The organism is Frondihabitans peucedani (assembly GCF_039537585.1).
Classification (GTDB): domain Bacteria; phylum Actinomycetota; class Actinomycetes; order Actinomycetales; family Microbacteriaceae; genus Frondihabitans; species Frondihabitans peucedani.
Map to the genome: position 1 here is coordinate 1 of NZ_BAABAU010000012.1, position 49,348 is coordinate 49,348.

The window sequence follows — 49,348 nt, forward strand, 5'->3', positions numbered from 1 at the left end:
CGCCGTTGTGCTCGGCGTCGCGCTCGAAGAGGCTGTACTCGGACTGGATCGCCGTGATCGGGAACGTCGCGTGCGCCCGGCGCAGGGTCTCGGCTGACGTCTCGGAGACGCCGATGTAGCGGGCCTTACCGGCGGTCACAGCTTCAGCCATCGCGCCGACGGTGTCCTCGATCGGGACGTTCGGGTCCGCCCGGTGGAGGTACCAGAGGTCGACGTGGTCGGTGCCGAGGTGCCTGAGGGACCGGTCGATGGCCCGTCGTGCATGCTCTGGGGAGCCGTCGAGACCGATCGGCTGGCCGTCGTCGGTGAAGTCGGTGGCGAACTTAGACGCGACGACGACGCTGTCTCGATCGGAGCCGAGCACCTGGCCGAGGAGCTTCTCGTTCTCGAACGGTGTATAAGCCTCCGATGAATGACGTGCGACCATCCTTCCGTGAGAACCGAAATCCTCACAGCGCAGGAGTCAACCAAACCGACAGCAGTCCCCATCGATAGTTCTGGGACACGTGGGATGCCTAAAGGGCAAGCCGATCGGCTACGTATGGGTCGACTGAGCAGCGGACTATGGATCGGCAGGAAGCGGACCTATTCGCTGCTGGCGTTCGAAGAGATGATCCCTACGTCGATCACGGGGTGTGGGGTGCTCGAGCGTCCCCGGTCGGGCTTTCATGGGGCTCTCGAAGCCATTCGTGACGGTGACACACTCGTCGTCACGTCATTGGAGCGGTTGGGCCGGTTGACGCAGAACATGCTCGAATTCGCAGGGGAGACTGTGGCTGCGGTCGGAGGGGCTGCAGGTGTTGAACTTTGGGGGAGGGGATGTGGATACGACGAACCCCGCAGGGTCGATGGCCTCCAGGGTGATCTCAGCCTTGGCGCAGATGGAGCGCCACATCAAGAGGGAGCGAACGGCTGACTCGGTCAGCAAGCGTCGACAGGTGGATGCGGATCTTGGTCGCCATCCACGAAGGATTTCCGACGGGCAGATCCGCAATGCTGCGCGACTCATGAAGGGGAGAGGCCGCGGCGGGGTTTTGTGTGATCTCGGGTCACCCCGGTCGACGTTCTACCGCCGCGCACGAGCTCTCGAGGATTGATCGCCCGTGTCGTGCTGCCGAGGTCTCACCAGGTCAGGACTAACCTGCCGCGGGTGCCCCCTGCCTCGAGCCGGCGGTGCGCGTCAGCGGACGTCCCCGGCTCCGCCGCAGGCAGCACTTCGGAGACCCGCGGTGTGAGCACGCCGTCCTCGACGGCCTGCCGCAGCCGGTCGAGCTTGGTGTGGGAGTGGTACTCGTCGAACACCATCACCTGTTCGAACCGGACGCCCGGGGTCCCGTCGCCCTGCCAGCCGCGCACGGCGAGGAACACCCCGCCCTCTCGGAGCAGTGGGACGGCCTGCTCGTGGAGCAGTGCTGTGTCAGCGATCGCGTCGACCCCGTGCGGGGCGATCGCCTGCACAGCAGCCACGAACTCATCGCCTCGCGGCACGATGTGGTCCGCGCCGAGCGACTCGACGAGCGCGCGGTCCTTGTCGGCGGCATCTGCGATGACGACGATGCCCTCCTGTTCCGCCAGCTGCACCAGGTAGTTCCCGAGGAGTCCCGGGGCACCCGTCACGAGGAGCGTCTGCCCGGCCGCCAGACCCGCCTTCTCCAGGATCTGCACCGCCGTGAGGCCGTTCATCGGGATCGTGCTGGCCTCCTCGAAAGACGTGCCTGCCGGAATCCGGGCGATGGAGTCCACGGGTGCCACGAGCTCCTGGACATACGCCCCGCCGTGACCCCGGAGCGGGAGAGCGATGGCCATGACCTCGTCGCCCTCTTTCCACTCCGTCACCCCTTCGCCGACCTCGTCGACGACGCCCGCGGCGTCCATGCCCGGCACGTACGGCGGTTCGCCAGCCTGGCTGAGATCGCGTCCGCCAGCACGGACACCGGTGTCCGTGGGGCTGACCGCGAACGCCTTCACCTCGATGCGAACCTCGCCCGGACCCGCGTGCGGCTCCTCGACCTCGTGGATGGCGAGGGCGTCGGGCCCTCCGAACTTCGTGACTCCGATGACCTTCATGCCTTCTCTTTTACGCTCGCCAGCTGGCCGTCCGGCCGTTCGTTCTGCCCGGCGAGATGAGGGCGAACACGACGCACGGCTGACCGCGTCGCGTCAGGAGCGCGAGCCCGTCCTCATGCTGTACGTTTCTTGCAGAGGGAAAAATCCCGCCCGGCCTCGGTCGGCGGAAATGCGCACGCGGTCTCATGGGAGTCGCCACTTCTTCCTCGAAGGAGTGCGCCTGTGTCGATGCAATCAAGAACCTCATCCCGCGTCACCGCTCCACCGGAGCGGTTGCGTGATGCGTGGGTCGCCCTGGCCGGGCTGTCGGCCGTGTTCCTGTTCGAGATGCTCGACAACTCGATCCTGAACGTCGCCCTTCCCACCATCGGCCGCGACCTGGGAGCGGCGACCGCAGCCCTGCAATGGGTGTCGGGAGCGTACTCGGCAGCCTTCGGCGGTCTGATGCTCCTTTTCGGAGCGGTGGCCGATCGCTTCGGCCGACGCCGGGTCATGCTCACCGGTCTCGTCCTCCTCGCCGCAGCCAGCATCCTGACCGTGTTCGTCACGTCGACGGAACAGCTCATCGTCGTCCGGGCGCTCATGGGAGTCGCTGCGGCGATGACGACGCCGGGAACGATGGCGCTGGCGTTCCGCTTGTTCGCGGGGCAGGATCTCCGCGTGCGGGCGCTGACCGTGATCTCCACTGCGGGGCTCGTCGGTCTGGCCATCGCACCGACTGTCGGCGGGTTCGTGCTCGCGGTCGCCCCCTGGCAGGTGCTCCTGCTGGCCACGGCTCCCATCGCAGCCCTCGCCTTCGTCGGCATCCGTGTCGGTGTCAGCACCGATCAGAAGGCCGACCTGCACCGTGATCCGATCGACGTCGTCGGCGCGGTCCTGGGCAGCGTGACCGTCGTCGGCATCCTGGTCACACCCACGCTCTTCGTCACCCACGCCGGTGCAGGGCTGTCCTGGGGTTCAGTCTCTGTCACAGCCCTCTCGATCGCCGCCTTCGTGATCCGGGAGCGGTCGGCCCGCTCTCCCCTCCTCGACCTGCATCTCATCGCCACACCCCTGGTCTCGAGTGGCCTGGCCTACAAAGCAGCCGCGGGTCTCGCCATGGCGGGCCTGTCGTACCTGGTCACTCTGCAGCTGCAGCTCGCGTGGGGGTGGTCGCCGGCTCTCGCCGCCGTCGGCACCCTGCCCCAGGTCGTCGTCCTCCTCGCGAGCGGACGGCTCGTCGGACCGTTCGTGACCCGGGTGGGCCTCGGCCGCGCCGCGTGGATGAGCGCCGCCTCCGTGGTCGCCGGTCTCGCCGTGTTCGCGAGCCTCGCCCGGTTCGGATACGTCTGGGTCGCCCTCGCGCTCGTCCTCGTGGCTGCAGGGATGCGGGTCGTCGGCGTCGTCGCCGGCAACAACGTCCTTCGGGGCCTGCCCGAGAACCGCACCTCGATCGGTGCAGCCCTCATCGACACGGCGAGCGAGATCGCGACCGCGGTCGGCATCACCGCCACCGGCACCCTCCTCGCCGCCCTCGTGACCGGCAGCATCACGAGCGGGTCGTGGACACCGACGCGTGTCGACACGTTCGAGACCGCCCTCACCGTCGCCGGCCTGACGATCACCGCCCTCGCCGCAGCCCTCGTCGCGCTCGGCATCATCCGTGCCCGCCGCACCACCACCACCACCCCGGAGCCCACCCATGTCTGACCGCAGCGTCCGCCCCCCGTTCGACCCCGAACTCCAGACGTTCCTCACCGCCCTCGAGGCTCGAGGGCCCTTCACCCTGTCGAACGAGATGCTGCCTCGCATGCGCCGACTCGACACGACCGAAGAAGAACTCGACGCACAGCTCCGCACCCGGGGCTACGAACGCCGAAGCGTCACCGTTCCCGGGCACCTGGGCGACCCCATTCAGCTGGCCGTCATCCAGCGCATCGGCCGCACCGGTTCGACCGCCGCCGTCTACACGATCCACGGTGGCGGGATGATGTTCGGTCACCACCTCGGCAACCTCGACTCGTACGACGACTGGCTCCTCGACCACGACGTCGTCCTCCTCAGCATCGACTACCGCCTGGCCCCTGAATTTCCCAACCCGTATCCCGTCGAGGACTGCTACGCCGGTCTGGTCTGGGTCGCCGCCCACGCCGACGAGCTCGGCATCGACCCCGACCGGATCGTGATCGCCGGTCAGAGCGCCGGCGGCGGGCTCGCCACCGGCACGGCCCTCCTCGCCCGCGACCGGAAGGGCCCGGACCTGCTGGCGCAGATCCTCGTCTCGCCCATGCTCGACGACCGCGACAACACGGTGTCGACGCTCCAGATCGACGGTGTCGGGGTCGCTGACCGGCAGATGACCCGCTTCGGCTGGGACGCCTACCTCGGCGCTCGCCGCGCCACCGACGACGTCTCCGTCTACGCCGCACCCGCCCGCGCCGGAGACCTCCAGGGTCTGCCTCGGACCTACATCGACTGCGGAAGCACCGAGGTGTTCCGCGACGAGACGGTCGCCTATGCCAGTGCCCTCTGGGCCGCAGGAGTCGACGCCGAACTGCACGTCTGGCCAGGCGCCTTCCACGGATTCACCAGCATGATGCCCCAGGCCGTCCTCTCGAAGACCGCGACCAGAGCCCTGGGGGATTGGACGCGACGGACTCTGGGAGCGCCCGCCCCGGGCGCGGTGCCATCGAATCCTCCTGCGGACCGTCGGGCAGGGAAGCGCCACGAGTGACGTCCCGGCGGCGTCAGGGCTCGTTCGCCTCGATCTCGGAGTCGAGCGTGTGGATGGCGGACGTCATGCCGCCGAGGGCCTTGAGCTCGTGACTCAGTTCGGTGAGTTCATCGCCTCCGGCCATCTGGCGGGTCAGTTCGTCGAGTTCGACTTCATCTCGCCGCTTGTCGAGCACGGTCTGGCCGAGCTTCAGGATCGTGAAGTGATTGCCGACCATGTAGGCGTGGTGCGGGTTGTGCGTGATGAAGACGACGCCGAGCCCCGCATCACGAGCGGCCGCGGTGTACTTCAGGACGACGCCCGACTGCTTCACACCGAGAGCGGCCGTGGGCTCGTCCAGAATGAGGACCTTGGCACCGAAGTAGACGGCGCGCGCAATGGCCACGCACTGTCGTTGACCACCGGAGAGTGTGCCGATGGGCTGGTCGATGTCCTTCACGACGACACCCATCTTCCTCAGTTCCTGATCCGCGATCTCCTTCATCTCCCGGATGCGGAGGCCGGAGAACGGGATCCTGCTGCCGACGAGTTCGGCTCCGAGGAAGAAGTTGCGCCAGGTCTCCATCAGCCCCACGACGGCGAGGTCCTGATACACGGTCGCGATCCCGGCAGCGAGGGCCTCGCGGGGGGAAGAGAACGTGGTCTCCTTGCCCGAGATCAACATCGTGCCCTCGTTGTGATCGTGAAGGCCCGCCATGATCTTGATCAGGGTCGATTTGCCGGCACCGTTGTCGCCGAGGACGCACGTCACTTCTCCGGCGCGCACGGTCAGGCTGATGCCCTTGATCGCGCGAATCGCTCCGTAGGACTTTCCGACGTCGATCATCTCGATGAGCGGAACACCCGTCGCGACTCTCGATGCCGACTCGACTGTCTCTGTCATGGGCTAACCCACCTTCCTTGCCGTGGAGAGTCGTTTGATGTACAGGTTCATGAGGACAGCGAGGACGAGCATCACACCGAGGAACGTCCGGAACCAGTTCGGGTCCCAGCCCGCGAAGACGATTCCGAGTGAGGTCATCCCGAAGATGAAGGCACCGATGGCGACGCCGAGAGCGTTGCCGTAGCCCCCCGTCATCAACGTGCCGCCCACGACGGCCGCGATGATGTAGAGGAACTCGTTGCCGACCCCGTTTCCGGCCTGCAGCGTGTTGAAGCGGTAGAGGCTGTGCATTCCGACGAACCAGGCCAGGAACGACACGGTCATGAAGAGCCCGATCTTCACCCGTCGGACGGGGACGCCTACGGCACGAGCAGACGCCGCGTTGCCTCCCACCGCGTAGATCCAGTTCCCCACCTTGGTCCGGTGGAGGATCCAACCGGAGATCGCCACGAAGACGATCCAGAAGATGACGGTGTTCCACACGGTCACGCCTCCGACGACGAAGGATCCCGCGAAGAAGGACGAGATCGGGGAGAAGCCCCCCATCTTCGAGATGTCAGGACTGGAGACGGCGCCGGAGACCAGCTTCGTCACACCCAGGTTGGCTCCCTGAAGGACGAAGAACGACCCCAGAGTGATCAAGAAGCTGGGGATGCCCGTCCGCATGACGAGGTATCCGTTCAGGAAACCGATCGCGAGGCAGAAGACCAGCGACACGAGAGCGCCGACGATGAGATTGACGCCGAGATAGTAGCTGAAGAGAGCGTTCACGAGTCCTGCCGTCGTGACCATGACGCCGGCCGAGAGGTCGAACTCGCCGCCGATCATGAGCATGCCGACGGCCACCGCGACGATCCCGATCGTGGACGACTGATACAGGACCGTGAAGATCGAATCGGGCGATCGAAAGGACGGTGCGATCACGAAGAAGAACAGCAGGATGATGACGGCGGCGACTGCCGCCGCGAAGTCGGGTCGGCGCAGCAGTCGATTCGACCACGTGAGCGAGACCCGGTTGGATGCGTCCGAGGTCGTGACCGCCGGGGCCGCACTCGTTTCTTGACTCATGAATCTGTCCTTCGATCTGGAAACGGAAGGGGCGGCTCGTGAAGTGAGCCGCCCGTCGGATCAACGAGTGTTGTTCTTGGCGAAGGGAAGGATCTTCGCGATGTTCGACTTGTCGACGAAGGACGGCCCGGTCAGCACCGGGCCGCCGCCGCCGATGTCGTTGCCGTTCTTGAGGTAGAGGTAGAGCGCCGTGACGGCCATGTAGCCCTGGACGTACGGCTGCTGGTCGACGGAGAACTCGATCTTGCCGTCCTTGATGGCCTGAGCCGCATCGACGTTGAGGTCGAAGGTCACGAGCTTGGCCTTGCTGTTCGCTGCGGACATCGACTTCAGTGCGTCCATGGCGATGGGTGCGCCGAGCGTCACGATCGCGTCGATCGAGGGGTCCTGAGTCAGTTTGGCCTGGATGCTGGACACCACGGCGGAGTCGTCCGTCCCGTTCACCTGCATGTTCTCGGTGCCCGGGTTCTTCGCCTTGACACCGGCGCAACGGGCCTCGAGGGCCACTGAACCAGCCGCCTGGATGACGCACAGGGGGTGTTTGACGCCCTGCGAGGTGAGGCGCTCGCCGACGGTCTGCCCCGCGAGGGTCTCGTCCGAGCCGAAGTACTCGAGGGCTCCGAGTTTCTTGTAGGCGTCGATGCCCGAGTTGAAGCCGACGAGGGGGATGCCGGCATCCGTGGCAGCCTTCACGGAGCCTGCCAGTGCATCGGGGGTGACCAGGGTGGTCGCGATGCCGTCGACCTTCGAGTCGACCGCAGTCTGAATGAGCTGAGCCTGCTTGTCCGCCTGCGGGTCGGCCGAGTAGTTGAGCTTGATGCACTCGTTCTTCGCGGCTGCCTGCGCTCCGGCGCGGATCTTGTCCCAGAACGTGTCGCCCGGCGCCTCGTGGGTGATCATCGCGATCGTGTAGGTGTTGCTCTTGCAGTCGGCGCTGGAAGCGGACTTCGTGCTCTGCGCACCCCCGGAGCTGCATGCCGAGAGTGTCAGGCCGAGCGTGGCGACGGATGCTCCGACGAGGAGCAGCCGCCGTCGTGACGTGAGATTCATGAGTATTCCTTTTCCTCTAGGTGAAGGCGATCCGGATTCGTCTCGCTCGCTCAGAGCCTTCGGGGAAAGGAGAGTCAGTCCCGGGGGCTGGCTGTCTTTCTCGTCGGCATCGTTGCCTGGTGCTCAGACTGACTCGTCAGCCTTGTTCTGTCAATAGAATGTCTAGACATACGCCGTCCTCGAGTCCTCCTGGGAGTATGAAGACGGAGGAGTGTCAGTACACGACGGTCTCGGTCCGACCGCTCCCGAGCGAGGCCGTCGCGGCCTCGGCGATGGCCTGGGCTCTGAGGCCGTCCCGCAGGGGAGCGGGCGAGGGGGTCCGTGTCTCGAGCGCGGTCACGAACGCAGCGAGGGCGGCCGCATAGGTGGGGCGCACGCGTTCGAACCAGCCGGCGTAGAGCCCGGTGCTCACGATCCCGGTGCTGCTGTACTGCGAGACGTTCCCGGGGGACTGTCGGCGAGACTCGACGAGCCCGGAGGATCCCATCACCTCGATCCTCTCGTCGTATCCGTACCCGGTCCGTCGGACGCTGTCGATCTGGACGAGAGCTCCCGAGGGCAGCGTGAGCGTGGCCACGGAGGTGTCCACGTCGCCGAACCCGGTGAGAGCAGGATCGACCAGGACCGATCCTGTGGCGGCGACCGAGACGGGATCCTGGCCCGCTATCCAGCGGCACAGGTCGAAGAAGTGGACCGTCTGGTCGCGCAGCTGCCCGCCTGACACCCGCAGGTAGTCGACAGGGGGAAGGGACGGCCCCCGCGAGCTCATCTGAACGAGCTCGATCGCGCCGATGCCGCCCTCGTCGATGATGCGCTTCAGGTGCGCGTGGTCGCGATCGAACCGGCGGTTGAAATCGACCATGGCGACGATCCCCGACGCCTCTACGTACTCCACCACCTCAGTCGCCTCGGCCAGGGTGGGCGCGAGGGGCTTCTCGCACAGTACGGCGAGACCTGCGTCGGCTGCCCTCCGCAGGTGTGCGGCATGCGTGTCGGTCGAGGATGCGACGAAGACCGCGTCCACCTCCGAGGGGTCGAATGCGTCGGACTCGTCGTCAGTCGGGCGACCGCCGAAGCGGCCGGTCAGCGCCCTCGCGCGGGAGAGGTCGACGTCGTAGACGACGACGAGGTCGACCGAGGGATTCGCGGCGAGATTCTCGGCGTGGACGGCCCCGATGAAGCCGGCGCCGATCAGTGCGAAGCGCTGCATCAGCCCACCAGCGTCGCGAGGAGAGTGTGCATCGCCGTCGCCATCGCCAGCGGATCCTGCTCGTTGGCCCGGGTCGAGAACATCTCGGACACCCACCAGCCGTCGTAGCCGGTCGTCTTGATCGCGTCGACCCACTGCTGCAGGGGAATCGCTCCTCCGCCGATGACGACGTCCCGGTGTCGGGTCTGGTCGGGGACGTCGTTCTGGCGATCCAGATCGAGGCCGTCCGAGAGGTGCACAGCCTTGATGAGCTCCGCGGGAAGGGCGCGGACCTCGTCGAGCGTGTCGCCCGTGGTCCAGAAATGCCAGGTGTCGAGGGCGATCCCGACGTTGTCCCGACCCGCCTCCTCGATGAGCTGGAGGGCGTGACGGCAGCGGTTGAGGTGCGCCCAGGCGAGCGGTTCGAGGTAGATGTCGAGCCCGTAGCCGGAGGCGATGTCTGCGGCGTCCCGGACGTTGGCGCCGGCGACGCGGACGGCTGCGCGCTCGTCCAGGCCGAGAGTCGCCCGATACCGGCCGTCGTCGTCGGTCAGGCGTCCGGCGCGGAAGTCGACGACGACCTCGCGGTCGAGCGGCCCCGTGCAGAGCTGGACGACAGGTGCTCCCACGACGACCGCGATCTCGCACATCCGGCGCACCTCCGCCAGGAAGACGGACCGCCCTGCATCCTGACGCTCGATGTCGAGCACGGCGCCGAGGCCCGACACCTCGAGACCGTCGAGCAGGCCGGGGAGCGTCTGCATGTCGTAGCCGGCGTCGAGGTAGCGGTACAGCTTGGGGGATTGCAGTTCGACCGCTCCGAAACCGGCGGCTCGCGCATGCTGGATGTCCGTCACGACGTTCCCGTGGAAGGTCGTCGTGACGTTCATCGAGATCTTGGGCTTCGAGAGGGCCATCGGCTTCCACTTCATCGTGTTGTGCGATTGTCCCGACATGTCTGGACCGGTCCAAGATAGCGCAGAAGCGAGACAGCGCAAGCCCTAATCTGAAGACATGGACGAGGAGCGCGGTGGCCGACGCCAGGATCGGGCCCCGACCATCCGCGACGTCGCACGCAGTGCGGACGTCTCGAAGTCGCTCGTCTCCCTCGTGCTCCGCGGAGACCCCGGGGTCAGCCCAGAGCGGAGATCCGCCGTTCACCAGGCGATGAACGAGCTCGGCTACGAGCCGAACCGCGTGGCTCGCGCGCTGGCGGGCAACGGGACAGGCGCCGTCGGCATCCTGATCAACGACATCCGCAATCCCTGGTACGTCGACCTCCTGGACGGACTGAGCACGGCATTCGAGCCGGCGGGGGTGGCACCCCTGCTCGTCGATTCGGCCAGCAACCAGAGAGTCGGGAGGTCGTCCGTCCAGATCCTCTCGCGGCAGCGCGTCGACGGCATCGTCGCTCTCGGCACCTCCGACGAGGTCGTCGATCTCGCAGCTCTCCGCGGACGCACGCCGGTGGTCCTCGCCGGCACGTACGACCCGGAAGAGCTCGGAGCGGATGTCGTCGCCAACGACGACGTCGCAGGGGCCCGTCTCGCCACGGAGCACCTCATCACCCTCGGGCATAGACGGATCCTGTGTCTTCGCGGCCCACAGCGGGTGGGTGCCCTCCGCGAAGAGGGCTACCGGCGTGCGATGGTCGAGGCGGGGCTCGGTGCCGAGGTCGAGGTCGTAGACGCCGGGATGACGGAGGAGTCGGGATACGCGGCCACTCTGCGGGTCCTCCGGATGCGCACCGCTCCGACGGCCCTGATCGCGTACAACGACCTTCTCGCACTCGGCGCTCTGGCCGCCGCGGCCGATCTCGGGTTGTCCGTGCCTGGTGACGTGTCTCTGGTCGGCTATGACGACACCTACCTCGCGGGCATCCGGCGGGTGTCGCTGACCACGATCCAGAACGGGAGCTTTCAGATCGGGAGGAAGGCTGCGGAGTTCCTGCTGGAACGCATCGACGGCTACGCGGGGCCGGGGCGGCTCCACGAGGTGCCGACGGTTCTCGAGGTCCGGCAGACGACCGGCCCTGCACCGGCCCGACCCGCGGCCGACTGACCGGGGGCGGCAGTTCGCTCTCCGGCTGCACCAGTCCGGTCACGCCTTCCGAGAATGACCTGTCGCGGAGGACTGTCTCCGCGCAGAGACACGAAGGGCCCCGACGACACTCGCCGGGGCCCCTCGTCGCATCGCGAGCTACTTGATGGCGGCGCGGAGCTCCGCGGCGGCGGCAGCGACGTCGGGGGCGCCGTAGATGGCAGCGCCCGCGACCGCGACCGTGGCGCCGGAGTCCTGCACGGAGCCGATGGTGTCGACCTTCACGCCGCCGGCGACGGAGAACGGCACGCCGGAGGTCTTGCCGTCATCGAGCAGGGTGCCGAAGGTGAAGCCCTCTTCTGCCTGCTCGTCGAGACCCGCGTGCATCTCGACGAACTCGGCGCCGAGCGCGACGACCTCCTTGGCACGGGTCGACTTGTCGGCGACGCCGATGAGGTCGACGACGATGCCCTTGCCGTGCTTCTTCGCGGCCTTGACGGCCCCGACGATGGTGCTGTCGCCGGCGACGCCGAGAACGGTCACGAGGTCGGCGCCCGCCTCGAAGGCGATGTCGGCCTCGAGCTCGCCGGCGTCCATGGTCTTGAGGTCGGCGAAGACGATCTTGTCGGGGTGCGCCTTCTTGATGGCGGTGATCGCCGAGAGGCCCTCGGCCTTGATCAGCGGGGTGCCGAGCTCGATGATGTCGACGCTGGGCGCCGCGGCGGCGGCGAGCTCGAGAGCCTTCTCGGTGGTCAGGGTGTCCATGGCGAACTGCAGTTTCATGATGTTCCTTCTGTTGGGTGGAGAGGTCGAGGTGGTGATCCGGCAGCGCTATTCGATGTTCGCGTGCCGCGGCCACATGTCGTCTGCGCTCTGGCCCGATCGCTTCCAGAGGCTGTGGAACACGGCGTCGCCGACGAGGGCGACCGCCTGCTCGAAGAGGCTGCCCGCATACTGCTCGCTGGCTGATCCCGAGCGGTCGAGCTTCGCGGCCGCAGGGATGACGACCACCACGTCGGCGAGGGCCGCCAGGGTCGACTCCCGAGCGGTCGTCAGCGCGGCGATCCGAGCACCCGCCTTGCCGGCGGCTTCGGCTGCCGCGACGATCCCCGCCGTCGTGCCGGAGCCGCTGGCGACGAGCAGGATGTCGCCCGTCTCGATCGCGGGCGTCGTCGTCTCTCCGACGACGTGGACGGTCAGGCCGAGGTGCATGAGCCGCATCGCCGTCATCCGGAGCGCGATGCCGGAGCGTCCGGCGCCGTGGACGAAGACTCGGTCGGCGTCCGTCACAGCCTGGGCGAGCTCCTCGAGCTCGGCCGACTCGAGGCGACCGAGGACGGCCTCGAGCTCGCCGACGATCAGGTGGAGGGCGCTCTGGGCGCGCGTCGGTTCATCACTCACCCCTCGATCCTGCGGCCCTCCGCTCGTCTCTGCCGCTCCCCAATCGGACGGTTGGACCTACCGGAACGGGTAGGGGGAGCGGCACGCATAGGGTAGGGCCATGTCGGCTTCGCACGCACCCACTCCGCACGCGACTCGCGAACTGCTCCTGGCGCACGCGCAGACCGTGGCGGAGCAGGCCGACCGCCACGCCATGACCATGGAGTCGATCCTCGCTGTCCTGCGATCGACTCGTCTGACCGACCAGGCCGCTCGGGCGACGGCGATCGAGCTGGCCGCCGCCTCGCTGGTCGAGATCCGCATGGCCACCGACGCTCAACGGGAGAGCATGCTCGAACCGGTCGCCGGTGCGTTCAGCAGGCTTCGACTCGACCTCAGGCCGCTCGTGAGGTTCGGCGACCTCGACATCCAGTTCATCGAGCCCCCGGCGACGGGCCGGGCCCTGCCGGGAGAGGTCGCACACGCGGCCCGCTCCATCGTCCGGAGCGCGGTCCTCGCACTCGTCGACAGCGCCGAGAGTCGACGGGTCCGCGTGCAGTGGGACTGCGACGGGCTGAATCTCCTGATCGGGATCCGGGACGACGGTCGCGGAGAGCTCACGGTGCACGACGACTCGCTGCGCCCCATCGCCGAACGCGTGTCCGCGCTCGACGGCGAGCTCCGGGTGACGTCGACGCGGGGGTGGGGTTCGGAGGTGTCCGTCTCCCTCCCTCTCGATCCTCCGACCGACGTCGAGCACCCCCTGACCGACGTGGCGCTGAGCCCGCGAGAGAGGGAGGTCTTCCACCTGCTCGCGACCGGAGCCGCCAACAAGGACATCGCGGCAGAACTGGGCATCAGCGAGAACACCGTGAAGTTCCACATGTCCAACCTCCTTCGAAAAGCCGGGGCGCGATCGCGGGCGGCGCTCGTCGCTCAGACCCGGTAGACGTCGGGCCTGCCACACTCGACACATGCCCGTCCACGGTTCCCCGCTGCAGCGCCTCGGTTTTCTGACGATCGGGTCCTTCGATCCTGCGGCCCCGGCGGGCGGTCACGAAGACACGCTCCGGGTGATCGAGCGGGGGGAGGAGCTGGGCCTCGACAGCGCGTGGCTGCGCCACCGGCACCTCCAGCCGGGCATCTCGTCGCCCGTGGCGATCATGGCCGCGGCCTCGCAGCGGACCAGCCGCATCGAGCTCGGCACCGCGGTCACACCCATCGGAGCCGAGAACCCGTTCCGGCTCGCCGAAGACCTCGGAACCGTCGACGTCCTGCTCGGCGGCCGCCTCAACCCCGGGTTCTCGGCGGGGACGCCGATGAACTTCGACCTGTACCGCGACGCCATCTACCCCGACACGAAAGACCAGGAGGACCTCGGCTACGACCGCCTCCTGCGGCTCCGCGACCTCGTCCGCGGCGACGTCGTCAACGAGTCGCCCGAGCGACGGGGCATCGAGGAGTTCAGCGCCATCGTCCAGCCCCACAGCCCCGGCCTCGCCGACCGGCTCTGGTGCGGGGTCGGCAGCACGCGGTCGGCGGTCTGGGCGGGGGAGAACGGGTTCCACCTGCTCGCGTCGAGCGTGACCCGCGCCGAGCAGGGCACCGACTTCGCGACCAACCAGCGCGCCCAGATCGACGCCTACCGCGAGGCGCACCAGGATGCGGCTTCCGCACGCGTCTCGCAGGGCCTCGTCGTCGTGCCGACCGACTCGGCGACGCCGGAGCAGCGCGCCCGCTACGCCGCGTACGCCGAGTCGCGGGCCGGTCGCGTCGGGGTGCCCCAGGGCCCGGGCAGGCTGCTCTTCGCGGCCGACCTCGTCGGGACCTCCGCCGAGATCGCGGATGCCCTGCACGCCGATCCTGCCTATCAGGCCGTCGACGAGGTCGCGTTCGCGCTGCCGTTCGCGCTCGAGTCCGACGACTACGCGCAGATCCTGACCGACCTCGCCGAGCACCTCGGCCCCGAGCTCGGCTGGACGCCGGCCGCGGCGTAGCGGGTGCCGCTGGCCGCGGCCGTGCCGCAGGCCGCGCTCGTGCCGCAGGCAGCGCTCGAGCCGGAAAGCAGTCAGAGCAAACGTGAACTCGATCCCGCCGGACGCGCAATACAGAGTGTGAGCACAGACAGCGAGATCATCCGGCGGGCTCGGGACCATCCCGCGGCGTTCGCCGAGCTGTACGACCGGCATGCGGTCCGCATCCACCGGTTCGCAGCGCGGCGCCTCGGCGAGCAGACGGCCGACGATCTCCTCAGCGAGACCTTCACCGTCGCCTTCGAGCGACGCGAGGCCTTCGATGCGTCCCGAGACGACGCCCTGCCCTGGCTGTACGGGATCGTCACGACGCTGATCAAGAGGTACCGGCGGCTGGAGGCGCAGCTGTGGCGGGCCGAGCAGCACGCCGACCGGGTCCACCTGACGACCGAGCACTCCGACGACGCCCTCGAGGCGAACCTCGCGATCAGTCGGCTGTCCGGAGCGATCCGGCGGCTCTCCGCGGCCGACCGCGACACGATCCTGCTCTACGCGTGGGGCGACCTCGACTACGAGGGCGTCGCTGTCGCCCTGGGCGTTCCCATCGGGACCGTCCGCTCACGAATCAATCGCGTGCGCCGCATCCTGCGGGCCGCTGCTGGTCGCTTGGCGACCGAGGAGGTGGAACATGGACGACCTGACGTTGCTCCGCAAGGTTCGTGACGAGCCGACGGGACCGAGCGACACCGCCCTGATGAAGGGGCGCACCCGACTCGCCGAGCGCCTGGCGTGGGAGGCGCACTCCGAGGCCGTCGACCGCGCCGCCACCGCCCGCCGGGCGTCCACTCCGAGCCCGACCAGCAGGACGCACACCAGGATGCGCCGGGTCGGCTGGATCTCGGGCGCGGGTCTCGCGGCGGCGGGCCTCGTCGTCGCGCTCGTCGTCGGCGACGTCGTGGGCCTGGCGGGCTGGCGAGGAGGAGCCGACGCGGCCGCAGCGGGCACCCTCGACGAGGCCGCCGCCGCGGCGATCAAGAACAGCGACCCCGTCGTCGGGCCCGGCCAGTACCTCGAGATCGCGACGCACGCGGCCTACGCCGCCTACACCCAGGCTCCCGACGGGACCGAGACGGGCTATCTCGCCTCGCAGGACGGGCAGGTCTACGTGCCCGCCGACGAGTCGCAGGTGTGGACGTGGGTGCGCGATCCTGCGAAGCCCGTCCAGACCTTCGGGCCCGAGTCGGCGGCGGCAGCGGCAGCGGAGGCCGACAGCACGCCGGGCGAGTTCCTCCGGGCGAAGGCTGGCGCCTTCTACGGGAGCCCGGCCGATCCGTCGCCCGCGTCGATCGCCGCCCTGCCGAGAAACCCGCGGCAGCTGCTCAACCACATCTACCGCACCACGCTCGGTCAGGGTCGGTCCGGAGACGGCGAGGCTCTGGTGTGGATCGCCGACACCCTGCGGTCCGGCATCGTCCCGGCCGCTGTCCGTGCCTCTCTGTACCGTGCGGCCGCGCTGATCCCCGGGGTGACCCTGACACCGGGCGCCGCCGATCTCGACGGACGCACCGGAGTGGCCATCGGCCGCGACGAGATCGACGGCACGCGCCAGGAGATCATCATCGACCCCGACACCGGGCTCCTCATCGGGGAGCGCGAGGTGCTCCTGAAGGGGGACGGTGCGCTGCCGACAGGGACGTCGATGGGGTGGACGTCGGTCACGACCAGCGTCGTCGATCGAGCCCCGTCCGCACCGGCGAAGGCGTCGACCACGCGCCGCAAGTGACCCCTGCCGTGTGAGGCAGGATCGTCCGATGCCCCGCTCCGGAAGCCCGGAGCGGGGCGTCGCGGCCTATCCAGGAAGCGCAGAGACCCGTTCTGGGGTGTCGTCTCTCGCGGGGAGCCCCTCCTAGCGTGGCGACGTGCCTCTGCAGTTCCTCCACCGGATCGTCGCCCGGACCCCGCGACTCCGCCGACCTCGCCGCCGACCTCGCCACCAGCCTCGCCGCCAGTCTCTCCGTGACCCCGCATCCGCCTCCGAGCCCCGCCGCTCGTCCGAGGTGGGTGCTCTGCGGCTGGGCGTGGAGCGGGGCATGGTCGGGACACTGGTCGTCGTCGGGCTGCTCATGGCGCTGCTCACCCTGCCCGACTTCGGCATCGACCATCGGCCGGACCGCTTCCCCCTCCTCGTCCTGGCCCTCTGCCTGGCGGGACTCATGGTCGTGGCCCTGCCCCTGGCGATCCTGCGCCGTCCGGGGTTCCCGTCGGCTGCAGGCCTGTGGATCCCGGTCGGCGCCTACGTCGGGCTGCTCGTGCTGGAGCCGTTCATCGTGCAGGATCCGCTGCCTTCCGGATCGACCCCGTGGCTCCTGGCGCTCTCGCTCATCGCGTTCAGCTGCACGGCGGTCGCGGAACAGGACCCGGTGCGGGCCGGAATCATCTGCGCCGGCATCGACGTGGCCCTGGCCTGCGCCTACGCGGGCAGGATCCCGGTCAGCCACACCCTCGTGAACCTGATCGGGCTCGGCCTTCTCTCCGGCGGACTCGTCCTGGGCATGCGGGCGCTCCGCCTGAAGGCCGACCAGGCCGACCGCGACGAGCGCGAGGCGCAGCTGCTCTTTGAGGACGAGCAGCGACAGCTCGCGACCGAGGCCGAGCGCGTGCGGACCGACGCCCTGCTGCACGACACCGTGCTCGCCGCGCTCCTGGCAGCCGCGGGCAATCAGGCCCCCGAGCGCGCCACCGAGATGGCCGAGGCCGCCCTCGACATCGTCTCGGACACCACCGACCACCCGGATGCGCCGCCCCTGTCCGTGCTCCTCCAGCGCCTGTGGTCGAAGGCCGATCCGGAGCTCGCGCCCTTCCGCGACACCGTGCAGTTCGACCTCGCGGCGCTCTCGGACGTCGACCTGCCGCCCGAGGTCACCGAGGCCCTGATCTCTGCGACCGTCCAGGCGCTCACGAACAGCATCAACCACGCCGGCCCGGACGCGAAGCGGGTCGTGACGGCCACCCGCCTCGACGACGGCGGCCTTCGCATCGTCGTCTCGGACGACGGCACCGGCTTCGACCTCGCCGCGGTCCCCGAGGCTCGGCTGGGCGTCCGGGTCTCGATCCTGGAGCGGGTCCGACAGGTCGGCGGCCTGGCCAGGATCGACTCCGCTCCAGGACGAGGCACGACCGTCACTCTCGAGTGGCCCCAGCAGGACGACGTCGCCGAGGTGCTCCGCCGCCCCGGCGAGTCGCTGTTCGACGTCCTGCCCCGCCGCAAGCTCTACCGGGCCTTCGGGGTGCTCATCGTCGTCGCCAGCGTGATCGCGACGGCGGAGGCGGTCTTCGTGACGCACGCCTACACGTCGGTCATCGCCTCGCTGCTCGGCCTGAGCATCCTGCCCGTCCTCATCCGCGGAGCGAGACGCGGCACGATGTCGAACGCGGCCGCCTGGGGGACCACCGCCGTCGGCATCCTGCTCTGCCACATCGCCACCATCGGACTCGACCCGGCCGACTTCGACGCGGCCTCCATCGCCCGCTACACCTGCGGAGTCCTGGCGGGCGTCGTCATGGCGTGGATGGCAGGACGCAGGATCACGCCGCTCATCACCGTCGGCGCCCTCGTCGCCCAGATCACCCTGTGGGCAGGCCCCAGCGGTGCCATCCGTCTCGGCCTCGCGGCGGAGATCGTCATCGTCATCGCCGGACTCCTGATCCACCGGGCCCTGCGCCGAGTCAGCGCTGCCGCCGGGACGGCTGCCACCCGGCACCGCGACCTGACGATCCGGAAGGCCGAGCTGGCCGCGTTCAACAGCGAGCGGCAGCGGCGGCTCCTCCACGCCGGGCACGCGGCGGCCCCGATCCTGCACCGCATCATCGACACCCGGGGCCACCTCGACGAGGACGCCCGCGCGGAGTGCCGTGTGCTGGAGCAGGCGCTGCGGGACGAGATCCGCGGACGGAACCTCCTCAACAACGCCGTGCGCCGGGTCGTCGCATCGCATCGGCGCCGGGGGAGCCTCGTGCAGATCCTCGACGACGGCGGTCTCGACGGCATGGCGCCCGCGACCCTCGACGCGCTCCTCGACCAGGTCGCCGCGCGGCTCGAGACGGTCCGGTCGAGTCGCATCGTCATGCGCACCGGCCACGCCGAGTCGCAGACGGCGATCACCCTCGTCGCCTCCACCCCCGATGAGACGGCCGCCGCGCTCGGGCTCGATGCGGACGACGAGGTCGACCTGTGGCTGACGATCCCGCACCCGGATTCTGTGGGGCTGGCTGCCTGACGCGGGGTCCGCGGGCCGCCCGGCGACCGTCCGAAAAGCGAAGCAGGATCGGCGACTTCCGGGGCCTGGAGACGGGGGTTCCGCCACGCCGGATACAGCCCTGGGCGAACAACACCTGTTCCCGGCCGGACGACCCTTAGAGTTACGGCGACCGACAGACCCCGCGGGCCGATTTTCTCCCGCGACGAGAGCAGGAGACCCCGATGGCAGCCGACTACGACGCCCCCCGCAACGCCCCCGACACCGACGACAACGTCGTCTCGATCGACGCCCGCGCCACCAAGGCGACCGGCCTCGCCGCCGACCTCGACGACGGCGACTCGTCGGACGGCTTCGAGCTCGAGGCGTCGATCGTCGACGAGTCGCTCGACATCGTCGTCCTGCCGATGCAGGAGAACGAGTTCACCTGTGTCGAGTGCTTCCTGGTGCGCCCGCGCGTGCAGCTCGACCACGAGACGAAGCTCGGCCCGGTCTGCATCGAGTGCGCCTCCTAGACGCCGACGGCGCTGCCGCCAGCTAGGCGACAGCGCCTCATCGACGACAGCGAAGGCTAGGCCGACGCGGCCGCCGCGACATGATCGCGAGCGGCCGCGACGGCTTTCCGCAGCGAGTCGCTGTCGTACGCGCCGTAGTGGCGCTTCCCGTTGATGAAGAACGTCGGCGTCCCCGACACGCTGCTGGCGTCCGCCGTCTGGAGGTCGTAGAGGACCCGGTCGCGATGGGTGCGTGCCGTGAGGGCCCTGCCGAACGCGTCGACGTCGAGGGCGAGCTGCTCGGCGTACCGCAGCAGATCGGCCTTCGTGAGAGCGTCCTGGTGGGTCAGCAGGAGGTCGTGCATGCTCCAGAACGCGCCCTGCACGGCCGCGGCCTCCGCGGCCTCGGCGGCCAGCTGCGCCTGCGGGTGCACGTCGACGAGCGGCAGGTGCCGCCAGACGAAGCGGATGTCCTCGTCGAGGTCGAGCGACCGGACGGCCGGCTCCGCGCGACCGCAGTAGGGGCACTGGAAGTCGCCGTACTCGACGATGGTCACGCTCGCCGTCGCAGGACCGCGGGAGTGGTCGCGTCCCTCCTCCACCGGGCAGGCCAGGTCGTCGGGCTCGCCGGTGTTCCCGAGCAGGGCGCGCGTCCGGCGGGTGGACGGCAGCAGGTCGACGATCCGGTAGACGGCCCAGGTGACGACGGATGCGAGGAGAGCAGCGGTCAGGATCCCGAGCTTGGCCTCGTCGAGGAGCACCCCCGAGAACGCGAGGGTCGCGATCAGGACGGCCACGGTGAACCCGACCCCGGCGATGGTCCCGCTGCCGAGGACCGCCGCCCAGCCGACCGGAGGCTGCAGGCGCCCCCGGCTCAGGCGGGTGACCAGCCAGGCGGCCCCGAGGACCGCCACCGGCTTGCCGACCACGTAGGCGACGACGATCCCGATCGTCACCGGCGACGTGTACGCCTTCGCCAGGAAGCCCGGGTCGATCGGGATGCCCGTGTTCGCGAGGGCGAAGAGCGGCACGATGACGTACGTGGTCCAGGGCAGGAACAGCCCCTGCATCCGCTCGTTCGGCGACAGGGTCCGCTGCAGCTGCGCGCTCGCCGTGCGGGCGAACGCCGACGTCGGCTGCTCGCGGAACCGCCGGAACTCGCCGCTCGCCTGCTCCAGTGCGTCACGCGTCGGCGAGTAGGCCGCCGTCGAGAGGCCGATGCCGAGGCCCAGGACGACCGGGTCGACACCGCCGACGAGGAGGCCCAGCCACGAGATGACCGCGAAGGCGACGGAGACCACTGTCGGGAGGGGTCGGATCCTGCCGCCCAGGCCTGTCCGGGAGACGATGAACGCGGCGAAGGCGAGGAGCCCCACGATCAGCGGGCCGGCCTCGATGTGGCTCGAGTAGACGAGGGCGATGACGATCAGCGCCACGACGTCGTCGACGATGAAGAGGGTCACGAGGAACCCGCGCACGGCCTCGGGGAGGTGACGGCCGACGAGCGTGACGAGGCCGAGCGCCAGAGCGGTGTCGGTCGACATCGCGACGCCCCAGCCGTGAGCCGCCGGACCGCCGGCGGTGACGATCAGGAAGATCGCGACGGGCAGCGCCATGCCGGTGATGCCCGCGACGACCGGGATGACGAGGCGTCGGCGCTCGCGGAGGCTCCCGAGGTCGATCTCGCGGCGGGCCTCGAGGCCGACCACGACGAAGAAGAGGGTCATCAAGCCGCTGCCCACCCACTCGCGCAGGTCGAGGCGGAGCGACAGGTCGCCCAGGCGGACGGCGAGGTCCGTCGACCACACGCCCTCGTAGCTGGCCCGCCCCGTGTTGGCCCACACCAGCCCCAGGACGATCGCGACGAGGAGGACTGTCGACGAGCCCGACTCCGTGCGGAGGAACTTCGCGAGCGGCGCGCCGATCCCGAAGGTGCGGCTCGTGGAGCCGTCGTGGCTCGAGGCGGAATCGGCGTCGGTCATGCGCATATTCTCCCGGGCCGGCGGGGGCGGTGGGAACGGGGCCGGGCCGAGGCCGCGTCGACCCCGATCTGGGGTCTTTTTGCCGCTCGCGGCCCGGGGCTAGGTTTCCCTCTGCAAGCGGTATTCCTGAAGGACCTTCATTGGAGATCGTCGTGACAACAGCATCCCTTGTCCCCATCACCCGCGTCGTGATGAACCAGAAGTACCGGACCCTGCCGAGGCGGGCGAACTCGGTGCCGCGTCCGGTCGACGGCGCGCATCAGAGCACTCCGGCCAAGGTCAGCCACAGCATCCTCCTCCTCGGGAGCGACTACGCGATCTCGTGGGGAGTCCGCACGCACGCTCTGGCACTGCCCGGACACCTGGCCCGGGAACTCCCGACGCGCACCGGAGTCGGGGCCGACATCGACGTCCTCTCGACCGCCGGGATGGGCATGGGCGACGTCGAGACGCTGGTGTCCGACCGCGACCTCCAGCAGTACGACGCCGTCGTCGTCCTCACCGGTGTCGGCGACGCCTTCACTCTGGCCCCGACGGACCGGTGGGAGTCACGTGTGCGGGGGCTGATCGCGACGCTCCGGTCGGAGATGACTCCCGCTGCACCGATCCTGCTCGTCGGGACGGAGGCGCCGAGCCACGTGAAGATCTGCCGCACCCGGGAGGACGGCCTGACCGACCAGTGGGCCCACACCCTCAACGCTCTCAGCAGCAGGATCTGCGACGACACCCCCGGGGCCTTCTACACCGAGCCGACGCCGGTGCCCGCGACCGCGCTCGATCCTGTCGACCTGATCCGCTTCAAGAGCCCTGCCGCTCACAGGGCGTGGGCAGCGAGCATCGCCCGGCAGCTGAACGTGATCCTCGACCGACCACGCCCGATCTCCGCCGAGAAGGCCGAGCAGCCTCAGGACGTGTCGCAGCGCCTCACCGCGCTGAACCGGCTCGGGATCCTCTACACGGCACCCGAGGCCCGGTTCACCCGCGTCGTCCGGCGCGCGCGCGACCTGTTCGGCACCGAGGGAGCTGCGTTCTCGCTCATCACCGACCGCCACCAGTGGAACAAGGCGATGGTGGGCTTCGACCTCAGCGAGGTGTCGATCCAGGAGTCGTTCTGCGCGACCACGGTGCAGTCCGGCCGGCCCTTCGTCGTGGAGGACGCCTGGGCCGATCCGCGGATCACCTTCGACACGTTCGTGCGCTTCTACGCCGGGTTCCCGATCATGGCTCCCGACGGGACGCGCGTCGGCGCCCTCTGCGTCTTCGACGCGAACCCCCGCAGCGCATCCACGATCGACGTCGGCTACCTCGAGGAGCTCGCGGCGGAGATCGGTCGGGAGCTCGCAGAGTCGCCGACGGTGCCGACGCCGGCCGTGGCCTGACCGCGATCCTGATCGGCGACTCTCATGATCACGTCACTGTCCGAGGCGCTCGCCGCCGACCGGACGCGCAGGATCGGCCTCGTGCCGCTCGCTGCGGCGTGCATCCTCGCGCTCGCCCTGCTCCTGCCGACCGCGTTCTCGTCGCCCCTGTCGCGGGCCGACGCGTTCGCGCCGTCGTCGGGCCTCGTCCTGCGCGAGACGAGCGGCGATGCCAGCTGCACCTCGGGCAGCGGGGCGGCGGCCTCCCTCGGGGCGGAGGCGTGCCCAGGCATCAACCGCCTCGGCGGCGACCACAGCATGGCGCCCGGGAAGACCATCGCGACGACGGTCGAGATCACCAACGCCGGCACAGCGACGGCGGGGACCCTGGTGCTGTCGGCGCGGGCAGGATGCGCGGAGGTGCCTCTCGACGGGACGACCGCCCGCGGTGCTGCGCGAGACCTCTGCGACCGCATCCACGTCGACGTCGTCGCAGGATCCCGCCCCCTGTTCTCGGGCTCGGCCGCAGAGCTCGGCGGGCGACTCGCTGCGGGGCTCCGCGTCGCGGCCGGGGTCCGTCCCGAGGAGAGCGTCCCCGTCACCTTCCGCGCCACCCTCGACTCCCGCGCGGGCAACGCGTACCAGGCGCTCGCGGCGTCGGTCCCGGTCGAGTGGACCTTCACGGCCTGACGTGGCGCGCGCCCGAGCAGTCGGAGACAGGGGAGGCGGAGTGTCCTGCGACGACCGAATCGGGTGCCGGCGCCGCAGGACTCCGCGGGTCCTCGAAGTCGTTCGTCGAGGCGCGATCCTGCCAGACCGTGCGTTCGTCAGTGGTCGATTCGGGCGACCAGGGTCGGCCTGATTCACGCGGATGAGAGGCAGTGAACCGAGTGTAGAGGCGGGCACCGGAGGGGCACTCCCCCCTAAGGGGGGTATTGCCTCGGCGGCTCGCGATCATGACCGCTGCGCCGACGGTGCTCGTCGCTTGTCGGCTTTTGTGCCGACTAGCCGGGGCGCGGAAGGGTGGCTAGATTTCTACGTGTTCGGCTCGATTCGGGTAGCCGATAGCGAAAATCGCGGGGCCGGTGTCTTCGGGTGACACCGGCCCCTTCGCTTTTCTCCGGCCTGCGCCTCGAAATCCAGGTCAGGCCCTCGTGCTCACGCAGGATCAGGCGAGCACGCGCGCGGCCAGGCGGGTCTCGACCGCGACGCCGTCGATGCGCTCCACCCGGTAGCCGGTCGGCCCGTCGCTGTCTGCGAGGACATCCGCGAGCTCCGTGCCCTCGTAGAGCAGTGCCGCGCCGTTGTCCGTCGCGAACGACAGCGGGAGCTGCCCTGATGCGACCGCTGACTGCAGGAGCGGCCGGCGGACCGGCTCGGAGTCGTAGTGAACCCCGTTCCCGAACGGCAGGAAGCCCAGACCGTCGGTGATGACGCGAAGCTCCGGGCCGAACGAGTCCGTGGGGCCGCCGGTGTGCCAGCAGAGGGATCCTGCCGACGCACCCGTGAGCACGATGCCGCTCTCCCACGCCTCGCGCAGGATGCCGTCCAGCCCGTGGAGCCGCCACAGGGCGAGGAGGCCGGCCACGGAGCCGCCGCCGACGTAGATCACATCCTGCGAGAGAAGGGTCTCGCGGAGGTCCGAGACGTTGGGCTGCGGCAGGAGCGTCACGACCTTGACGCGCACGTCGGTGTCGGCGAAGGCGCCGTAGACGAGCGCGGCGTCTTGGATCCGGTCGCCTCTGGCTGTCCCCAGGTACGCCATCCGTGCCCGCGCGGGATGCGGGGTCAGGTCGATCGCAGCGCGGACCAGCGGGCTCGGAGTCCAGTCGCCCCGGGCATCCGTCGTGAACCCGGTCGAAGCAGCGAGGATTCTCGGAACCGGCATGGGACTCACGCTAACCGGAGTACAGGACGTCTGCTGCCTCGCGAGGGGCGAAGCGGTGGACGAAATCCTGCTCGTTAGGCACCCAGACATCGCGCCAGAGGTCGTCGTGCGCTCGACCGAGGGCTCGGTCTCGTGCCAGGCCCCGTCGGGTCGCGGTGTCGAGGTGGACGTCGCACCAGATCGTGAGATCGAGGACCGGAAGGGTGTCCGGGTGGAAGAGGCCGATGAGGTCGATGATCAACACCTCAGCCTGCACCAGGGGCTCCTCCGGCCCGAGGCGACTGCTCGACCAGTCGTAGCGCTGGAACGTGCTCGGTCGCCTGTCGCGGAACGGCGAGAGGACGGTCGAGACGAGGCGGCCTCGGTCGACCCCGTCCCAGTCTGTCGAGCGCCTGTGGGATCGCGCAGGATCCAGGAAGTCGTCACCGCGCATTCTCACAGCACCGTCGACGTCGTGGACGAGAGTCCGGGCGAGAGTGGACTTGCCCGACCCGCAGAATCCGGAGATGCCGATCACGACAGGATGCTCGCGCGCCGAGGCAGTGTCGGCAATGCGATCGAGCAACTCCTCGTCTGGCATCGTCCGAGGCTAACCGAGGTCGGCCAGCGGCCGGCCCGCTCGCGCCAAGTCGCCGCGAACCGCGACCGCAGAACAGGGGCAACAGTGCCCCATGACAGCGACCGCAGGCCCTGACAGGCTCGGAGCATGACGGACGAGGCCTCGGACAGGCGGGCGTGGTGGCGCCTCGGCGCATCGGCGAGGCCGTGGCTGCACGCGCTGGCGGCTGCCGCCGTGGGGGCCGGGGCCGCGAAGGCCACACAGGTCGCGGCGCTGTCGGTCTTCTTCGTGGGGCCGGCCGCCCTGATCGGCCTGCTGCTCGTCACCGTCGTCGTGGGCGCGATCCTGGCAGCCCTGGCGGTCACGGGCACGGGAGTGCGGCGGGCCGGCTGGATCGGTCTTGAGGCGGTCGTCCTCGTGCCGGCGACGCTCGCCTCAGGACTCGTCCCCGCGTTCCTCTCAGCAGCAGACGGCGGCGACGGCGACGTCGACCTGACGCTCCAGACGACGGCGTACGTCGTGGGTGCAGTCCTGGCCGGTGTCCCCGCCCTCCTGATGCACCGCGGGCCAGCCCGGGCGCTCGGTCTCGTCGCCGCGGGCGCCGGCGTGCTGCTGCTCGTCGTGGTCGCGTCGGTGCACGGGGTCCAGGCGAGGCAGGATGCGGGGCAGCGCGACCAGGAGGCGATCCTGCGCGCTCAAGCGGCGATCGGAGCCGATTTCCGCCCGGTGACCGTCTCTCCTCGCGGCTACGGGTCGATCTTCGAGGCAAACATCGAGAAGCGGCTGCCGGGCTTCCTGCAGGTCTTCTCCTCGCCGGCCTCGAAGGGGCACGCCCCCGGAACGACGAGCGGCGACGACCTGACCGTCGTCACCCTGGCGTCCTCGACCGACGTCTGCGGTCGGCCGATCGAGGGCGTCGGCACCGACGGTGCGGGGGAGCCCGAGACGTCCTGCACGGTCGGCTCGCGGATCGACCACCGCACGAGCGCGCACGGGCACGAGGCGTCCGCGGTCGTCGGCGACGTCCTCGTCGCAGTCAGCGCCCGCTCCGAGGTCGACGTGTCGGTGCTCGAGGAGGCCGTGCACTCGGCGAAGCCCATCGGCGACGCCGCCTACCGGCACGTGCTCCTGGGCGACGGCGACGAGTACACCGACCAGCTCGACGGCAACCGGTGCCCGATCACGGGAGTCGTCTGCGGGTGACGCCGGGGTCGCGGGGGTGCGTCTCGGGGAGGAGGCGACCGCAGGATCCTGCGCGGGGCCGGCTCGTCAGGGAATGAGCCGGTCGGCGCGATACCGGGCGAACAGGTCGGCGAAGGCCTGCTCGGTGCGCTTGAAGACGAGGAATCCCGCGTCTCGGCTCTTGCCCATGTCGGTGACGACCTCCATGTCGCGGCCGAGATCGGCGTCGGTGTGCCACCACGACGCGAGGCGCGAGATGTCGCGCTCGACGAGGCCGTGCTTCTCGGCGATCGCGGGCCAGTCGGCCTCGAGGTCTCTCATCTGCACCTCGAGCGGGCGCGGGGCGTCGACGAAACCGACCACCCTCTCTGCGGGCACACCGAGCAGGGCGGCGAGGCGCGGCCACATCCACCGCCACCGGAACACGTCGCCGTTGACGATGTTGAACGCCTCGTCGCGGCCGGCAGGATCGGTCGCCGCCCAGACCATCTGCTCGGCCAGGACGCCCGCGTCGGTCATGTCGGTGAGGCCGTTCCACTGCGCCTCGCTCCCCGGGAACACGAAGTCCGCGCCCCGCTCGTTCACGAGAGCCGCCTGGACGGCGAGGGTGAGGCCCATGTTCATCGCGTTGCCGACGGCGTGGCCGATGACGGTGTGCGAGCGGTGCACCGACCAGGTGAAGCCCTGCCGCGCGGCGGCCTCGAAGAGCTCGTCCTCCTGGGCGTAGTAGAAGTTCGGGGTGTCGAGTCGGGGCTCGTCCTCGTGGAACGGGGTGTCGGGCATCTCGCCGGCCGCGTAGGCCTCGAAGGGGCCGAGGTAGTGCTTGAGCCCCGTCACCAGGGCGACGTGCTCGACCGGCGCGTGGTCGAGAGCGCTCAGCAGGTCGCGGACCATCGCGCTGTTGACCGCGATGTTCTCGGCCTCCGTCGCCCGGCGCTGCCACGCGGTGAAGAACACGTGCGTCGGGGCCTCGCCGGCGAGGGCGGCCCTGAGGCTCGCAGGATCGAGGAGGTCGGCAGCGATCCCGCGGACGCCGGCCTCCGATCTCGCGCTGCGCGACAGGGAGAGCACCTGCCAGCCGTCCGCGACGAGCTTCGTCACGAGGGCCGACCCCGTGATCCCGGAGGCGCCGACGACGAGGGCGGTGCGGGTGCTGGCGGGTGTGGGCGTGGTGATCTCCGACATGTGAAGCCCAACGGGGTGGCGGCGCGGGTATTCCGTGTGTGTGGTCGTCGGGCGCGTCTCCTGCCGCGCTGCCTGCGGCGCTGCGGTCGCGCTGCGGCGGCGCTGCGGTCGCGCTGCGGCGGCGTCGAGCGGGCCGATCTGCACACTTTCGCCCCTAGAACCGTGCGTTTCGGCCCCCTCGCCGCCCGGACGCAAGGCTGTGCCAGCCTGGGCACATGGGAAACGAGTGGAGCGCCGCCGAACAGGCCGGAGAGGGAGGGGCTCCGGACACGGTCACCGAGTCGTACTCCGAGCGCGCCGGGGAGTACATCGCGCAGCTGGGCTCGATGGCGGCCGTGCATCCGTCCGACGCGCAGCTCGTCTCGTCATGGACGGCTGAGCTGGAGGGCCCGGTCCTCGACGCCCGCTGCGGCCCGGGGCATTGGACGGCCCACCTCGCCGCACACGGAGTCGACGTCCGCGGCGTCGACCGCGTGCCCGCCTTCATCCTGCACGCGCGGGAGGCCCACCCCGGGGTGCCGTTCTCCGTCGGCAGCCTCGACGCCCTCGACGAAGAGGCCGGCGCCTTCGGGGGAGTCCTGGCCTGGTACTCGCTCATCCACCACGCGCCCGACGCCCTTGGGACGGCTCTCGACGAGTTCGCCCGGATCCTGCGCCCCGGCGGAGGGCTTCTCGTGGGCTTCTTCCTCGGCGACAAGCTGGATCCGTTCGACCACGCCGTCACCACCGCCTACCGGTGGCCGGCCGACCGGATGGCGCAGGAACTGGAGGCGGCCGGCTTCGAGGTGATCGAGACGCACACGCGCACGGGCGCCGCGTCGAAGCCTCGTCCGCACGGGGCGATCCTTACCCGGCGGCGGTCGTCTACGCTCCTGTGACCTGTCGGGGCGGTTACACACGCGTCGAGTCGCAGGAGTGCGCGGGCGACCTCCCTCCGGAGGCCGAGGGCAGTGGTCAGGCCGTCACGGGGAGCAGCTCGGCGAGGAGGTGCTCGACGCGGGCCCGGATGTCGTCGCGGATGGGCCGGACCTCGTCGAGGGGGCGGCCGGCCGGATCCTGCAGCTCCCAGTCCTCGTAGCGCTTGCCCGGGAAGATCGGGCACGCGTCGCCGCAGCCCATGGTGATGACGACGTCGGAGTCGCGCACCTGCTCGGTGGTCATGAGCTGCGGGACCTCGGCCGAGATGTCGATGCCGATCTCGCGCATGGCCTCGACGGCGATCGGATTGATCGAGGCGCCCGGCTCGGAACCGCCCGACCGGACCTCGACGGCGCCGCCGGAGAGCGTGCGCGCGAAGCCGGCGGCCATCTGAGAGCGCCCCGCGTTGTGGACGCAGACGAACAGGACGATGGGCTTGTCGGTCATGCGGGCTCCTTGCAGTGACGGATGTCGATGGAAAAGAGTCTGTCGCACTCCATCGACGGGTGTCACCCGCCCCGCGGTGCCGGAAGGGCCGGTCAGCCCTCGGGCGGGGTGTCGGGCAGGGCGTGACGCCCCTCGGAGCGCCGGGTCGAGCGCGTCGCGACCACGGCGGCGTTGAGCGTCGCGGTGATGGCATCGAGCTTGGGGACGATGCTCTGCCACGTGTCGGACAGGTCGGCGGCGTCCAGGAGCGTCGAATACGACGTGGCGATGTCGCGGACGGTGTCCTCCCCGGCAGGCGTCAGGTGGACCTCGACCCCGCGCCGGTCGAGCGGGTTGGGGGCGCGCAGGACGTGCCCCGAGTCCTCGAGCCGGTCGATCACCGCGGTGGTGGCTCCGGTCGTGATGCCGAGATCCTGCCCGATCGCACCGGCGCTGAGGCCCGGCGTCCCGGCGATCACGAGGAGAGCGGTCAGCTCGGTCCCGGCGAGCTCGAAGCGGCGGGCGATCATGTTGCGGACGCGGCGGTGCGCCTCGTCGAGCTGATGCAGGGACAGCGACAGGGGGAGGAGTTCGCGCGCGCGATCGTCGTCTTCGGTCACGGACGGATCCTTCGTTCGGCTCCGGGGCGGAGCGGCTGGGGTGGTGGGTGCTGGTCGGGCGGCTGGGGTGGTGGGTGCTGTGCCGCTGGGTGGTGCTCCCGTCCGTTACCACGCGGACGGGAGCACCAGGCGACTTCACACGGCGACGTCGCCTCGGACTGGCTCTCGGATCAGGAAGAGTCAGACCCCCCGGTGTGGCAGAACGTGTCGTGCTTCGGCGCCTACCGGCCCCTCGGTCGGCAAGACGACTGTATTGCAAGATCGGGGCGAGAGCCAGGTCTTCTTGTGCGGTCGCCGCCCGCGGATCGCGGTCCCGTACCATCGGCTGACGACGTGAGGGCGGGAAGTGAATCAGAGGATCGAGCAGAAGTCGGCGAGGCGCGACGCGATCGTCGCTGCCGCCGCTGTCCAGTTCGGGCAGCACGGCTTCGAGGCGACGACGTTCGGTCGCATCGCCGACGAGCTCGGCAGACCCCGATCCTGGATCGGCTACCACCTCTTCCCGTCGAAGGAGTCGCTCGCGAGCGCCGTCGTAGCGGAGCAGCGGGCGCGCTGGGAGGACCTCTTCGAGCGGGTCGTCGCCGTGCCCGAGGGGCTCCCGCGGCTCCTGACGGCGCTGCTCGAGGCTGCCGAGGAGGCGCGCTCGTCGCCGGTGGCGGTGGCTGCGGTCCGCCTGCTCAGGGAGGCGCCCGAGCTCAGTCTGACGCTGCCGTCGCTGGCCACGTCGTGGCGCGACTTCGCGATCAGGCAGGTGCGCTTCGAGGTGGAGGAGCGCCCGCCCACGGTCGCTGTCGAGCCGGCTGCCTTCGCGACCCAGCTCCTGGCCGCGAGCTTCGGCGTCTTCGAGACGAACCGGTCGGTCTGGTCGACGACGGACGTGTTCGAGAGTCTCGCCGGGCTGTGGACGGTGCTGCTGTCGGGCGCGGGGTTCGAGATCCCCGAGATGCTCCGCCGAGACGAGATGCTCCGCCGAGACGAGCCCGCCCCGTCGAGCTGAGCTGGCCCGTCGAACCGAGCCGCCCCGACCCTGAGGACGGACGCGAAGACCCCCGCAGCCTCGAGGGCTGGCGGGGGTCTCCGACTGATCCGGCGTGCGGCGGACTACTTGCCGTCGACGGCGTCCTTGGCGTGCTCGGTGTCGAGACGCTCTTCGCTCTTGGCCTGGTCGAACTTGCCCTGCTGCGTCAGCTCGGCGTCGTCGGTCTTCTTGCCGACGAACTCCTCGGCCTTGCCGGCGAGCTTCTGGGTCGCGTCCTTTGCCTTGTCTCCTAGCGACATCGTCGCTCCTTCCTTGGAACCTCGTGCCGGCGGACCCGGCTTCGCTGGACGCTACGCGGTGCTGCTGGGGGCTGTTCAGGAGGCGGTCAGGCGCTGCACAGGTTCGACCGGAGTGCCGTTACTGCTCGACGACCCGCAGGTAGCCGACCGACAGGATCGTGCCAACGGCGAGGAGGCAGCCGCCGAGAAGGCGGACAGGAGTGAGACGCGATCCGCGACCGCTGATCAGTCCGAGAACAGAACCCACGGTGTTCACTCCGAGGCCGGCCCAGAGCAGGCGATGGCTGCGAGACCGTGCACCAGGCTCGACTGCTGGTGGGGCGTCTCGCTGGGCGAAGGAGCGACCGGCCGCCAGGGCGAGCACCCATCCGGCGACGGCGGTGCCGGCGGTCACTGCGTGCCCTGCGCGCTCGCCGGAGCTGCTCCTCCCCCGCGCGACGGCGACAACGGCGACCGCGAGCACCGCCGCGACGCCGACGCCGTCGATCGTCAGCAGGCGGCGGAAGACAGCACGGCGCGCATCAGAGATCCGGCACCGTCCACCACTCGTCGTCGTAGAAGGCCTCGTCGGCGAACGGGCTCGGGTGGTTGTCGGGCTCGAGCTTGGCCGTGGCATCCTGCAGCCAGCGCAGGATGCGGTCGTCCTCGGGATCCGGCACGTCGGCGCGGACGGGCACCGAGTAGATCTGGCTCGCCGGGCCGACGAGCAGGTGCACGGACGACCGGGTCCCGTCGGTCTCCGCGTAGGGGACCGTGATGACGTCGGCCTTGCCGGCATTGCCGAGGACCCGGCAGTACTGCAGGACGCCCTGGCAGATCGAATCGGCGACCAGGAAGTGGTCGCCCGCATAGAACAGCTGTTGCACAAATACCTCCACTGTGCAGCTCGGTGAAGTCGTGCCTCCAGTAAACCCGGCCGGTCGGGATGCGGTTCGCCTTTCGACAGGCCCTTGCCGGGCGGCGCCGATCCTGCCACGCTTCAGGCCCGGCCTGTCATCGATCAGGGAGCGACCATGGCGACCATCTCGGAACTGCTCGACACCAACCTCCACGAGGTCTTCGCCGAGCGGGACGGCTCCGTCCGGCGAGCGGTGGTCGACCGGACCTACACCGACGACGTGTCGTTCGCGGATCCCGAGGAGATCGTCACCGGCCGCGCGGCGCTCGATGCGAAGGCGGCAGCCCTCCTCGGCGGGGCGCCGGAGACGTTCGTCTTCGCCTCCGACGGACCGAAGTACGTCGGCGAGGGCATCGGCGCCCTCCCCTGGGCGTTCGGCCCGGCGGGCGCGCCGATCCTGCACGGCATCGACGTCATCACGGTCCGTGACGGCCTGATCGCCACGGTCGCGACGTTCTTCCGCGAGGGAGACCAGCCGTAGGGCGCGGCGCCCAGCGCCTCAGCGCACGAGCGCGGCGCGCACGAGAGCGGCGCCCGCTGCCTCAGAAGTCGTAGTCGTCGATCGCCGGCGCGAAGTAGTCGATCGTGGCGGCCCCGGCCGTGCTGGGCTCGTCCTTCTCGTCGTGCACGTCGTCGATCACGCGGATGGCGACCTCGAGCGCGGGCGACACGAGGAGGTCCATCGCCCCGGAGCCGGTGGTGACGGTGACGAAGCCGCCGCCGTCGCGGACCAGCCCCGTGATCGTCTCGCGGAGTTCGTCGGCGGACTCCTGCACGCCGAGACGGCGGCCGCCCACGGTCAGTTCGGTTCGTCCCACGGTGCACCACTCTCGATCAGAGGCGCAATGCTACGCGTGCACCGACCCAGCGCCTACCCCCTTGTCGATTACCTCTAGACGGGCACCTGCTCCGCGGCCCGGGCCGACACACAACGGTGCGCAATCTGCACCGATTCCTGCCGGCACCGCCCGAGTGCCCTAGGTTCAGGCGTGACGGGAGCACCCGAAGGCCCCCGCGACCACCCGAGGAGCACCCGCATGCCTTCTTTCGACCGCGCCCGGCTCCGGGCCGCCGCCGAGATCGCCTGACCGACGATGTCGACCAACACCCCGCAGGGGTCCGTCCCGCCCGGCTGGTACGACGACCCGTCCGGAGCCCCGGGCTCCCGCTGGTGGGACGGCACCGCCTGGACCGGCCTCACCGCGCCGCCGGTCGCCGCCGGCGCGCAGCCGGAAGCCCCCTGGGCGCAGGATCGGCCGCTGCTCGGGGAGGGCACCTCCGTCTCCACGGTGTTCATCTGGGCCATCGTCCTGCTCCCGGTCCTCGCCCTGCCCCTGTCGTTCCTCTACACGCCGTCGGTCCACGTCGAGACCGTCCGTCCGGGAGGCATCAGGACCCTCGATCCTGCGTCGATCTACACCCCCGCCTACTTCGTGAGCGTCGGCTCCTCCCTCGCGCTGTACGGACTCACCGTCGTCCTCGCATTCTTCGACCGGCGGGAGCTCCTGCGCCGCGGCATGGTGCGACCGTTCCACTGGGCGTGGGCGTTCCTCTACACGCCCGTGTACGTCATCGGGAGGTCGGTCATCGTCCACCGCGTCGCTCCCCGCCGCGGGCTCTGGCCGATGTGGATCTACATCGGGGTCGTGGTGATCGTGCTCGTGCTCGGCATCGTCCGGTCGACCGCGCTCTTCCACTCGCTGTCGTCCTGATCCACCGCTCGGTGCCGAGCGGCACCTGGGGGCGCCCCGGAGGCGACTGCAAGCGCGGGCGGGTTATCGTGATCCTGCACCACGAACCATCGTGGTCGACGGCATCCACGGCGGGGCAGAGCGCACATGACGAATCCGAACGGCACTTCGAAGAACGAGCGACGCCAGCACGCGCGCGAGCTCGCGAAGAAGCGGCAGGAGGAGGAGCGCAGGAGGCGGCTGCGCAACAGGATCTTCCTGCAGGGCGGGCTCGGTCTCGGCATCCTGGCCATCCTGGCGATCGTCATCGTCGTGTTCGTCAACACGAACTCCGGCGGCGCCGCGAGCGTGGCCTCGGCGGCCGGGCCGAAGAACATGGCCACCAACGGCATCCAGTTCGCTGCCGAGGATGGCAAGGTGGCGCCGGTCCTGACCGCCGGGGTCGCCGCGAAGGCCACCCCCAAGCCGGTGGCCTCGAAGAACAGCGACGGCGCGACCAAGGTCGTCACCTACATCGACTGGGCCTGCCCGGTGTGCAAGCAGTTCGAGGCGAGCTACTCGCCGCAGATCCTCGACCTCGTCGCGCAGGGCAAGGCGACCCTCGAGATCCACCCGGTGTCGATCCTCGACCGCAACTACCAGAGCAGCCGCTACGCCAGCCGTGCCGCGAACGCCGCCGCCTGCGTCGCGAACTACGACCCCGACGACTTCCTGTCCGTGCAGACGCAGTTCTACGACAACCAGCCCGAGGAGGGCTCGACCGGCCTGACGAACGCCCAGATCAAGGCGCTCGTGAAGAAGGGCGGAGCCGGCGATGCGAAGATCGCCACCTGCATCGACGACGAGCGGTTCAAGGCGTGGGTGACGGCCGCGACCAACCAGACGCTCGCCGATCCTGCGCTCCAGAGCAACGGCAGCTTCGGCACGCCGACGGTCGTCATCGACGGCAAGAAGTGGGACCAGCAGACCGACCTGCTCAGTCTCATCGGGCAGGGCTAACGGCGAGCCTACGGGGGTTCCGCCGCCGGCCGGCTCACTTCTGGATCAGGACCGACGTCCCGAGCGGCAGCTGGTCGAGCGCCGTGATGGACGGCCCGTCGAGCCGCACGCAGCCGTGCGAGATGTTGCCGGAGTGCACGGCCTCGTAGTGGATCCCGATGAGCCCGCCGTCGTGGCCCGTGTAGGGCTCGTCGGCGGCCGTCGAGTGCAGTGACGTGAGGCCGATCGGGTACACGGTCTGATTCTGAGCAGGATCGAGGTACCTCGCCTCCATGTAGCCCATGACCCCGGTCGGCGTGGCCGTCCCGGCCGCGCCGACGCCCGCGGAGAAGGTCGACACGGCGGTGCCCTCGTCGTCGACGATCGACACCGTCTGCTTGCCGACGGAGACGACGATGTGCCGGGTCAGCGTCTGCACCCGCGTCAGGAGCGACGTGCGGATCCAGCCGGCCGACTGGGCGGGAGCGGACGGGTTCTTCGACGGCAGGGTCTGCCTCGCCGGGGTCATGACGAGGGTCCAGGATCCGTCGGTGCGGACCGGCACGATGACGCTCGCCTGGCCGAGGAAGTTCTTCGCCGCGAAGCGGGCGACGGGCTTCGTCCGGTCGGAGCCGTAGAGGGGAGCGTCGACGGCGATCTTGTCGACGGCCGACGCAGGATCGAGCCCGGCGCCGGCTGCGAGGGCGACGAGACCCGGGATGACGGCGTTGTACTTCGCCTCCGGAAGCGCTGCGACGGCCGCTGCCGACGGGGTCGCGTACGGCGCCTGGGTCGGAGTGGGCGTCGGGGTCGGTGTCTGCGTCGCCACGGCCCGCGGCGCGGCGGGCGCGTGCTGGTTCGCCGCGACACCGACGATCACGCCGGCGACGACGACCGCCGTCGTCGCAGCGATGACGATGGTCGACCGTCGAGAGATCTTCACGAGTGAGTCCGTTCGGAACAGGAGACGGACCGGCACCCCGCGGGGCGCCGGTCCGTCACCAGGGGCGGTGCTGAGGTCAGCCGCTGACCACGGGGAGCGTGCCGACCGGGCCGGTCGGAGCCGTGGTGACCGGGTCGGCCACGACGGCGAAGGTGCCGGTGGCGACGCGGGCGCTGCGCACGCCGGTGACGGTCACCGTGTAGGTGCCGGTCCCGGCGGTGGTCGGCAGGACGACGGCGCCGATGAAGCTGCCGGTCGCCACGTCGGCGAAGAAGTGCGCGGCCGACTTCGGCAGGGCGATGGTGGCGCCGCTCGGGTCCTTGACCGCGATCGTCACCTCCTCGTCGGGGCTGAAGCCGGTGGCGGCGAACGCGACGCCCTTGGTGGTGGCCGACGAGAGGGTCGACGACTTCGGGGCGGTGGTCAGGGTCACCGGGATGAGCGGCGCCGGAGCACTGGGGAACACGAAGTTGACGCTCGTGGGCGAGGTGCCGGCGACGACCTTGCCGTTCAGCGTCTCGGTGACGATCGCGGTGCCGTCCGTCTGGCCCGGCTCGAGCAGGCTGAAGTCGGTCGGGGTCGACCAGGTGCCGGTGGCGCCGACGGTGGTCGTGGCGGCGACGAGGTTCTGTCCGGCGCGGGCGCCGTAGACGATCGTGATGGTCGCGCCGGCCTGGCCGGTGCCCGTGAACGTCGGCTTCGTCGAGGCGACGGGAGTGGTGGAGTTGCTGACCGGCGAGGTGATCGCGAACGGCTGGGCCGGCTTCGGAGCGACGGCGAGCGTGAAGGTCGTGGTGCCGGGTGCGACGTTCGGGTCGACCGCGTCGGTGGTGACGTCCTTGGCGGTGACGACGGCGGTGACCGTGACCTGGCCGACGCTGAGCTGGTCGAACGTCTCGGCTCCGGTCCAGTTGCCGGCGCCCGCATCGGTGCTGCCGCTGAAGGTCGCGTTGTGCGCGGCGCCGGTGAGGTCGGTGTAGCTCACGGAGGCGTAGTCGCCGGCGGGGACACCCGATCCTGCGAAGGCGACGACGTTCGGAGCGACCTGCGCGACGCCCGTGGCGCCGTTGGCGGGAGTCGTCACGGTGACGACCGGCAGCGGCGCAGCGTTCGCGACGCCGACTCCGATGAGAGCGGGTGCGACGGCGACGACGGCGGCGATCCCGAAGACGGCGAGCCGGGAGTGGCGGGCGCTGGAGCCCCTGCCCTCTTCGACGGTCGGTGAGCGGAAGAGGGCGTGAGGCGTCATTGGATCTCCTGAGTCAGAAGCAGATGGAGATCCTGGCGAGAACTCCCAAGGGGTTGTCTAACACGGAAGGACGTGAACGCGAAGGAAAACTTTGCGGCCGATGTCGTTTTGCGGACCCGGCACAACGGGGGTCTATCTCTGGCGGGTGCTTCCACCTAGGGTCGCACTCAGCGCGACCTTCCGCGCCGACGAGGGTTGTCAGTTCTGGGTCTGCTCCCTGTCACGGCTCAACGACTGGAGCAACGTCCAATGTTCGAAGACAAGTTCATCACGACCGCCATCGCGAGAAGCGCGGAGAAGGCAGTCGACCGACGCAAGCTCCTCGGCATGGTCGGCATCGCCGGCGCCGGTGCTGCTGCAGCGACCATCGCCGGTGCCGTGCCGGCCATGGCGGCGACCTCCTCCGCCCCCAGCGACGCGTCCATCCTGAACTTCGCGCTCAACCTCGAGTACCTCGAGGCCGAGTTCTACCTGCGTGCGGTCACCGGCTCGGGCCTCCCGGCGAACCTCGTCGGCGGTGTCGGCACGGTCGGTGCCGTCAGCGGCGGCAAGAAGGTCACCTTCGCCACCCCGAGCATCCAGAAGTACGCGGTCGAGATCGCGGCCGACGAGAAGGCGCACGTCGCCTTCCTGCGCACTGCGCTCGGCAGCGCGGCCGTCTCCCGTCCTGCCATCTCGCTCGACGCGAGCTTCACGGCCGCAGCCACGGCTGCCGGTCTGATCAAGCCGGGCCAGACCTTCGACGCGTTCGCCGACGAGACAAGCTTCCTGTTCGCCGCGTTCATCTTCGAGGACGTCGGGGTCACCGCCTACAAGGGCGCCGCCGGCCTCATCGCCAACAAGACCTACCTGGACGCGGCCGCCGGCCTCCTCTCGGTCGAGGCCTACCACGCGGGCATCGTGCGCACGACGCTCTACGCGAAGGGCGTCGACACGTCGAGCATCTACGGCAGCATCCAGAAGATCTCGGACGCCCGCGACAGCCTCGACGGCTCGACCGACCTCGACCAGGGCATCGGCACGGCCTCCGTGGCGAACCTCGTCCCGACGGACGCGAACGCGCTCACCTACAGCCGCACCCCCGGTCAGGTCCTGAACATCGCCTACCTGAACCCGAACGCCGTCAAGAAGGGCGGCTTCTACCCGAACGGCGTCAACGGAGTCATCAACACCAGCGCCTGATCCCTCTCGCGCTCGCGCGGGCAGCGGCCACGGACTCCCCCCGGGGGTCCGTGGCCGCTCGTCTGTCGCGGGCCGCTCCTCGCCCGACGGCGCGAGGTAGGTTGAGCACCATGACAAGCAGAAGCGGTCGTCTCGCCGCCCTCCTCATCGGCGTGATCGTCGTCATCATCGGCGCCGTCTTCGCGGGGCAGGGCCTGAACCTCATCCCCGGGAGCTCCATGACCGGTGAGCGGATGTGGTTCTACATCGGCGGCGTGATGGTGATCGTCGGGCTGATCCTGGTGTGGCTCGGCGTCCGTCGGGTGCCCGGCGGTCGGAGCTAGCCCTCGTCGGCGTCGTCCTGACGGGGCGCCGGGCCTCGAGGCACGCATTCCGGCCGCAGGCACGCGTTGTGCTGCGTGACTCGGGCCGGAATGCGTGTCGGCTCCGCCGGGACGGTTGCCTCAGACGGCGATGCGACCGCCGTCGACCGGCAGGATCGCGCCATGCACGAAGCTGGCCGAGTCGGTCGCGAGGAAGACGATCGCATCGGCGATCTCGTCGGCTGTCCCCGGGCGTCCGGCCGGCCCACCGGCAGCGAGAGCGTCGAGACTGTCGCCCATGGCCGCTGTGCCCTCGGTGCGCGTCGGGCCGGGGCTCACAGCGTTGACGCGGACGCCCGACGGCCCGAATTCCGCGGCCCACGACTTCGTCAGCAGGACGAGCGCAGCCTTGCTGGACCCGTAGAGGCCCATGCCCGCCGCGCCGAACTCGGCGACCATCGTCGTGACGTTGACGATGGCTCCATGTCCGCGGTCTGCCATCGCGGGTGCGAGCGCGGCGACGAGGAAGTACGGCGCTTTGACATTGATCGCGTAGACCTCGTCGAACGACTCCTCGGTCGTCTCGGCCGTCGGGCCGAAGGGGAAGACGCCGGCGCTGGTGACCAGGATGTCGACGTGGCCGTCTCCGAGACGCGTCGCCTCCTCTGCCACCTGCTTCGCCCCCCGCTCGTCACGCAGGTCGGCTCGCACGAAGTCGGCTCGCCCGCCGTCGGCGACGATGGCGTCGACAGCGGCCCTCCCCCGGTCCTCGTCCCGTCCGGTGATGATCACGTGGATGCCCCGTGCAGCCAGCTTTGCCGCGGTCGCGCGGCCGATGCCGCTGGTTCCCCCCGTCACGAGGGCTGTCTGGGGTGTGCCTGCGATGTCGTTCATGAGAGTCCTTATCTGAACCGATCTGTTCGATTACTTTCGTAACTATACAGATCGGTTTACTATTGTCAAACCATGTCGTCCGCAGTCGCTCCGTCCGCCTCACCTGCTGTCCCGTCTCGCCCGCGCCGCCGGCCGGCGCTCGAACGGGCCGTCCGCACGGCGAACCGTCTGTTCTACGAGGAGGGCATACAGGCCGTCGGAGTGGATCGCATCGCGGCCGAGGCTGACATCTCGAAGGCGACCCTCTACTCGCACTTCCGGACGAAGGACGACCTGGTCGTGAACTACCTCCGCGACAGGAGCACCGAGTGGCAGGCGTTCGTGCGCGACGAGCTCCCGAAGCGCACCGACGATCCGGCCGAGCGCATCCTGGCCGTGTTCGATCTGCTCGGCGACTGGTTCGTCACACCGGGTTATCGCGGGTGCCCCTTCGTCAATGCCGAGGCCGAGTACGGTTCCGAGCATCCCGCTCATGTCGTGACCCTCGAGCACCGCGCATGGGTGCGCGCCCTCTTCGTCGATCTCCTGCGCGAGCTCGACGGCTCGTGCGAGCAGTCGGTGATCGACTTCCTCGCCCTGCAGATCGGGCTGCTCTACGACGGGTCGATGGTCAGCGCTCAAGCCGATCCGACGCGGCCCTGGGCCAGGGCTGCGCGAGCAGCCGCGGCTGCAGTGCTGTCGTCCCGTTCGGACTCGTAGCCGGGCCTCGAGACACGCATCCCGGCCGCAGGCACGCGTTGTGCTGCGTGACTCGGGCCGGAATGCGTGTCACGACGCGGGCCGCCGACGCCGGAACCCGCCTCAGGCGAGCCCGAACGCGAACTGCAGCCCCAGGCTCGCCAGCGACACGACGATCCAGAGCGCGCCGCCCAGGATCAGCGGTCGCGGCCCGGCCTTCCGGAAGCCCGCGAGATCGGTCGACAGGCCGATCGCACCGAGGGCGACCGTGATCAGGAACACCGACACCGCGCTCAGCGGCACGTGGGTGGCGGTCGGGATCAGCCCGATCGAGTTGGCGGCCGCGACGACGACGAAGCCGATCAGGAACCACGGAACGAGCCGGAAGACGTTCACCCGGCTGCGGGCGGGCGCAGGATCTGCACCCGCCTCGGCCGCCGCGATCCTGCGCCCCGCCCAGGCCGACAGCACGAGCGCGATCGGGATGATCATGAGGGTCCGCACGAGCTTCACGACGACGGCGAACTGCGTCGCCGCGGGCCCGTACGTGGTGGCGGTGGCGACGACCGACGACATGTCGTTGACGGCGGTGCCGGCGAACAGCCCGAAGGCGTGCTGGCTCATGCCCAGGGCGTGGCCGACGACCGGGAACAGCAGGACGGCCGTCACATTGAACAGGAAGATCGTCGAGATCGCGTAGGCGACGTCGATGCTGACGGCGCCGATGACCGGTGTCACGGCGGCGATCGCGGAGGCACCGCAGATGCCGGTGCCCACGCCGATCAGGGTGCGCAGGTCGCCGACGATGCCGAGCGCCCGGCCGATCAGGTAGGCGGCGACGAGGCAGATCACGAGCGTCCCGAGCATCACGGGGAGCGACTCCACGCCGACGCGCGCGATCTGCGCAAGCGAGAGCTGCGATCCGAGCACGACCACCGACAGCTGGAGCACGAACCGACTGGCTGTCTTGATGCCGGGCGTGAACCGGGCCGACGGCCGACGGAGGGTCGCCAGGATCAGGCCGATCACGATCGCGGTCACCGGAGCTCCGATGAGCGGCACGAACCGGCCGACGATCGTCGCGACGACGGCGATGCCGACGGCCAGGGCGAGCCCGGGCACCCGGTCGAGCACGGAGGGCCCGGAGTCGGAGGGCCCGGAGTCGGCGCGCCCGGAGTCGGCGGCGGGAGCGTTCGGCGGAGGAGGAGAGGTCACGAGACCATGGTGGCCCTGATCGCGAGGCCGCGACGACGCGGCGGTGAGGTACGTCCGTAGCGAGGCTGACCCTCCCGCGCTACAGACGCCCTGATCCACCGCCCGCCGGATATCGGAAGATGCGAGCTCGAGGCTGCGATCTGGGTCAGCATCGTGGCGTCACGGTGATCCTACGTCGCGCTCGCACGCCGAACAAGCTGTCCGGCCTGTTTTGCACCACGTGAACGAATCCAGGCCCAGACATGGAGCAATCCTTCGGCGTGTCAAAACAAGGAGGTGAGCCTGTTTGCGGTCAGATGAGCCTCAGCGCGCTGGGCGCGGGGAGACGGAGTGGCGAACATGCTTCGAGAACAGTCTGTGGCGGCACCCCTGTCGTTCGAGCGGCTCGTGTCGGGTCGGCTGGTGCATCGACGGCAGCTGAGCGACGTGCTCGTGACCGACGCGAGGCCCCTCGGCGGCGACCGCTTCGAGAGCGCGGTGCAGTGGCCCCGGAACCACGTGCTCCTCGGCCGCTCGGGCCGGGTCGACTCCGCCCTCGTCGCCGAGACCGTGCGGCAGGTCACGACCTACATCGCCCACACGCTCTACGACGTCCCCCTGGGCAACCAGTTCCTGATGTCCAGGCTCCGCACCCGCGTGATCCTGCCCCCGCCGTCGGCGCTCGCCGGCTCCGACCTCGTCGTGGAGGTGCTCTTCACCGACGTGCGGCGGGGCGCCTCGGGCCCGACGGCGTTCGTGTCGCATCTCCGGATCACGCAGGACGGTCGGGAGATCGCGAGCGGCGAGGGCTTCGCGAGGGTCGTCACCCCCGAGGCGTACCGCCGCGTGCGGGCCGGGATCGCGCAGGACGACGGCCCGCCGATCCGGCGGCACCCGGTCGAGGCCGTCTCCCCGGCGGTCGCGGGCGTGGCGCACTCGGGACTGGTCGTGATCGGCCGGTCCGCTCCCCCGGCCGGGTTCGCGCTGCTCGTCGATCCGCTGAGCCCGGCCTTCTTCGACCACGATCTCGATCACGTCCCCGGGATGCTCGTCGTCGAGGGCCTGCGGCAGACGGCCCGCGCCGTGCTCGGCGATCCTGCTGTCGACTTCGCGACCCTCGATCTCTCGTTCGACCGGATGATCGAGCTCTCCGACGACCCCGAGATCCGGGTCACGGGCCTCGGCGACTCGCCGGCGCTGCCGGCCACCGCAGAGATCGTGCGCGAGGGCGTCGTCCTCGCTCACGGGTCGTTCGTCGTGACGTGACCGGGTCAGCGCTTGATGAGCTCCAGGTGCCGGCGGTTCGCGTCGATCCTGTCGGGCCGGACGAGCCCCGGGATCAGCAGCTCCCACATGTCGCGGACCCGCTCGAACAGGTCGGCCCTGCCGTGCAGGGTGTCGGAGACCAGCTGCACGCCCGTGTAGGCGGGGATGATGAACTTCGCGACGCGCTCGGGATCGACGGTCTCGAGGAAGTCGCCCTCGTCTCTCGCCATGCTCGTGAGGTTCTCGAACGTCCGCATCCAGTCCTCGTACGGGTCGGTGGCCGACAGGATCGACGCGGAGCCGTCGGTCGTGAGGCGGATGCCCGCGCTGACGACGACCTCGGAGACGAGCTGGTGGGCCAGGCCGTCGCACATCCGGATCATGCCCTCGAACGCGGAGCCGGCGGCCGACAGCGCCTGCTCGGCGTACTGCCGGGAGATCCGGTGCTGCTCGGCGATCACCGCGTTGGCGAGGTCGTCCTTCGACCGGAAGTGGAAGTACAGGGCTCCCCGGGTCACCCCCGCCTCGTCGGCGATGAGGTCGAGCGAGGCGCTGACGAACCCCTTCACGTTGAAGACGGCTGCGGCGCCGACGATGATCGACGCGCGGGTCGCGTGGGCTCGTTCCTGCTGAGGCACAGGTCGCCTTTCTCGCTTGTCTCGTCACGGGCGGCACCCTGGGAAGGATCCGGGCGTGTGGGCCTCGGCGGCGCGGGGGGTCGTCGCCGCCGGACCTCGACAGATAGGGCCCACTTTACCCAGACGGTCTCGGCCTCCCCCGACACCCTCGCGCAGGACGGACTCTGCGAGTGACCCGGCTGGTCGTCGTCGGATCGACCGGGTTCATCGGCAGCCGGGTCGTCGAGGCGGCCCGTCTCGGCGGGCTCGACGTCGTCGGGGTGTCGCGGAGCGCCCCCGACCGGCCGCCCGTCTCCCGCCCGGTCGACCTCTCCGACACGGCGACGCTCCGGGACGTCTTCGCGGGTGCCGACGCGGTCGTCCTGTCGGCGGCGTATGTCGGGACCGACGAGCAGGAGGCTCGGCGCACCAACGCGGACGGCGTCCGGTCGGCCGTGACCGCGGCCCTGCACGCCGGGGTGCCGCGGCTCGTCTCCGTGAGCACCGCGTCCGTGGTCGGGCCGGGCCCGCACCGCGATGCGGCCGCGCGCACCGACGGCCTCGCGCCGCAGTCGGCGGCGAGCCGGACCCGGGCCGAGGCGGAGAGCATCGTGCTCGGCGCGGGCGGGGTCGTCCTCCGCCCGAACCTCGTCTACGGAGCCGGCGACCGGTGGGTCGTCCCGGGTCTCGCGCGGCTGATCGCGGCAGGCGACGAGGCAGGCCGCTCGTCGGCCCTCGTCTCGACGATCCACGTCCGGGACCTCGCCCGCGCCGTCGTCGGGGCGGCCGAGCCGTGGCCGCCGGGCCTGGCGGGGACCGTCCGCAACGCCAACGCCCCCGATCCGGACCGGATGTCCGCCGTCGTCGCGACGCTCCGGTGGGTGCTCGGGCTCGACCGGGTGACGTCGGACGCCGGGGCGGGGCGCGAGGGCCGCCACGGCGCAGCAGGCCTCACGCCGCATCAGCGCTCGCTGATCCTGGTCGACAACTGGTTCGAGTCGGCGAGCCTGTGGCGCGACCTCGGCCTGCCTGCACCGCGGGGCTTCTCGCTCGACGCTGCCGACACGGAGTGGTACCGGCGACATCTGCTCGACCGGATCTGAACCATCCGGCCCGCCGCCTCGTGTCCTGGGTATGACTGAGAATCGCGAACGCCGTCCCCGCCGCCTCACCCGGGGGCTCCTCATCGGCAGCGCCGTCGCCGTGGTGGTGATCGGCGTCGGCGTGATCGTCGGCCCGCGCCTCTACGCCCAGCAGGTCAACGGCTCCGCGGCCGCTGCGCCCACCCTCAGCTCGGGTGCCCGGAGCGGCAGCACGGCTGGCAGCGGCTCGGGCGGCAGTGCGGGCACCGGGCGGCTCACCTCCGCCGAGTCGACCGGATCGTGGGCCGCCACCGGGTCGTCGTTCGCCGGCTACCGCGTGCACGAGGTCCTGCAGGGCCAGAATGTGAACGTGGTGGGCCGGACGAAGAAGGTGTCCGCCGACGTCGCCCTCGACGCCGGCCGGCTCTCGTCGGGCACGGTGACCGTGCAGGTCGGCGACATCTCCACCCCGGAGTCGGCCCGAGACGCCTACTTCCGCGGCACCGCGCTGCAGACCCAGAAGTTCCCCGAGGCCACGTTCGTCGTCACCAAGCCGGTCGACCTGAGCGCCGCGCTCGCCGGCAGCTCGACCACGGTCGCGGTGCCCGGCAGGCTCACCCTGCACGGGGTCACCCGCGCCGAGACCTTCGAGGCGCAGGTCGGCGTCGACGGCGACGACCTCCAGGTCGTGGGCTCGATCCCCATCGCCTTCGCGGACTTCGGGGTGTCGGCGCCCTCGCTCGGCTTCGTGACCGTCGACGACCACGGGGCCGTCGAGGTCTCGCTCTCGCTCAAGAAGGGGTCGTGACCCGGCCGGCGGACGACAAGATCCTGACCGCCCTCGAGCGGCGTCACGGTCCTGCTCTCCGCCGCTACGTGCAGCACCTGACCCGCGACGGCGACCTCGCCGAGGACGTCGTGCAGGAGACGATGGTGCGCGCCTGGCAGCGCCCGGCCGTGCTCGAGCGCGACGACGACGGCGCCCGCGCCTGGCTCTTCACGGTCGCCCGCAACCTGGTCGTCGACGACGCCCGCAGCGCCCGCAAGCGGCGCGAGGTCGACGGCGAGACGACCACCGAGGCCGCCGTCGCCGACCGGAGCGACGCGGTGCTCGACAGCATCCTGGTGGCCGACGCCCTCGCCACCCTGTCGGCCGACCACCGCGTCGTGGTGGTCGACGCCTACTGGCTCGGCCACACCGTCCCCGAGATCGCCCGGCGGCACGCCATCCCCGAAGGGACCGTGAAGTCGCGGCTCCACTACGGCCTGCGCGCCCTCCGACTCGCACTGCAAGAGAGAGGGGTCACCCGATGAACGACACCCCCGGGTCCCGTGACGACCGGCGCGACGACCGGCGTGACGACCGGCGCGACGAGCGCCTCGACGACCGGTACCGCGACTGGGACGCCTCGTATGTCCTCGGCGCGCTGCCCGCGGACGAGCGCCTCGAGTACGAGAGGCACCTGGCCGGCTGCCCCGCGTGCCGGGAGAGCGTCGCCGAACTGGCCGGCATGCCCGGGATCCTCGCCCGGCTCTCGACCGAGGACGCGCTCACGGTCCGCGCCGACGAGGTCGACGCCCCTCGCGCCGACGCGGAGCAGCAGGGCGCCGACCTCCGGCGCCTCGCCCACCTGGCCACCCGTCGTCGCAGGCGCCGCCGCGGGCTCGTCACGGCGCTCGCCGCCGCAGCCGCGGTGGTCGCCCTCGTCGGAGGCGTCGCTCTCGGCGGCTCCCGCCTCTCCCCCTTCGCCGGCGACACGGGCCGGACGACCGCGGCCACGGCGATGTCGCCGGTCGGCGGCGAGACCCGCCTCGCAGCCGACCTCCGGATCACCGGGAAGCCCTGGGGCACGCGCTTCGACTGGAACTGCTCGTACGGCTCCGGCCTCTGGAGCAGAGGGCCGGCAGCCCGCTACGACCTCGTGGTCACCGACGACGACGGGCGGACCTCGACCGTCGCCACCTGGGCACTGACGCAGGATCGCGCCGCCGGGCTCTCCGCGTCCACCGAGATCGACCTCGCGAGCATCCGCACCGTCTCGATCCGGCTGCACGGGAGCGACCGGGACCTCGTGGCGACGCGCGTCTGACAGCCCGCCCCGCGTCGCTGGGCGGCTGGCCGGCCCGGCCGCCCCGCGTCGCTTTGCGGCTGAGGCCCGTCGCGGAGGCCGACGGCACCGAACCCCCCGCATGAGGGCCCCCGAAGCCGACGACGCGCCCGCCGGGAGTGCGCCGACCGACCCGCCCCGGACGACCGCCGGCCCCGACCCCGACAGCTCCTACGAGCGCGCCGCCTTCGTGGCTCCGGCGTCGATCGAGCGCTACGCCCCGCCCGGCTCGAAGACCCCCGAAGGAGCAGGATCGCGACGACCCGCCGAGCCCTACATGACCGTCGACTGGGAGAAGGCGGGCCCGACCTACGACCAGCTGATCGCCGAGGCCCAGGCCGCCCTCGCGAGGAGGCCGCCGAAGCGGGCTACCGCTCCCCCCGCATGAGCTCGGCGATCCGTTCGGCCGGCAGCTTCGGCACGCGATCGGCGCCGACCAGCCCGTTCACCTCGAGCCCCGTGTCGGTCAGCTGCGTGTAGCAGTAGCCGACGAGCATCCTGCTGTCGTGGACGGCCCGCATGATGTCGGCGAGGCGCGCGTCGAAGTCGTCGGCGTCGGCGGCCTGCGAGTAGCCCCAGCCGTCGTCGTCGGCGGGGGTCACCGAGAACTTCACTCCCCCGAACTCCGTCAGCATGACGGGCTGGCCGGCGTCGGCGACCCCGTCGAGCAGGATCCGTCGCCCGGCCGGCCCGAAGCCCTCGAGGAGCGCTCCCCGCACGGTCTCGTCGCGGTAGCGCTGCCGGAGCACCTCCCCGCTCGGCTCGTAGTCGTGGATCGACAGGATGTCGCTGTCCTGGTGCTCCCAGCCGTCGTTCGAGATCACGGGGCGGTCGGGATCGAGGGCGCGGGTGAGCTCGACGAGCGCGCGCGAGAACGCCTGCTGAGCAGGATCGTGCGCGATGTGCTGGACGCCCCAGCTCTCGTTCACGGGCACCCAGGTCATGATCGAGGGGTGCGAGACGTCCCGCTCGACGACGTCCACCCACTCCTTCGCGAGCCGCGACACCGCGGTGGGCGAGAACTCGTAGGCGCCGGCGACCTCGCCCCAGACGAGCAGGCCGAGCCGGTCGGCCCAGTACAGGAAGCGCGGGTCCTCCACCTTCTGGTGCACCCGGGTGGCGTTGAAGCCGAGGCGCTTGATCAGTTCGACCTCGTCTCGGAGCGCCTGGACGCTGGGGGCCGCGAGGTGCGACTCCGGCCAGTAGCCCTGGTTCAGGACCGAGCGCACGTAGTACGGGCGGTCGTTCAGCAGGAACGCGCCGCGGGCCGCCTCGACCGAGCGGAGGCCGAGGTACGACTCGACCGAGTCGACGACGACGCCTCCCTGCTCGAGCTCGACGGTCGCGTCGAGCAGCGTCGGGTTCTCGGGGCTCCAGAGGAGGTCCTCGTAGGCCTGGCCGTTGAGCTGGTGGGGCAGGGCCACGGTCGCGGTCGGCCGGCCGGAGGTCACCGGCACCCGCACGCTGCCGAGCTCGCGCTCACCGATCCGGAGGGAGACGCTGAGCACGGTGTCCGCGCCGACATGCCCGCGCAGGATCACGCCCGCCTCGACCGTGCCCCGGGTAACCGACGGCGTCCAGCGCAGGCTCTCCACCGACAGCGTCGGGACGGCCTCGAGCCAGACCGGCTGCCAGATCCCGGTGGTGCGGTGGTACCAGATCTTGTGCTGGTCGAGGTGCCAGTCCTGCTTCCCGCGGGGCTGGGCGACGTCGGCAGGATCGTCCTCGGCCCGGACCACGACGACGTGCGGCCCCTCCCCCGACACGGCGGTGGTCACGTCGAAGACGAACGGTGTCTGTCCGCCCTCGTGGTGGCCGATTAGGTGGCCGTCGATCCAGACGCTGGCGCGGTAGTCGACGGCGCCGAAGTGCAGCAGGATGCGCGGGGAGCCCTCACCGAGACCGGCGTCGACGAGGTCGTCGCGGAAGACCGACCGCTGGTACCAGACGACCGGGTGGAAACCCGGGTCGCCGATCCCGGACGCGGGGGACTCGGGCGGGAACGGCACCACGATGCGCATCCCGGTGTCGAGGCCGGCCGCCCAGCCGGCGTCGAGCCCCTCGTCGGAGTCGTCGTACCGGAAGTCCCACTCGCCCGACAGGTCGTGCCAGCCGGGGCGGAGGAGCTGGGGTCGCGGGTGGTCGCCTGCCTGCAGGCTCGCCGCCGGTCGTGGGCGGTCCGAGCCGGGGACGGGCGTGGTCGTCGTGATGCCGTTGCTCATGCTGGTCATAGTGCCGAACTTTCGACGAGAGCGGGGGAGTGTCGGCGGTACGTCGCGACGACTTCCGAGCAGGGGCTTCTCAGATCCATTACATCGTTGTAGCGTCGCACTGTCGCTCGGGCGGGACCGCAGCGGCGGAGCGCGATCTCACCGTCGAGCCGCGCTCGGGGAGGTTTCGAATGATCACCAGACTCTCTCGCAGGGTGCGCGTCCTCGGCGTCCTGATCGGAGCGCTCGCCCTCGGGGCCACGTCCCTGCCGGTGGCGGCGACTGCCGCTGCCGCTCCGGTCGGGGCCGCCGCCTCGGCCGCGTCGTCCGTCGCCGTCGCGTCGTCCGTCGCCGTCGCGTCCGGCCACCGCGCCGACGACCCCGTGGCTCACGACCCCACCATGGTGAAGGAGGGCGGCTGGTACTACCTCGCCATCACCGGCGACGCCGGGAAGGCCGACACGTTCCTCCCGCTCAAGCGCTCGCGCGACCTCGTCCACTGGGAGGACCTCGCTCCCGTGTTCACGATCCTGCCCTCCTGGATCGCCCCGGCGCTCGGCGTCGACGCGGCCTCGGCCCCGAAGGACCTCTGGGCGCCCGACCTCAGCTACTCGCACGGCGAGTGGCGGCTGTACTACGCCGCCAGCATCTTCGGGAAGAACACCTCCGTGATCGGTTTGGCCACGACGAAGACGCTCGACCCGCGGAGTCGCGACTTCGGCTGGCACGACCGGGGTCAGGTCGTGAAGTCCACCGACTACCAGCAGCCCGGCGGCACCAGCTTCAACGCGATCGACCCCAGCATCACGGTCGACCGCTCCGGCCAGACCTGGCTCTCGTTCGGCTCCTTCTTCTCGGGCATCTGGCTGCACCGCATCGACGGAGCCACCGGCAGGGTCCCGGCCGGCGACGTCGCCGTCCACCTCGCCGAGCGGGCCGCTCCCGACGCGGAGGAGAACTCGACCATCGTCTACCGGAACGGCTCCTACTACCTGTTCCTCTCCTTCGACTACTGCTGCCGCGGCATCGACAGCGACTACCGCACCGTCGTCGGCAGGGCGTCGAGCATCACGGGACCGTACGTCGACGCGTCGGGGGCGCCGATGCTGAACGGCACGGGCGGCACGGAGGTGATGCGCGGCTACAACGAGTTCGTCGGAGCCGGGGGAGCGGACATCCTGCTGGGCTCCGGCGCGCAGCCCGACCTCGTCGTCAACCACTACTACGACGCGACCGACGGCGCCGTCCCGAAGCTCAGCATCCGCACGCTCACCTGGAGCTCCGGCGGCTGGCCCCGGGTGAGTCCGCCGCTCAACCCCAGCCGCTCCGTGGGCCACGGAGACGCGTACGTCACCATCTCGCCGCGCGCCGCCGACACGGTCGTGGAGAACGCAGAATGCGGGTACGAGGGGGCGAACATCGGCCTCGGCGACGATGCGGGCACGGCCTGCCAGGAGTGGCAGCTCAGCGACCGCGGCTCGGGCACGCGCCTCACGAACCGCTTCAGCAACGACGTCGCCGAAGACGCAGGATGCGTGAACACCGAC

General features: G+C 70.4%; 53 protein-coding genes. 29 read left to right on the top strand and 24 right to left on the bottom strand.

Features of this window, described 5'->3' with window-relative positions; all coding sequences use genetic code 11:
• Nucleotides 1–427: aldo/keto reductase (locus ABD733_RS17300; protein ID WP_344798541.1), on the bottom strand; the 427-nt coding region annotated here is incomplete at its 3' end.
• 183 nt (nucleotides 428–610) lie between these two features.
• Between ABD733_RS17300 and ABD733_RS17305 the strand changes: the two genes are divergently transcribed.
• Together ABD733_RS17305 and ABD733_RS17310 are read left to right on the top strand one after the other, a co-directional pair.
• On the top strand, nucleotides 611–916 hold the full coding sequence (locus tag ABD733_RS17305) for a recombinase family protein (protein WP_344798642.1): 306 nt from the start codon (nucleotides 611–613) through the stop codon (nucleotides 914–916).
• Nucleotides 822–1,097 (top strand): recombinase family protein, encoded by a 276-nt coding sequence (locus ABD733_RS17310; RefSeq protein WP_486320558.1) that lies wholly within the window; start codon nucleotides 822–824, stop codon nucleotides 1,095–1,097. Before ABD733_RS17305 ends, ABD733_RS17310 begins: the two co-directional genes overlap by 95 nt.
• A 25-nt stretch (nucleotides 1,098–1,122) precedes the next feature.
• Here the strand turns inward: ABD733_RS17310 and ABD733_RS17315 are convergent, their stop codons facing one another.
• Entirely contained in the window at nucleotides 1,123–2,067 is a 945-nt protein-coding gene (locus ABD733_RS17315; protein ID WP_344798545.1) for an NADP-dependent oxidoreductase, read from the bottom strand.
• A gap of 273 nt (nucleotides 2,068–2,340) precedes the next feature.
• On the opposite strand from ABD733_RS17315, the gene ABD733_RS17320 reads away from it, so the two are divergent.
• Nucleotides 2,341–3,756: an MFS transporter gene (locus ABD733_RS17320; protein ID WP_344798547.1), complete on the top strand. Its 1,416-nt coding sequence runs from the start codon at nucleotides 2,341–2,343 to the stop codon at nucleotides 3,754–3,756.
• Nucleotides 3,749–4,780, top strand: a complete 1,032-nt coding sequence (locus ABD733_RS17325; protein WP_344798549.1) for an alpha/beta hydrolase — start codon at nucleotides 3,749–3,751, stop codon at nucleotides 4,778–4,780. The genes ABD733_RS17320 and ABD733_RS17325 overlap by 8 nt, the downstream gene beginning before the upstream one ends.
• A gap of 13 nt (nucleotides 4,781–4,793) precedes the next feature.
• Here ABD733_RS17325 and ABD733_RS17330 read toward each other — a convergent pair whose 3' ends face one another.
• The 5 genes from ABD733_RS17330 to ABD733_RS17350 form a co-directional block, all read right to left on the bottom strand.
• Nucleotides 4,794–5,663, bottom strand: coding sequence for an ATP-binding cassette domain-containing protein (locus ABD733_RS17330; RefSeq protein WP_344798551.1), 870 nt, complete (start codon nucleotides 5,661–5,663; stop codon nucleotides 4,794–4,796).
• A 3-nt stretch (nucleotides 5,664–5,666) separates the two neighbouring features.
• Nucleotides 5,667–6,731, bottom strand: a complete 1,065-nt coding sequence (locus ABD733_RS17335; protein WP_344798553.1) for an ABC transporter permease — start codon at nucleotides 6,729–6,731, stop codon at nucleotides 5,667–5,669.
• Nucleotides 6,732–6,791: 60 nt separating this feature from the next.
• Nucleotides 6,792–7,781 (bottom strand): sugar ABC transporter substrate-binding protein, encoded by a 990-nt coding sequence (locus ABD733_RS17340; RefSeq protein ID WP_344798555.1) that lies wholly within the window; start codon nucleotides 7,779–7,781, stop codon nucleotides 6,792–6,794.
• A gap of 214 nt (nucleotides 7,782–7,995) precedes the next feature.
• On the bottom strand, nucleotides 7,996–8,991 hold the full coding sequence (locus tag ABD733_RS17345; protein WP_344798557.1) for a Gfo/Idh/MocA family oxidoreductase: 996 nt from the start codon (nucleotides 8,989–8,991) through the stop codon (nucleotides 7,996–7,998).
• Entirely contained in the window at nucleotides 8,991–9,926 is a 936-nt protein-coding gene (locus ABD733_RS17350) for a sugar phosphate isomerase/epimerase family protein (RefSeq protein ID WP_344798559.1), read from the bottom strand. Before ABD733_RS17350 ends, ABD733_RS17345 begins: the two co-directional genes overlap by 1 nt.
• A 58-nt stretch (nucleotides 9,927–9,984) precedes the next feature.
• Here ABD733_RS17350 and ABD733_RS17355 point away from each other — a divergent pair, with 58 nt between their 5' ends.
• Nucleotides 9,985–11,031 carry a LacI family DNA-binding transcriptional regulator gene (locus ABD733_RS17355; protein WP_344798561.1) on the top strand — a complete coding sequence of 349 codons (1,047 nt, stop codon included), beginning with the start codon at nucleotides 9,985–9,987 and terminating at the stop codon, nucleotides 11,029–11,031.
• 138 nt (nucleotides 11,032–11,169) lie between these two features.
• Here ABD733_RS17355 and hxlA read toward each other — a convergent pair whose 3' ends face one another.
• Nucleotides 11,170–11,793 carry a 3-hexulose-6-phosphate synthase gene (hxlA, locus tag ABD733_RS17360; RefSeq protein WP_344798563.1) on the bottom strand — a complete coding sequence of 208 codons (624 nt, stop codon included), beginning with the start codon at nucleotides 11,791–11,793 and terminating at the stop codon, nucleotides 11,170–11,172.
• A 48-nt stretch (nucleotides 11,794–11,841) separates the two neighbouring features.
• Nucleotides 11,842–12,411, bottom strand: a complete 570-nt coding sequence (gene hxlB, locus ABD733_RS17365; RefSeq protein ID WP_425552946.1) for a 6-phospho-3-hexuloisomerase — start codon at nucleotides 12,409–12,411, stop codon at nucleotides 11,842–11,844.
• A 100-nt stretch (nucleotides 12,412–12,511) separates the two neighbouring features.
• On the opposite strand from hxlB, the gene ABD733_RS17370 reads away from it, so the two are divergent.
• From ABD733_RS17370 to ABD733_RS17395, 6 genes are all read left to right on the top strand, one after another.
• Nucleotides 12,512–13,339 (top strand): helix-turn-helix transcriptional regulator, encoded by an 828-nt coding sequence (locus ABD733_RS17370; protein WP_344798565.1) that lies wholly within the window; start codon nucleotides 12,512–12,514, stop codon nucleotides 13,337–13,339.
• Nucleotides 13,340–13,364: 25 nt separating this feature from the next.
• A complete protein-coding gene (locus ABD733_RS17375) occupies nucleotides 13,365–14,387 on the top strand; it encodes an LLM class flavin-dependent oxidoreductase (RefSeq protein WP_344798567.1) in 1,023 nt (340 codons plus the stop codon).
• Between the two features lie 117 nt (nucleotides 14,388–14,504).
• A complete protein-coding gene (locus tag ABD733_RS17380) occupies nucleotides 14,505–15,086 on the top strand; it encodes an RNA polymerase sigma factor (RefSeq protein ID WP_344798569.1) in 582 nt (193 codons plus the stop codon).
• Nucleotides 15,052–16,146, top strand: coding sequence for a CU044_5270 family protein (locus ABD733_RS17385; protein WP_344798571.1), 1,095 nt, complete (start codon nucleotides 15,052–15,054; stop codon nucleotides 16,144–16,146). Before ABD733_RS17380 ends, ABD733_RS17385 begins: the two co-directional genes overlap by 35 nt.
• A gap of 307 nt (nucleotides 16,147–16,453) precedes the next feature.
• Nucleotides 16,454–18,640 carry a sensor histidine kinase gene (locus ABD733_RS17390; RefSeq protein WP_344798573.1) on the top strand — a complete coding sequence of 729 codons (2,187 nt, stop codon included), beginning with the start codon at nucleotides 16,454–16,456 and terminating at the stop codon, nucleotides 18,638–18,640.
• A gap of 203 nt (nucleotides 18,641–18,843) precedes the next feature.
• Nucleotides 18,844–19,134, top strand: a complete 291-nt coding sequence (locus ABD733_RS17395; RefSeq protein WP_344798575.1) for a DUF4193 family protein — start codon at nucleotides 18,844–18,846, stop codon at nucleotides 19,132–19,134.
• Between the two features lie 56 nt (nucleotides 19,135–19,190).
• Here ABD733_RS17395 and ABD733_RS17400 read toward each other — a convergent pair whose 3' ends face one another.
• The gene (locus tag ABD733_RS17400; RefSeq protein ID WP_344798577.1) at nucleotides 19,191–21,095 is read right to left on the bottom strand and encodes a Na+/H+ antiporter NhaA; all 1,905 of its coding nucleotides are present in this window, start codon (nucleotides 21,093–21,095) and stop codon (nucleotides 19,191–19,193) included.
• Nucleotides 21,096–21,247: 152 nt separating this feature from the next.
• On the opposite strand from ABD733_RS17400, the gene ABD733_RS17405 reads away from it, so the two are divergent.
• A complete protein-coding gene (locus tag ABD733_RS17405; RefSeq protein WP_344798579.1) occupies nucleotides 21,248–22,474 on the top strand; it encodes a GAF domain-containing protein in 1,227 nt (408 codons plus the stop codon).
• Nucleotides 22,475–22,498: 24 nt separating this feature from the next.
• On the top strand, nucleotides 22,499–23,143 hold the full coding sequence (locus ABD733_RS17410) for a hypothetical protein (RefSeq protein ID WP_344798581.1): 645 nt from the start codon (nucleotides 22,499–22,501) through the stop codon (nucleotides 23,141–23,143).
• 478 nt (nucleotides 23,144–23,621) lie between these two features.
• Here ABD733_RS17410 and ABD733_RS17415 read toward each other — a convergent pair whose 3' ends face one another.
• Both ABD733_RS17415 and ABD733_RS17420 read right to left on the bottom strand, forming a co-directional pair.
• Nucleotides 23,622–24,341 (bottom strand): Type 1 glutamine amidotransferase-like domain-containing protein, encoded by a 720-nt coding sequence (locus ABD733_RS17415; protein WP_344798583.1) that lies wholly within the window; start codon nucleotides 24,339–24,341, stop codon nucleotides 23,622–23,624.
• A gap of 10 nt (nucleotides 24,342–24,351) precedes the next feature.
• Nucleotides 24,352–24,921 carry a uridine kinase family protein gene (locus tag ABD733_RS17420; protein ID WP_344798585.1) on the bottom strand — a complete coding sequence of 190 codons (570 nt, stop codon included), beginning with the start codon at nucleotides 24,919–24,921 and terminating at the stop codon, nucleotides 24,352–24,354.
• A gap of 126 nt (nucleotides 24,922–25,047) precedes the next feature.
• Between ABD733_RS17420 and ABD733_RS17425 the strand changes: the two genes are divergently transcribed.
• A complete protein-coding gene (locus ABD733_RS17425) occupies nucleotides 25,048–26,103 on the top strand; it encodes a hypothetical protein (protein ID WP_344798587.1) in 1,056 nt (351 codons plus the stop codon).
• A gap of 66 nt (nucleotides 26,104–26,169) precedes the next feature.
• Here ABD733_RS17425 and ABD733_RS17430 read toward each other — a convergent pair whose 3' ends face one another.
• Complete coding sequence (locus ABD733_RS17430; protein ID WP_344798589.1) at nucleotides 26,170–27,267, bottom strand: SDR family oxidoreductase; 1,098 nt, start codon at nucleotides 27,265–27,267, stop codon at nucleotides 26,170–26,172.
• Nucleotides 27,268–27,482: 215 nt separating this feature from the next.
• Here ABD733_RS17430 and ABD733_RS17435 point away from each other — a divergent pair, with 215 nt between their 5' ends.
• A complete protein-coding gene (locus ABD733_RS17435) occupies nucleotides 27,483–28,145 on the top strand; it encodes a class I SAM-dependent methyltransferase (RefSeq protein WP_344798591.1) in 663 nt (220 codons plus the stop codon).
• Between the two features lie 76 nt (nucleotides 28,146–28,221).
• Here ABD733_RS17435 and ABD733_RS17440 read toward each other — a convergent pair whose 3' ends face one another.
• Complete coding sequence (locus ABD733_RS17440) at nucleotides 28,222–28,632, bottom strand: arsenate reductase ArsC (RefSeq protein ID WP_344798593.1); 411 nt, start codon at nucleotides 28,630–28,632, stop codon at nucleotides 28,222–28,224.
• A 92-nt stretch (nucleotides 28,633–28,724) separates the two neighbouring features.
• Nucleotides 28,725–29,231, bottom strand: a complete 507-nt coding sequence (locus ABD733_RS17445) for a MarR family winged helix-turn-helix transcriptional regulator (RefSeq protein ID WP_344798595.1) — start codon at nucleotides 29,229–29,231, stop codon at nucleotides 28,725–28,727.
• Nucleotides 29,232–29,577: 346 nt separating this feature from the next.
• Here ABD733_RS17445 and ABD733_RS17450 point away from each other — a divergent pair, with 346 nt between their 5' ends.
• Entirely contained in the window at nucleotides 29,578–30,228 is a 651-nt protein-coding gene (locus ABD733_RS17450; protein WP_344798597.1) for a TetR family transcriptional regulator, read from the top strand.
• Nucleotides 30,229–30,332: 104 nt separating this feature from the next.
• On the opposite strand, the gene ABD733_RS17455 is transcribed toward ABD733_RS17450, so the two are convergent.
• Together ABD733_RS17455 and ABD733_RS17460 are read right to left on the bottom strand one after the other, a co-directional pair.
• On the bottom strand, nucleotides 30,333–30,509 hold the full coding sequence (locus tag ABD733_RS17455) for a CsbD family protein (RefSeq protein WP_344798599.1): 177 nt from the start codon (nucleotides 30,507–30,509) through the stop codon (nucleotides 30,333–30,335).
• A 521-nt stretch (nucleotides 30,510–31,030) separates the two neighbouring features.
• On the bottom strand, nucleotides 31,031–31,375 hold the full coding sequence (locus tag ABD733_RS17460; RefSeq protein WP_344798601.1) for a hypothetical protein: 345 nt from the start codon (nucleotides 31,373–31,375) through the stop codon (nucleotides 31,031–31,033).
• Nucleotides 31,376–31,522: 147 nt separating this feature from the next.
• On the opposite strand from ABD733_RS17460, the gene ABD733_RS17465 reads away from it, so the two are divergent.
• Nucleotides 31,523–31,888: a nuclear transport factor 2 family protein gene (locus ABD733_RS17465; RefSeq protein ID WP_344798603.1), complete on the top strand. Its 366-nt coding sequence runs from the start codon at nucleotides 31,523–31,525 to the stop codon at nucleotides 31,886–31,888.
• 61 nt (nucleotides 31,889–31,949) lie between these two features.
• Here the strand turns inward: ABD733_RS17465 and ABD733_RS17470 are convergent, their stop codons facing one another.
• Nucleotides 31,950–32,225, bottom strand: coding sequence for a hypothetical protein (locus ABD733_RS17470; RefSeq protein ID WP_344798605.1), 276 nt, complete (start codon nucleotides 32,223–32,225; stop codon nucleotides 31,950–31,952).
• Between the two features lie 276 nt (nucleotides 32,226–32,501).
• On the opposite strand from ABD733_RS17470, the gene ABD733_RS17475 reads away from it, so the two are divergent.
• On the top strand, nucleotides 32,502–33,119 hold the full coding sequence (locus ABD733_RS17475) for a DUF2510 domain-containing protein (protein ID WP_344798607.1): 618 nt from the start codon (nucleotides 32,502–32,504) through the stop codon (nucleotides 33,117–33,119).
• A gap of 126 nt (nucleotides 33,120–33,245) precedes the next feature.
• Nucleotides 33,246–34,097: a DsbA family protein gene (locus tag ABD733_RS17480; RefSeq protein WP_344798608.1), complete on the top strand. Its 852-nt coding sequence runs from the start codon at nucleotides 33,246–33,248 to the stop codon at nucleotides 34,095–34,097.
• Between the two features lie 34 nt (nucleotides 34,098–34,131).
• On the opposite strand, the gene ABD733_RS17485 is transcribed toward ABD733_RS17480, so the two are convergent.
• Together ABD733_RS17485 and ABD733_RS17490 are read right to left on the bottom strand one after the other, a co-directional pair.
• Entirely contained in the window at nucleotides 34,132–35,019 is an 888-nt protein-coding gene (locus ABD733_RS17485; RefSeq protein WP_344798610.1) for a L,D-transpeptidase, read from the bottom strand.
• A 76-nt stretch (nucleotides 35,020–35,095) separates the two neighbouring features.
• A complete protein-coding gene (locus ABD733_RS17490; RefSeq protein WP_344798612.1) occupies nucleotides 35,096–36,268 on the bottom strand; it encodes a hypothetical protein in 1,173 nt (390 codons plus the stop codon).
• 249 nt (nucleotides 36,269–36,517) lie between these two features.
• On the opposite strand from ABD733_RS17490, the gene ABD733_RS17495 reads away from it, so the two are divergent.
• Nucleotides 36,518–37,450: a ferritin-like domain-containing protein gene (locus ABD733_RS17495; protein WP_344798614.1), complete on the top strand. Its 933-nt coding sequence runs from the start codon at nucleotides 36,518–36,520 to the stop codon at nucleotides 37,448–37,450.
• A 110-nt stretch (nucleotides 37,451–37,560) separates the two neighbouring features.
• A complete protein-coding gene (locus ABD733_RS17500; RefSeq protein ID WP_344798616.1) occupies nucleotides 37,561–37,773 on the top strand; it encodes a hypothetical protein in 213 nt (70 codons plus the stop codon).
• Between the two features lie 120 nt (nucleotides 37,774–37,893).
• Here ABD733_RS17500 and ABD733_RS17505 read toward each other — a convergent pair whose 3' ends face one another.
• On the bottom strand, nucleotides 37,894–38,646 hold the full coding sequence (locus ABD733_RS17505; RefSeq protein WP_344798618.1) for an SDR family NAD(P)-dependent oxidoreductase: 753 nt from the start codon (nucleotides 38,644–38,646) through the stop codon (nucleotides 37,894–37,896).
• A gap of 72 nt (nucleotides 38,647–38,718) precedes the next feature.
• Here ABD733_RS17505 and ABD733_RS17510 point away from each other — a divergent pair, with 72 nt between their 5' ends.
• Complete coding sequence (locus ABD733_RS17510) at nucleotides 38,719–39,345, top strand: TetR/AcrR family transcriptional regulator (RefSeq protein WP_344798620.1); 627 nt, start codon at nucleotides 38,719–38,721, stop codon at nucleotides 39,343–39,345.
• Between the two features lie 102 nt (nucleotides 39,346–39,447).
• Here ABD733_RS17510 and ABD733_RS17515 read toward each other — a convergent pair whose 3' ends face one another.
• A complete protein-coding gene (locus ABD733_RS17515) occupies nucleotides 39,448–40,539 on the bottom strand; it encodes a YeiH family protein (protein ID WP_344798622.1) in 1,092 nt (363 codons plus the stop codon).
• Nucleotides 40,540–40,896: 357 nt separating this feature from the next.
• On the opposite strand from ABD733_RS17515, the gene ABD733_RS17520 reads away from it, so the two are divergent.
• The gene (locus ABD733_RS17520; RefSeq protein WP_344798624.1) at nucleotides 40,897–41,784 is read left to right on the top strand and encodes a ScbA/BarX family gamma-butyrolactone biosynthesis protein; all 888 of its coding nucleotides are present in this window, start codon (nucleotides 40,897–40,899) and stop codon (nucleotides 41,782–41,784) included.
• A gap of 5 nt (nucleotides 41,785–41,789) precedes the next feature.
• Here ABD733_RS17520 and ABD733_RS17525 read toward each other — a convergent pair whose 3' ends face one another.
• On the bottom strand, nucleotides 41,790–42,422 hold the full coding sequence (locus ABD733_RS17525; protein WP_344798626.1) for a ScbR family autoregulator-binding transcription factor: 633 nt from the start codon (nucleotides 42,420–42,422) through the stop codon (nucleotides 41,790–41,792).
• A gap of 170 nt (nucleotides 42,423–42,592) precedes the next feature.
• Here ABD733_RS17525 and ABD733_RS17530 point away from each other — a divergent pair, with 170 nt between their 5' ends.
• The 5 genes from ABD733_RS17530 (at nucleotide 42,593) to ABD733_RS17550 (ending at nucleotide 45,979) form a co-directional block, all read left to right on the top strand.
• Nucleotides 42,593–43,504 (top strand): NAD-dependent epimerase/dehydratase family protein, encoded by a 912-nt coding sequence (locus tag ABD733_RS17530; RefSeq protein ID WP_344798628.1) that lies wholly within the window; start codon nucleotides 42,593–42,595, stop codon nucleotides 43,502–43,504.
• Nucleotides 43,505–43,535: 31 nt separating this feature from the next.
• Nucleotides 43,536–44,291, top strand: coding sequence for a YceI family protein (locus ABD733_RS17535; RefSeq protein WP_344798630.1), 756 nt, complete (start codon nucleotides 43,536–43,538; stop codon nucleotides 44,289–44,291).
• Nucleotides 44,288–44,797, top strand: a complete 510-nt coding sequence (locus ABD733_RS17540) for a sigma-70 family RNA polymerase sigma factor (protein ID WP_344798632.1) — start codon at nucleotides 44,288–44,290, stop codon at nucleotides 44,795–44,797. Before ABD733_RS17535 ends, ABD733_RS17540 begins: the two co-directional genes overlap by 4 nt.
• Complete coding sequence (locus ABD733_RS17545) at nucleotides 44,794–45,573, top strand: anti-sigma factor family protein (RefSeq protein ID WP_344798634.1); 780 nt, start codon at nucleotides 44,794–44,796, stop codon at nucleotides 45,571–45,573. Before ABD733_RS17540 ends, ABD733_RS17545 begins: the two co-directional genes overlap by 4 nt.
• A 100-nt stretch (nucleotides 45,574–45,673) precedes the next feature.
• Nucleotides 45,674–45,979: a hypothetical protein gene (locus tag ABD733_RS17550; protein ID WP_344798636.1), complete on the top strand. Its 306-nt coding sequence runs from the start codon at nucleotides 45,674–45,676 to the stop codon at nucleotides 45,977–45,979.
• Here the strand turns inward: ABD733_RS17550 and ABD733_RS17555 are convergent.
• Nucleotides 45,960–47,813 (bottom strand): glycoside hydrolase family 2 protein, encoded by a 1,854-nt coding sequence (locus ABD733_RS17555; RefSeq protein ID WP_344798638.1) that lies wholly within the window; start codon nucleotides 47,811–47,813, stop codon nucleotides 45,960–45,962. The two genes, ABD733_RS17550 and ABD733_RS17555, sit on opposite strands and share 20 nt — an antisense overlap.
• A 179-nt stretch (nucleotides 47,814–47,992) precedes the next feature.
• Between ABD733_RS17555 and ABD733_RS17560 the strand changes: the two genes are divergently transcribed.
• On the top strand, nucleotides 47,993–49,348 hold a 1,356-nt coding region (locus ABD733_RS17560), incomplete at its 3' end, for a family 43 glycosylhydrolase (protein WP_344798640.1).

Coding starts and splice junctions, on each gene's coding strand:
- ABD733_RS17305 (WP_344798642.1), top strand. CDS start 611: ATGATCCCTACGTCGATCACGGGGTGTGGGGTGCTCGAGCGTCCCCGG.
- ABD733_RS17315 (WP_344798545.1), bottom strand. CDS start 2,067: ATGAAGGTCATCGGAGTCACGAAGTTCGGAGGGCCCGACGCCCTCGCC.
- ABD733_RS17325 (WP_344798549.1), top strand. CDS start 3,749: ATGTCTGACCGCAGCGTCCGCCCCCCGTTCGACCCCGAACTCCAGACG.
- ABD733_RS17330 (WP_344798551.1), bottom strand. CDS start 5,663: ATGACAGAGACAGTCGAGTCGGCATCGAGAGTCGCGACGGGTGTTCCG.
- ABD733_RS17335 (WP_344798553.1), bottom strand. CDS start 6,731: ATGAGTCAAGAAACGAGTGCGGCCCCGGCGGTCACGACCTCGGACGCA.
- ABD733_RS17340 (WP_344798555.1), bottom strand. CDS start 7,781: ATGAATCTCACGTCACGACGGCGGCTGCTCCTCGTCGGAGCATCCGTC.
- ABD733_RS17345 (WP_344798557.1), bottom strand. CDS start 8,991: ATGCAGCGCTTCGCACTGATCGGCGCCGGCTTCATCGGGGCCGTCCAC.
- ABD733_RS17350 (WP_344798559.1), bottom strand. CDS start 9,926: ATGTCGGGACAATCGCACAACACGATGAAGTGGAAGCCGATGGCCCTC.
- ABD733_RS17355 (WP_344798561.1), top strand. CDS start 9,985: ATGGACGAGGAGCGCGGTGGCCGACGCCAGGATCGGGCCCCGACCATC.
- hxlA (WP_344798563.1), bottom strand. CDS start 11,793: ATGAAACTGCAGTTCGCCATGGACACCCTGACCACCGAGAAGGCTCTC.
- ABD733_RS17370 (WP_344798565.1), top strand. CDS start 12,512: ATGTCGGCTTCGCACGCACCCACTCCGCACGCGACTCGCGAACTGCTC.
- ABD733_RS17375 (WP_344798567.1), top strand. CDS start 13,365: ATGCCCGTCCACGGTTCCCCGCTGCAGCGCCTCGGTTTTCTGACGATC.
- ABD733_RS17385 (WP_344798571.1), top strand. CDS start 15,052: ATGGACGACCTGACGTTGCTCCGCAAGGTTCGTGACGAGCCGACGGGA.
- ABD733_RS17390 (WP_344798573.1), top strand. CDS start 16,454: ATGGTCGGGACACTGGTCGTCGTCGGGCTGCTCATGGCGCTGCTCACC.
- ABD733_RS17395 (WP_344798575.1), top strand. CDS start 18,844: ATGGCAGCCGACTACGACGCCCCCCGCAACGCCCCCGACACCGACGAC.
- ABD733_RS17400 (WP_344798577.1), bottom strand. CDS start 21,095: ATGACCGACGCCGATTCCGCCTCGAGCCACGACGGCTCCACGAGCCGC.
- ABD733_RS17410 (WP_344798581.1), top strand. CDS start 22,499: ATGATCACGTCACTGTCCGAGGCGCTCGCCGCCGACCGGACGCGCAGG.
- ABD733_RS17415 (WP_344798583.1), bottom strand. CDS start 24,341: ATGCCGGTTCCGAGAATCCTCGCTGCTTCGACCGGGTTCACGACGGAT.
- ABD733_RS17420 (WP_344798585.1), bottom strand. CDS start 24,921: ATGCCAGACGAGGAGTTGCTCGATCGCATTGCCGACACTGCCTCGGCG.
- ABD733_RS17425 (WP_344798587.1), top strand. CDS start 25,048: ATGACGGACGAGGCCTCGGACAGGCGGGCGTGGTGGCGCCTCGGCGCA.
- ABD733_RS17430 (WP_344798589.1), bottom strand. CDS start 27,267: ATGTCGGAGATCACCACGCCCACACCCGCCAGCACCCGCACCGCCCTC.
- ABD733_RS17435 (WP_344798591.1), top strand. CDS start 27,483: ATGGGAAACGAGTGGAGCGCCGCCGAACAGGCCGGAGAGGGAGGGGCT.
- ABD733_RS17440 (WP_344798593.1), bottom strand. CDS start 28,632: ATGACCGACAAGCCCATCGTCCTGTTCGTCTGCGTCCACAACGCGGGG.
- ABD733_RS17455 (WP_344798599.1), bottom strand. CDS start 30,509: ATGTCGCTAGGAGACAAGGCAAAGGACGCGACCCAGAAGCTCGCCGGC.
- ABD733_RS17465 (WP_344798603.1), top strand. CDS start 31,523: ATGGCGACCATCTCGGAACTGCTCGACACCAACCTCCACGAGGTCTTC.
- ABD733_RS17475 (WP_344798607.1), top strand. CDS start 32,502: ATGTCGACCAACACCCCGCAGGGGTCCGTCCCGCCCGGCTGGTACGAC.
- ABD733_RS17480 (WP_344798608.1), top strand. CDS start 33,246: ATGACGAATCCGAACGGCACTTCGAAGAACGAGCGACGCCAGCACGCG.
- ABD733_RS17490 (WP_344798612.1), bottom strand. CDS start 36,268: ATGACGCCTCACGCCCTCTTCCGCTCACCGACCGTCGAAGAGGGCAGG.
- ABD733_RS17495 (WP_344798614.1), top strand. CDS start 36,518: ATGTTCGAAGACAAGTTCATCACGACCGCCATCGCGAGAAGCGCGGAG.
- ABD733_RS17500 (WP_344798616.1), top strand. CDS start 37,561: ATGACAAGCAGAAGCGGTCGTCTCGCCGCCCTCCTCATCGGCGTGATC.
- ABD733_RS17505 (WP_344798618.1), bottom strand. CDS start 38,646: ATGAACGACATCGCAGGCACACCCCAGACAGCCCTCGTGACGGGGGGA.
- ABD733_RS17510 (WP_344798620.1), top strand. CDS start 38,719: ATGTCGTCCGCAGTCGCTCCGTCCGCCTCACCTGCTGTCCCGTCTCGC.
- ABD733_RS17535 (WP_344798630.1), top strand. CDS start 43,536: ATGACTGAGAATCGCGAACGCCGTCCCCGCCGCCTCACCCGGGGGCTC.
- ABD733_RS17545 (WP_344798634.1), top strand. CDS start 44,794: ATGAACGACACCCCCGGGTCCCGTGACGACCGGCGCGACGACCGGCGT.
- ABD733_RS17550 (WP_344798636.1), top strand. CDS start 45,674: ATGAGGGCCCCCGAAGCCGACGACGCGCCCGCCGGGAGTGCGCCGACC.
- ABD733_RS17555 (WP_344798638.1), bottom strand. CDS start 47,813: ATGAGCAACGGCATCACGACGACCACGCCCGTCCCCGGCTCGGACCGC.